The 56,343-nt window shown below is 64.6% G+C and carries 54 protein-coding genes (2 of these 54 cut by a window edge); 32 read left to right on the top strand and 22 right to left on the bottom strand.

Annotated features, from left to right (window positions below; translation table 11 throughout):
• The 7 genes from AWB79_RS20310 to AWB79_RS20285 all read left to right on the top strand — a co-directional run.
• Positions 1 to 458, top strand: the 3' end of a protein-coding gene (locus AWB79_RS20310) for an NAD(P)/FAD-dependent oxidoreductase (RefSeq protein WP_061169216.1). Its footprint begins 715 nt before the window's first position; only the last 458 of its 1,173 coding nucleotides appear in the window; the start codon falls outside the window, past its left edge; the stop codon is at positions 456 to 458.
• A 256-nt stretch (positions 459 to 714) separates the two neighbouring features.
• Entirely contained in the window at positions 715 to 906 is a 192-nt protein-coding gene (locus tag AWB79_RS38360; protein WP_074169400.1) for a hypothetical protein, read from the top strand.
• A 294-nt stretch (positions 907 to 1,200) separates the two neighbouring features.
• Positions 1,201 to 1,587: a PaaI family thioesterase gene (locus tag AWB79_RS20305; RefSeq protein ID WP_061169215.1), complete on the top strand. Its 387-nt coding sequence runs from the start codon at positions 1,201 to 1,203 to the stop codon at positions 1,585 to 1,587.
• A 10-nt stretch (positions 1,588 to 1,597) separates the two neighbouring features.
• Positions 1,598 to 2,515, top strand: a complete 918-nt coding sequence (locus AWB79_RS20300) for a LysR family transcriptional regulator (RefSeq protein ID WP_061169214.1) — start codon at positions 1,598 to 1,600, stop codon at positions 2,513 to 2,515.
• A 125-nt stretch (positions 2,516 to 2,640) separates the two neighbouring features.
• The gene (locus AWB79_RS20295) at positions 2,641 to 3,834 is read left to right on the top strand and encodes a CaiB/BaiF CoA transferase family protein (RefSeq protein WP_061169213.1); all 1,194 of its coding nucleotides are present in this window, start codon (positions 2,641 to 2,643) and stop codon (positions 3,832 to 3,834) included.
• Complete coding sequence (locus AWB79_RS20290; protein WP_061169212.1) at positions 3,831 to 4,781, top strand: hydroxymethylglutaryl-CoA lyase; 951 nt, start codon at positions 3,831 to 3,833, stop codon at positions 4,779 to 4,781. Before AWB79_RS20295 ends, AWB79_RS20290 begins: the two co-directional genes overlap by 4 nt.
• A gap of 32 nt (positions 4,782 to 4,813) precedes the next feature.
• Complete coding sequence (locus AWB79_RS20285; RefSeq protein WP_061169211.1) at positions 4,814 to 6,151, top strand: MFS transporter; 1,338 nt, start codon at positions 4,814 to 4,816, stop codon at positions 6,149 to 6,151.
• Positions 6,152 to 6,278: 127 nt separating this feature from the next.
• Here AWB79_RS20285 and AWB79_RS39580 read toward each other — a convergent pair whose 3' ends face one another.
• The 3 genes from AWB79_RS39580 to AWB79_RS20275 form a co-directional block, all read right to left on the bottom strand.
• A complete protein-coding gene (locus AWB79_RS39580) occupies positions 6,279 to 6,449 on the bottom strand; it encodes a hypothetical protein (RefSeq protein ID WP_157695809.1) in 171 nt (56 codons plus the stop codon).
• A 4-nt stretch (positions 6,450 to 6,453) separates the two neighbouring features.
• Positions 6,454 to 8,787: a phosphoketolase family protein gene (locus tag AWB79_RS20280; protein WP_232470949.1), complete on the bottom strand. Its 2,334-nt coding sequence runs from the start codon at positions 8,785 to 8,787 to the stop codon at positions 6,454 to 6,456.
• A gap of 252 nt (positions 8,788 to 9,039) precedes the next feature.
• The gene (locus tag AWB79_RS20275; protein ID WP_232470943.1) at positions 9,040 to 10,230 is read right to left on the bottom strand and encodes a glycosyltransferase family protein; all 1,191 of its coding nucleotides are present in this window, start codon (positions 10,228 to 10,230) and stop codon (positions 9,040 to 9,042) included.
• A gap of 12 nt (positions 10,231 to 10,242) precedes the next feature.
• On the opposite strand from AWB79_RS20275, the gene AWB79_RS40120 reads away from it, so the two are divergent.
• Together AWB79_RS40120 and AWB79_RS20270 are read left to right on the top strand one after the other, a co-directional pair.
• Positions 10,243 to 10,455, top strand: a complete 213-nt coding sequence (locus AWB79_RS40120) for a hypothetical protein (protein WP_198399064.1) — start codon at positions 10,243 to 10,245, stop codon at positions 10,453 to 10,455.
• A gap of 47 nt (positions 10,456 to 10,502) precedes the next feature.
• Positions 10,503 to 14,873 carry a DEAD/DEAH box helicase gene (locus AWB79_RS20270; RefSeq protein WP_061169208.1) on the top strand — a complete coding sequence of 1,457 codons (4,371 nt, stop codon included), beginning with the start codon at positions 10,503 to 10,505 and terminating at the stop codon, positions 14,871 to 14,873.
• 36 nt (positions 14,874 to 14,909) lie between these two features.
• Here AWB79_RS20270 and AWB79_RS20265 read toward each other — a convergent pair whose 3' ends face one another.
• The 4 genes from AWB79_RS20265 to AWB79_RS40115 form a co-directional block, all read right to left on the bottom strand.
• Positions 14,910 to 15,131: a hypothetical protein gene (locus tag AWB79_RS20265; RefSeq protein WP_061169207.1), complete on the bottom strand. Its 222-nt coding sequence runs from the start codon at positions 15,129 to 15,131 to the stop codon at positions 14,910 to 14,912.
• A 206-nt stretch (positions 15,132 to 15,337) separates the two neighbouring features.
• Positions 15,338 to 15,595, bottom strand: a complete 258-nt coding sequence (locus tag AWB79_RS20260; protein ID WP_061169206.1) for a hypothetical protein — start codon at positions 15,593 to 15,595, stop codon at positions 15,338 to 15,340.
• A 33-nt stretch (positions 15,596 to 15,628) separates the two neighbouring features.
• Positions 15,629 to 15,928, bottom strand: a complete 300-nt coding sequence (locus AWB79_RS20255) for a hypothetical protein (protein ID WP_061169205.1) — start codon at positions 15,926 to 15,928, stop codon at positions 15,629 to 15,631.
• 132 nt (positions 15,929 to 16,060) lie between these two features.
• A complete protein-coding gene (locus AWB79_RS40115; RefSeq protein WP_198399063.1) occupies positions 16,061 to 16,429 on the bottom strand; it encodes a hypothetical protein in 369 nt (122 codons plus the stop codon).
• On the opposite strand from AWB79_RS40115, the gene AWB79_RS20250 reads away from it, so the two are divergent.
• Positions 16,311 to 18,464: a serine/threonine-protein kinase gene (locus tag AWB79_RS20250; protein WP_061169262.1), complete on the top strand. Its 2,154-nt coding sequence runs from the start codon at positions 16,311 to 16,313 to the stop codon at positions 18,462 to 18,464. The genes AWB79_RS40115 and AWB79_RS20250 overlap by 119 nt on opposite strands.
• Positions 18,465 to 18,569: 105 nt before the next feature.
• Here AWB79_RS20250 and phaP read toward each other — a convergent pair whose 3' ends face one another.
• Positions 18,570 to 18,992 carry a phasin family protein gene (phaP, locus tag AWB79_RS20245; RefSeq protein WP_061169204.1) on the bottom strand — a complete coding sequence of 141 codons (423 nt, stop codon included), beginning with the start codon at positions 18,990 to 18,992 and terminating at the stop codon, positions 18,570 to 18,572.
• Between the two features lie 279 nt (positions 18,993 to 19,271).
• Here phaP and AWB79_RS20240 point away from each other — a divergent pair, with 279 nt between their 5' ends.
• Complete coding sequence (locus tag AWB79_RS20240) at positions 19,272 to 19,463, top strand: DUF2964 family protein (protein WP_061169261.1); 192 nt, start codon at positions 19,272 to 19,274, stop codon at positions 19,461 to 19,463.
• A gap of 15 nt (positions 19,464 to 19,478) precedes the next feature.
• Here the strand turns inward: AWB79_RS20240 and AWB79_RS20235 are convergent, their stop codons facing one another.
• A complete protein-coding gene (locus tag AWB79_RS20235) occupies positions 19,479 to 19,853 on the bottom strand; it encodes a DUF3564 family protein (protein WP_061169260.1) in 375 nt (124 codons plus the stop codon).
• A gap of 571 nt (positions 19,854 to 20,424) precedes the next feature.
• Here AWB79_RS20235 and AWB79_RS20230 point away from each other — a divergent pair.
• The gene (locus AWB79_RS20230; RefSeq protein WP_061169259.1) at positions 20,425 to 21,414 is read left to right on the top strand and encodes a zinc-dependent alcohol dehydrogenase family protein; all 990 of its coding nucleotides are present in this window, start codon (positions 20,425 to 20,427) and stop codon (positions 21,412 to 21,414) included.
• A gap of 15 nt (positions 21,415 to 21,429) precedes the next feature.
• Here the strand turns inward: AWB79_RS20230 and AWB79_RS20225 are convergent, their stop codons facing one another.
• From AWB79_RS20225 to AWB79_RS20210, 4 genes are all read right to left on the bottom strand, one after another.
• Positions 21,430 to 22,134: a helix-turn-helix domain-containing protein gene (locus AWB79_RS20225; protein ID WP_061169203.1), complete on the bottom strand. Its 705-nt coding sequence runs from the start codon at positions 22,132 to 22,134 to the stop codon at positions 21,430 to 21,432.
• Positions 22,135 to 22,218: 84 nt separating this feature from the next.
• Positions 22,219 to 23,613 (bottom strand): ATP-binding protein, encoded by a 1,395-nt coding sequence (locus AWB79_RS20220; RefSeq protein ID WP_061169258.1) that lies wholly within the window; start codon positions 23,611 to 23,613, stop codon positions 22,219 to 22,221.
• A gap of 14 nt (positions 23,614 to 23,627) precedes the next feature.
• Positions 23,628 to 24,341 carry a response regulator gene (locus AWB79_RS20215; protein WP_061169257.1) on the bottom strand — a complete coding sequence of 238 codons (714 nt, stop codon included), beginning with the start codon at positions 24,339 to 24,341 and terminating at the stop codon, positions 23,628 to 23,630.
• 11 nt (positions 24,342 to 24,352) lie between these two features.
• Positions 24,353 to 24,655, bottom strand: a complete 303-nt coding sequence (locus AWB79_RS20210; protein ID WP_061169202.1) for an EF-hand domain-containing protein — start codon at positions 24,653 to 24,655, stop codon at positions 24,353 to 24,355.
• A 270-nt stretch (positions 24,656 to 24,925) separates the two neighbouring features.
• On the opposite strand from AWB79_RS20210, the gene AWB79_RS20205 reads away from it, so the two are divergent.
• The 9 genes from AWB79_RS20205 to AWB79_RS20165 all read left to right on the top strand — a co-directional run bounded on the left by AWB79_RS20205 (position 24,926) and on the right by AWB79_RS20165 (position 33,332).
• Positions 24,926 to 25,246 (top strand): hypothetical protein, encoded by a 321-nt coding sequence (locus AWB79_RS20205; protein WP_063963512.1) that lies wholly within the window; start codon positions 24,926 to 24,928, stop codon positions 25,244 to 25,246.
• 84 nt (positions 25,247 to 25,330) lie between these two features.
• Positions 25,331 to 25,741, top strand: a complete 411-nt coding sequence (locus AWB79_RS20200) for a DUF3303 domain-containing protein (RefSeq protein ID WP_332459670.1) — start codon at positions 25,331 to 25,333, stop codon at positions 25,739 to 25,741.
• 188 nt (positions 25,742 to 25,929) lie between these two features.
• On the top strand, positions 25,930 to 26,766 hold the full coding sequence (locus AWB79_RS20195) for a 3-oxoadipate:acetyl-CoA acetyltransferase (RefSeq protein ID WP_061169255.1): 837 nt from the start codon (positions 25,930 to 25,932) through the stop codon (positions 26,764 to 26,766).
• 177 nt (positions 26,767 to 26,943) lie between these two features.
• Complete coding sequence (locus AWB79_RS20190; protein WP_061169200.1) at positions 26,944 to 27,636, top strand: FadR/GntR family transcriptional regulator; 693 nt, start codon at positions 26,944 to 26,946, stop codon at positions 27,634 to 27,636.
• Positions 27,637 to 28,303: 667 nt separating this feature from the next.
• A complete protein-coding gene (locus AWB79_RS20185) occupies positions 28,304 to 29,407 on the top strand; it encodes an ABC transporter substrate-binding protein (protein WP_374728557.1) in 1,104 nt (367 codons plus the stop codon).
• An 80-nt stretch (positions 29,408 to 29,487) separates the two neighbouring features.
• Positions 29,488 to 30,564, top strand: coding sequence for an ABC transporter ATP-binding protein (locus AWB79_RS20180; RefSeq protein WP_061169198.1), 1,077 nt, complete (start codon positions 29,488 to 29,490; stop codon positions 30,562 to 30,564).
• Positions 30,561 to 31,427: an ABC transporter permease gene (locus AWB79_RS20175; RefSeq protein ID WP_061169197.1), complete on the top strand. Its 867-nt coding sequence runs from the start codon at positions 30,561 to 30,563 to the stop codon at positions 31,425 to 31,427. Before AWB79_RS20180 ends, AWB79_RS20175 begins: the two co-directional genes overlap by 4 nt.
• A 68-nt stretch (positions 31,428 to 31,495) precedes the next feature.
• A complete protein-coding gene (locus AWB79_RS20170) occupies positions 31,496 to 32,335 on the top strand; it encodes an ABC transporter permease (RefSeq protein WP_374728556.1) in 840 nt (279 codons plus the stop codon).
• Between the two features lie 61 nt (positions 32,336 to 32,396).
• A complete protein-coding gene (locus AWB79_RS20165; RefSeq protein ID WP_061169195.1) occupies positions 32,397 to 33,332 on the top strand; it encodes an aldose epimerase family protein in 936 nt (311 codons plus the stop codon).
• Positions 33,333 to 33,449: 117 nt separating this feature from the next.
• Here AWB79_RS20165 and AWB79_RS20160 read toward each other — a convergent pair whose 3' ends face one another.
• Positions 33,450 to 33,902, bottom strand: a complete 453-nt coding sequence (locus AWB79_RS20160; RefSeq protein ID WP_061169194.1) for an ANTAR domain-containing protein — start codon at positions 33,900 to 33,902, stop codon at positions 33,450 to 33,452.
• A 196-nt stretch (positions 33,903 to 34,098) separates the two neighbouring features.
• On the opposite strand from AWB79_RS20160, the gene AWB79_RS20155 reads away from it, so the two are divergent.
• Entirely contained in the window at positions 34,099 to 34,794 is a 696-nt protein-coding gene (locus AWB79_RS20155) for a response regulator transcription factor (RefSeq protein WP_061169193.1), read from the top strand.
• Positions 34,795 to 34,961: 167 nt separating this feature from the next.
• Entirely contained in the window at positions 34,962 to 35,471 is a 510-nt protein-coding gene (locus AWB79_RS20150; protein WP_232470941.1) for a hypothetical protein, read from the top strand.
• Between the two features lie 13 nt (positions 35,472 to 35,484).
• On the opposite strand, the gene AWB79_RS20145 is transcribed toward AWB79_RS20150, so the two are convergent.
• Entirely contained in the window at positions 35,485 to 35,838 is a 354-nt protein-coding gene (locus AWB79_RS20145; protein ID WP_061169191.1) for a hypothetical protein, read from the bottom strand.
• Between the two features lie 411 nt (positions 35,839 to 36,249).
• Between AWB79_RS20145 and mprF the strand changes: the two genes are divergently transcribed.
• The 3 genes from mprF (at position 36,250) to AWB79_RS20130 (ending at position 40,589) form a co-directional block, all read left to right on the top strand.
• Complete coding sequence (gene mprF / locus AWB79_RS20140; protein ID WP_096031576.1) at positions 36,250 to 38,844, top strand: bifunctional lysylphosphatidylglycerol flippase/synthetase MprF; 2,595 nt, start codon at positions 36,250 to 36,252, stop codon at positions 38,842 to 38,844.
• On the top strand, positions 38,841 to 40,136 hold the full coding sequence (locus tag AWB79_RS20135; RefSeq protein ID WP_061169189.1) for a virulence factor family protein: 1,296 nt from the start codon (positions 38,841 to 38,843) through the stop codon (positions 40,134 to 40,136). Before mprF ends, AWB79_RS20135 begins: the two co-directional genes overlap by 4 nt.
• Before the next feature lie 69 nt (positions 40,137 to 40,205).
• Entirely contained in the window at positions 40,206 to 40,589 is a 384-nt protein-coding gene (locus AWB79_RS20130; RefSeq protein WP_061169188.1) for a VOC family protein, read from the top strand.
• Here AWB79_RS20130 and AWB79_RS20125 read toward each other — a convergent pair.
• A complete protein-coding gene (locus AWB79_RS20125) occupies positions 40,582 to 41,091 on the bottom strand; it encodes a DUF1993 domain-containing protein (RefSeq protein ID WP_061169187.1) in 510 nt (169 codons plus the stop codon). The genes AWB79_RS20130 and AWB79_RS20125 overlap by 8 nt on opposite strands.
• Before the next feature lie 95 nt (positions 41,092 to 41,186).
• On the bottom strand, positions 41,187 to 41,369 hold the full coding sequence (locus AWB79_RS20120) for an oxidoreductase-like domain-containing protein (protein WP_061169254.1): 183 nt from the start codon (positions 41,367 to 41,369) through the stop codon (positions 41,187 to 41,189).
• 148 nt (positions 41,370 to 41,517) lie between these two features.
• Here AWB79_RS20120 and AWB79_RS20115 point away from each other — a divergent pair, with 148 nt between their 5' ends.
• The 3 genes from AWB79_RS20115 (at position 41,518) to AWB79_RS20105 (ending at position 46,846) form a co-directional block, all read left to right on the top strand.
• Entirely contained in the window at positions 41,518 to 43,968 is a 2,451-nt protein-coding gene (locus tag AWB79_RS20115) for a penicillin acylase family protein (protein WP_061169253.1), read from the top strand.
• A 96-nt stretch (positions 43,969 to 44,064) separates the two neighbouring features.
• Entirely contained in the window at positions 44,065 to 45,534 is a 1,470-nt protein-coding gene (locus tag AWB79_RS20110) for a M20 family metallopeptidase (RefSeq protein ID WP_061169186.1), read from the top strand.
• 202 nt (positions 45,535 to 45,736) lie between these two features.
• A complete protein-coding gene (locus AWB79_RS20105; RefSeq protein ID WP_061169185.1) occupies positions 45,737 to 46,846 on the top strand; it encodes a malate/lactate/ureidoglycolate dehydrogenase in 1,110 nt (369 codons plus the stop codon).
• A gap of 55 nt (positions 46,847 to 46,901) precedes the next feature.
• Here the strand turns inward: AWB79_RS20105 and AWB79_RS20100 are convergent, their stop codons facing one another.
• Positions 46,902 to 47,801, bottom strand: a complete 900-nt coding sequence (locus AWB79_RS20100; RefSeq protein WP_061169184.1) for an NAD-dependent epimerase/dehydratase family protein — start codon at positions 47,799 to 47,801, stop codon at positions 46,902 to 46,904.
• A 108-nt stretch (positions 47,802 to 47,909) separates the two neighbouring features.
• Between AWB79_RS20100 and AWB79_RS20095 the strand changes: the two genes are divergently transcribed.
• Entirely contained in the window at positions 47,910 to 48,809 is a 900-nt protein-coding gene (locus AWB79_RS20095) for a LysR substrate-binding domain-containing protein (protein ID WP_061169183.1), read from the top strand.
• A 29-nt stretch (positions 48,810 to 48,838) separates the two neighbouring features.
• A complete protein-coding gene (locus AWB79_RS20090; RefSeq protein WP_061169182.1) occupies positions 48,839 to 49,231 on the top strand; it encodes a RidA family protein in 393 nt (130 codons plus the stop codon).
• Positions 49,232 to 49,234: 3 nt separating this feature from the next.
• Here the strand turns inward: AWB79_RS20090 and AWB79_RS20085 are convergent, their stop codons facing one another.
• The gene (locus AWB79_RS20085; protein ID WP_061169252.1) at positions 49,235 to 50,932 is read right to left on the bottom strand and encodes an acid phosphatase; all 1,698 of its coding nucleotides are present in this window, start codon (positions 50,930 to 50,932) and stop codon (positions 49,235 to 49,237) included.
• A 255-nt stretch (positions 50,933 to 51,187) separates the two neighbouring features.
• The gene (locus AWB79_RS20080; protein WP_061169181.1) at positions 51,188 to 51,982 is read right to left on the bottom strand and encodes a sulfite exporter TauE/SafE family protein; all 795 of its coding nucleotides are present in this window, start codon (positions 51,980 to 51,982) and stop codon (positions 51,188 to 51,190) included.
• Positions 51,983 to 52,190: 208 nt separating this feature from the next.
• Here AWB79_RS20080 and AWB79_RS20075 point away from each other — a divergent pair, with 208 nt between their 5' ends.
• Positions 52,191 to 54,425 carry an amylo-alpha-1,6-glucosidase gene (locus AWB79_RS20075; protein ID WP_198399062.1) on the top strand — a complete coding sequence of 745 codons (2,235 nt, stop codon included), beginning with the start codon at positions 52,191 to 52,193 and terminating at the stop codon, positions 54,423 to 54,425.
• Between the two features lie 48 nt (positions 54,426 to 54,473).
• Here the strand turns inward: AWB79_RS20075 and AWB79_RS20070 are convergent, their stop codons facing one another.
• Together AWB79_RS20070 and AWB79_RS20065 are read right to left on the bottom strand one after the other, a co-directional pair.
• The gene (locus tag AWB79_RS20070; RefSeq protein ID WP_061169179.1) at positions 54,474 to 55,655 is read right to left on the bottom strand and encodes a 4-hydroxybenzoate 3-monooxygenase; all 1,182 of its coding nucleotides are present in this window, start codon (positions 55,653 to 55,655) and stop codon (positions 54,474 to 54,476) included.
• A 195-nt stretch (positions 55,656 to 55,850) separates the two neighbouring features.
• Positions 55,851 to 56,343: the 3' end of an aldo/keto reductase gene (locus AWB79_RS20065; RefSeq protein ID WP_061169178.1), read on the bottom strand. The gene runs 560 nt beyond the window's last position; only the last 493 of its 1,053 coding nucleotides appear in the window; its start codon lies beyond the right edge, outside the window; its stop codon occupies positions 55,851 to 55,853.

Raw genomic sequence — 56,343 nt, 5'->3', positions numbered from 1 at the left:
CGAAGCTCGAACGCGCGCCGCTTCTGATCGATCCGAGCGGCGTCTATTTCCGTCCTGAAGGGCGCACGTATATTTGCGGCACCTCGCCCGCCGCGGATAACGATCCCGACGACCTGCCGCTCGACGAAGTCGATCACGCGCTCTTCGACGACGTGATCTGGCCGACGCTCGCGCATCGCGTGCCGGGATTCGAAGCGCTGCGTGTCGAGCGCTGCTGGTCCGGCTATTACGAGTACAACGTGCTCGACCAGAACGCGATCATCGGATATCACCCGGATATCGACAATTGCATCTTCGCCAATGGCTTCAGCGGGCACGGATTACAACAAGGTCCGGCGACGGGACGCGGCGTCAGCGAACTGATTTTGCACGGGAAGTACGAGTCACTGGATTTATCGCCGCTCGACTGGACGCGTGTACTCGAAGGCAGGCCGATCGTCGAAAAGAATGTCGTATAACTGATAAAAGACTTACGAAACTATTTTCCCGTAATCGATCATTTAAGTAGGCCCTGTTTATACCGGGCATCCTTTTCGCTGAGTGAGTATCAAGCGGATCGAAATGGTTCGGTCTGCGTTTCGAACGGGCATTCTTATCATCATCGGCATTCGTTCGGGCTGCGTCCATTAATGAAATCCACTAGGGCCAGCCGCCCCGGAGAAGCGCATTCTGGAACCATCAGACGCTTTGGCGCTAACCGATAGGAGACAGAACATGGAAGCCAATACGAGCGCGCATTTTTATGCCTGGATCGATGACGGTGAAATTCCGCCGGACACGAGCGTACACGTTTCGCATCGTTCCACCCAGGTATCCGGAGAGCCCGAGTATGTCGCAGAAATTTGCGGTCGTTTCGCCAAGACCGATGAGGAAAAAAACTCCTGCGTGATTCGCGGGTATAACTGACTTCAATGCATTGTGTTGCGTCCGTGACACGGAATGTCACGGTGCGGTTGAATGCGGACAAGACACCCGCATTGCGCGATTGATGACGAAGTTTCATAAGCGCTGATGCTGTAAGTGACTGTGTGCGCCACGAAGCCCGGACGGATTGAAATTCTTTTAATCCGTTCAGTCGAAACGACCCGCCGCGCGCGGGTTTTTTCACGCCTTTCTACCCGGAATCGTTTGTGTTTCGCCCGGCAGGCCGCGCGCGCGAGTGGCACAATCGCTCGCACTGCACGCATATTGGGAGCCAAGGTGGCGAACCTTGATCTGGATAATCCGTTTCTCGAGGCGCTCGGCGCGGCCTTCACCGAATGGCGCGCGGGCTACGCCGAATTCACCATGCCGATCCACGCAGGACATCTGAACCGGCAGCGCGTCCTGCAAGGGGGCGCGATCGCCACGCTGCTCGACGCAGCCTGCGGCTATGCGGGGCTCTTCACGACTGGAGTTGCGCCGGTGCACGGCTTCACGCTCTCGCTGACGGTGAATTACCTCGACCGCGGCATCGGCGACAAGGTGGTCGCGAAGGGCTTTCTGGAGCGGCAGGGCCGCTCGGTCTACTTCGCGCGCGGCGAGGCGTGGGTCGACGACCGCGTGATGATCGCGAGCGCGCAGGGCACCTTCAAGTACGCGCGCTGAGCCGTCTCCGATGCCCCCACGCAATCTCCTCCGTCGCCTCGATCTGACGACGCTGCAACTCTTCCTCGCGGTATTCGAGGAAGGCACGCTCACCCGCGCGGCGGAGCGCGAAGCGATCGCCGTATCGGCGGCGAGCAAGCGGCTGCTGGAGCTGGAGCAGGCGGTAGGCGCAGTGCTGTTCGAGCGCCGTGCGCGCGGCATGGAGTTGACGCCCGCCGGCGAAACGCTGCTGCATCATGCGCGGCGCGTGTTGCGCGATGTCGAGAACATCGGCATCGAACTGTCGGAGCATGCGAGCGGCGTGCGCGGCTACGTGCGGATGATGGCGAATCTCTCGGCCATCGTGGAGTTCCTGCCCGAAGACTTGCGCGCGTTCATCGCGGTGCACGGCCAGATCAAGATCGACCTGGAAGAGCGGCCAAGCGGCGGCATCGTCGAAGGCGTGGCGGACAGTCTCGTCGATCTCGGCATCTGTTCCGGCGACTCCGACACGCGCGGGCTCGAGACCACGCATTACCGGCACGACCGGTTGTGCATCGTGACGCCGGGAGATCATCCGCTCGCGCAGCGCGAGAGCGTCGCGTTCGCCGATACGCTCGACTTCGACCACATCGGCCTGCATTCCGCGAGTTCCATCAACATGCGCACTCATCTTGCCGCGCGGCAGGCGGGCCGCGCGTTGCGGCTGCGCATTCACGTGCCGGGCTTCGACGCCGTGTGCCGCATGGTGCAGGCCGGCATGGGCGTGGGCGTCCTGCCGCTGCAGGTTTTCGAGGCGATGGGCCGCCAGCTAGGGCTCGCCGCCACTCCCCTCGACGAGGAATGGGCCGCGCGCACCCTTGTCATCGTCGTGCGCGATTCGGATGCGCTTTCGCCCGTGAGCCGCCTGTTGTTCGATCATCTGCGGACCGTCGAAGTGCGCGCATAGCTTTCAGAAAGCCGCCGAGCGTTCGCGTTTGGCGAACGATCCTTGTTGAAATGCGGTTGGACGCACCCGAGCGTTCGCCAATAAGCTTGTCTCCATCAAAAGCACATCATCAGGAGACGAGCAATATGAGCGGACCACTTCAGGGCATTCGGGTCATCGAGATCGGCACCCTCATCGCCGCGCCTTTCGCCGCGCGCATGCTGGCCGAGTTCGGCGCGGAAGTCATCAAGATCGAGACGCCCAACGGCGGCGATCCCTTGCGCAAATGGCGCAAGCTCCACGAGGGCACTTCTCTCTGGTGGTATCTGCAATCGCGTAACAAGAAGTCAGTGTGCGTGAACCTCAAGTCGCCCGAAGGTGCGGACGTCATCAAGCGACTCGCCGCCGATGCCGACATCGTCATCGAAAACATGCGTCCGGGCGCGCTGGAGAAGCTCGGGCTCGGCTGGGACATTTTGCATGCAATAAACCCGAAGCTGACCATGGTCCGCATCTCCGGCTACGGCCAGACGGGCCCGTACCGCGATCGTCCTGGCTTCGGCGCGATCGGCGAGGCGATGGGCGGCATCCGCTACACGACCGGCGACGCGGAAGGTCTGCCGGCCCGCGTCGGCGTGAGCCTGGGCGATTCGCTCGCGTCGCTGCATGGCGTGATCGGCGCGCTGATGTCGGTGCTGCGCGTGAAGACCGGCCAGGGCGATGGCCAGGTCGTCGACGTCTCGCTGGTGGAAAGCGTCTTCAGCCTGATGGAAAGTCTGGTTCCCGAATACGACCTGCTCGGCCATGTACGCGAGCGCAGCGGCGGCGCGCTGCCGGGCATTGCGCCGTCGAACACCTATCGCACGGAGGACGGCGGTTTCGTCGTTATCGCGGGCAATAGCGATCCGATCTACAAGCGCCTGATGAACGTGATCGGCCGCGCCGATCTCGCGGACGATCCCGCGCTCGCGCACAACGACGGCCGCGTGAAGCAAAACACGATGCTCGACGAAGCGATCACCGCGTGGACCTCGCATCACTCGATGGACGACGTGCTGGCCACGCTCGAACGCGAGGAAGTGCCGGCGGGCCGCATCTATTCGGTCGCGGACATCGTTGGCGATGTGCACTATCAAGCGCGCGACATGCTGCTGAACGCGGATTTGCCGGGCGGCGCATCGGTGAAGATGCCGGGCATCGTGCCGAAGCTTTCCGACACGCCGGGCGTAGTGCGCTGGCAAGGTCCGGCGCTGGGCGAGCATACGGCGTCGGTTCTGGAATCGCTCGGTTTCCAAGCCGACGAAGTGGCGCGTCTGCGCGCCGAAGGAGCGGTGCAATGAATTTTGAATGCAAAGAACCGTTGATCGTGCAGGAAGTCGCGCCCCGCGACGGCCTGCAGATCGAAAAGCAGTGGGTCGAAACCGAAGACAAGATCGAGCTGATCGATGGCCTTTCGGCGTGCGGCTTCACGCGCATCGAGGCGGGCTCGTTCGTGTCGCCCAAGGCGATTCCCGCGCTGCGCGACGGCGATGCGGTGTTCAACGGCATCCGGCGTGCACCGGACGTGATCTATGTCGCGCTGGTGCCGAACGTGAAGGGCGCGGAGCGCGCGCTCGCCGCGAACGCCGATGAGCTGAACCTCGTCATGTCGTCGAGCCAGACCCACAACCGGGCGAATATGCGCATGAGCTGCGAGTCGTCGCTGACCGGTTTCGGCGACGTCGTGCGATTGGTACAAGGCATTACGAATGCAAAAGTCTCGTTGAATGCGACCGTTGCGACGGCGTTCGGCTGTCCGTTCGAAGGACGCATCGACGAGGAGCGCGTCGTGTCGATCGCGCGGACGTATCGCGAGATGGGCATCCCAGGCATCACGCTCGCCGATACCACCGGCATGGCGAATCCGCGCCAGGTCGCGCGGCTCGTTTCACGCGTGCTCGAACACGTGAGCGCCGCCGATCTCACGCTGCACTTCCACAACACGCGCGGTCTCGGTCTCGTCAACGTGCTCGCTGCCTACGACGCGGGCGCGCGCCGCTTCGACGCCGCGCTCGGCGGGCTCGGCGGCTGTCCGTTCGCGCCGGGCGCATCGGGAAACATCTGTACCGAAGACCTCGTGAACATGTGCGACGAAATGGGTATTCCCACCGGCGCCGATCTGCAGAAGCTGATCACCCTGTCGCGCACGCTTCCCGCGCTCGTCGGGCATGACGTGCCGGGGCAAATCGCGAAGGCGGGACGCAATTGCGACCTGCATCCGGCTCCCGATTACGTGAACACGATCTGATTCGAAACACCAAAACAATATTGGAGACAACCATGAGCGACCTAAGCGTCAATGCGGCCGACAAGCCGCACATTCTGGAGAACACCTCGGGCATCATCCGCAAGGTGGCGTTGCGGCTGATGCCGCTCATCATGCTGTGCTATTTCTTCGCGTTCTTCGACCGCATCAACATCAGCTTCGCGAAATTCCAGATGCAGAGCTCGCTCGGTCTGTCCGACACCGCTTACGGCCTCGGCGCGAGCCTTTTCGTGATCGGCTACGTGATCTTCGAAGTGCCGAGCAACATGCTGCTGTACAAGGTCGGCGCGCGGCGCTGGATCGCGCGCATCATGATTTCGTGGGGTATCGCGACCGCGCTCATGGTGTTCGTGCAGACGGAGTGGCAGTTCTACGGACTGCGCTTCATCATCGGCGCGATGGAAGCGGGCTTCGCGCCGGGCGTGCTGTATTACCTCACGCTGTGGTTCCCGGCGAGTTATCGCGGCCGCATCACGTCGATGCTGTTTCTCGCGTCGGCGTTCTCGGGTCTGTTCGGCGCGCCGCTGTCGGGACTGGTGCTCGGACACATGAACGGCGTAGCGGGCATCGCGGGATGGCACTGGCTGTTCCTGCTCGGCGGCATGCCGTGCGTGCTGCTCGGCATTCTCGTGCTCAAGGTGCTGAAGGATCGCGTCGATGACGCCGCGTGGCTCACGGGCGCCGAGAAGACCTGGCTGACGAGCCAGATCTCCACGCAAAGCCAGCACACGGACACCGGGCATTCGCTGCTCGGCGCGATCCGCACGCCTGGCTTCCTGATGCTCGGTCTGATCTACTTTTTGATTCAGGTCGCGTCGTATGGTCTCAACTTCTGGGCGCCGCACCTGATCCGCGCGGCGGGCACGCAGAACCCGACGATCATCGGCCTGCTGACGGCGGTGCCGTATATCTGCGGCGCGATCTGCATGGTGGTGGTCGGCCGCATGTCGGACCGCTCGGGCGAGCGCCGCAAGTTCGTCGCGACGCTTCTCGTGATGGCCGCAGTCGGCTTCTTCGCGGCGGGCGTCTTCGACAAGCAGACGACTCTCCTGATCGCCGCGCTCGGCGTGATGGGCGCCGGCGTCATCGCATCGATTCCGGCGTTCTGGGCATTGCCGCCGAAGCTTTTGACCGGAGCGGGCGCGGCGGGCGGCATCGCGCTGATCAATACGCTGGGGCAACTGGGCGGCATCGTGAGCCCGGTGATGGTCGGACGCATTCGCGACACGATGGGCAGCACGACGCCCGCGCTGTATGCGATCGGCGCGATGAGCGTGGTGTGCGCGCTGTTGCTGCTGTTCGGCTTGCCACAATCGCTCAAGCAGCGAGATCACGCGGAGCATGCGTCTTGAGCATCACGCGGTTCTGATGAAAAAATGCGCCCGGCGAGATCCAGTCCGCCGGGCGCTGTCTTTTTGCCCACTGCATTTTGCATGCATTCGACCAGATGGCATTTCGCATGCCGCATGCAAGAAGCTACTAAGCCGCGAGCAAGCTCCCGCAATGCCGCGCAATCTGCGGTTCCTCATGCGTCGCGACCAGGCGATGTTGCGCTCCCAGAAACGTCAGCCCATTGGTGACCTGCGCGCGGATCGCCTCGCTGTGCTGGCCGATCCCGCCGCCGAGCACGATCGGATTGCCGTCGTCCATCGCGTCAGCCTTTCCACGTCCACTCGCGAATCTCGTCGCGGTCGATGCCTTCCTCGTGTGCGTATCGCACGCTCTCGATGATCTGACCTTTGAGCCATTCCTTCGTGTGCGCGCTGCTGCCCGCGATGCGCGGCACGCGGTCGATCACGTCGATCGCGAGCGTGTAGCGATCCACGCCGTTGATGATCGCGAGCTCGAACGGCGTGTTGATGTTGCCGCGCTCGCGATACCCGTGCACGTGCATGTTCGCGTGATTCGTGCGGTTGTACGTGAGCTTGTGCACCAGCGACGCGTACGAATGGAAGTTGAAGATGACCGGCTTGTCGCGCGTGAAGATGGAATCGAAATCGCGATCGGCGAGGCCGTGCGGGTGATCGCTGTCGGGCATGAGCCGGAACAGGTCGACCACATTGACGAAGCGCAGCTTCAGATCGGCGCAGTTCGCCTTGAGAATCTCGACGGCGGCGAGCGCTTCCATTGTCGCGATGTCGCCCGCGCAGGCGATCACCGCGTCCGGCTCCGCGCCCTGATCGGTCGAGGCCCAGTCCCAGATGCCGATACCCTTCGCGCAATGCACGATGGCGTCCTTCATGCTCAGATATTGCAGATGCGGCTGCTTGTCCGCGACGATCACGTTTACGTAATCGTGCGAGCGCAGGCAATGATCCGCGACGCTCAACAGGCAGTTCGCATCGGGCGGCAGATAGATGCGTACGACGCCCGGGCTCTTGTTCGTGACCACATCGAGAAATCCGGGGTCCTGATGCGTGAAGCCGTTGTGATCCTGCCGCCACACGAGCGAGGTGATGAGCAGATTGATCGACGGCACCGGACGCCGCCAGTCGAGTTCGTTCTTCGCTTTTTCGAGCCACTTCGCGTGCTGGTTGAACATCGAATCGATCACGTGCACGAACGCCTCGTAGGTCGCGAACAGGCCATGACGTCCCGTCAGCACATAACCTTCGAACCAGCCTTCGAGCGTGTGCTCGGAAAGCATCTCCATCACACGGCCGTCGATGGACAGCGCGCCGCCGTCTTCGTCTTCCGGGAGCGTCTGCGCGAGCCAGCGCTTGCCGGACACCTCGTACACGCCGTCGAGCTTGTTGCTCGCGGTTTCATCCGGGCCGAACAGGCGGAAGCTCGTCATGTTCCGGCGGATCACCTCGCGCAGGAAGGTGGCGAGCACGGCCGTCGGCGACTGATAGACGGCCGCCGCGCGCTTGAACTCGAAAGCGAAGTCGCGAATGTCGGGCATGTCGAGCGATTGCGAACGCAAGCCGCCGTTCGCGTGCGGATTCGCGCTGATGCGCCGCGTGCCCTCCGGCGCGAGCGCGCGCAAGGTCTCGATCAGACGGCCGTTTTCGTCGAACAGTTCCTCGGGCCGGTAGCTGCGCATCCACGCTTCGAGCAACGCGAGACTGCGCCGATTAGTCGCCGGATCGGCGATCGGCACCTGATGCGAGCGCCAGAAGTTCTCCACCTTGTGGCCATTGACCTCCTTCGGTCCGGTCCAGCCCTTCGGTGTGCGCAGCACGATCATCGGCCAGCGGGCGCGTGTGGCGTTTTCCGGATTGGCGCGCGCGTTAGCCTGGATCGAGCGGATATCGGCGATGCAGCGTTCGAGCGTGGCGGCCATGCGCTGATGCATCGCTTGGGGCTCGTCGCCTTCGACGAAATAGGGCATGTAGCCGTAGCCGCGGAACAGGTCTTCGAGCTCGTCGTGCGGAATGCGCGCGAGGATCGTCGGATTGGCGATCTTGTAGCCGTTGAGATGAAGAATCGGCAAGACGGCGCCGTCGGTCGCCGGATTGAGAAACTTGTTCGAATGCCAGGACGTGGCGAGCGGGCCGGTTTCCGCTTCGCCGTCGCCGACGACCGCCGCGACGATCAGATCGGGATTGTCAAACGCCGCGCCGAACGCATGCGACAGGCTGTAGCCGAGCTCGCCCCCTTCGTGAATCGATCCCGGCGTTTCGGGCGTGCAGTGCGAGCCGATCCCGCCCGGCGACGAAAACACGCGAAACAGCCGGAGCATGCCGCGCTCGTCGGCGCTGCGATCGGGATAGATTTCCGAGTAATGGCCTTCGAGGTAAGAATTGGCGAGCGTCGCGGGCGCGCCGTGACCGGGGCCCGAGACGAACAGCACGTTGAGATCGTCGCGCCGAATCAGACGGTTCAGGTGCACCCACACGAAGGACTGACCCGGGTCCGATCCCCAGTGCCCGAGCAGCCGACGCTTGATGTGCTCGGGTTCGAGCGGCTCGCGCAGGAGCGGATTCGCGCGGAGGTAGATCATTCCGACCGACAGGTAATTGCAGGCCCGCCAGTACGCGTGCATCTTTTGGAGCAAATCGGGGTCGAGCGGCGATTCGGGGATGGTCGAGCGAAGGACGTCGTCGTTCAATTGCTTCTCCCTGGCAGGTGAAAGGATTGGTCGAACGTCGTGCTGTGGCGCGCGCAGGATCGGGTCCTGCGCGTCATGCCATGATCGGAGGTGTTTGTGGCGTTATGGTTTCAACGCGAGGCGCGGCGCGTGAGCAGCGCCGCGGACCATCTTAAAGCGGATTGCGCGATCGGGCAGATACCCGGGTCATTCCATCGCGGCGTGCCTGAGGTCGTGCTCCATCAGCAGCGCGCGGTTGTCCTGCCACATGCCGATGTAGTGGACCATGAAGCTGTCCGGGCGACGGTAGACCCACGGGGTATTGATATCGATGAAGTTCGATACCTGTGACGCCTGCAAATCCTTGAACGCGCGAATGAAGTGAAACTGGTCGCCCTCGCTCGCGTACACGTGCGACTTGTCTTCGAGCTTCGCGCACTGGTCCATGATGTCAGCGAAGGCGTCGTAGTTTCGCTGATTGCGCTGAAAGCCCATGATTCCGGAGTTGAACATCCAGCTTCCCACATCGCGCGCGAGGATGAACTCGCGTCCCTGCGTGAACGGTTCGAGGCGCTGGTTCATGTCGTTGATCAGCACGTCCGCGTCGAGCCAGAACACCCATTGATGACTCGGCAGATATTCGCGCAGCAACGCGGGCTTGAGCCAGTTGCCGGAGGTTTTGCCGTCGTTCAGATGCGCGGGAATCTCGCGATGAACGTACAGCGTGTAGCCGTGGCGTTCGCAATAGCGCCTGAAGTTCGCCTCCGCGATGCGCCCGTAACACGCGACGTTCGGCGTGTAGAGGGTGACGAGCGCGATCGGCTTGTTGGGGTTGTAGACGGTGCGCGGCGCGGCGTCGGGCTCGCCGGATCCGGCGCCCGGCAGCAGAGTGCCGCCACGCGTATTGCACTCGTTGACGCGCTCGAACAGTGCACGGCGGAAACGGCGATGGTGCTTCTTGTCCTCGACGCTCGCCGCAAAGCTCGGCCACGTCGCCCAGACGGCTTCCAGATGAGCCGCCGCCGGCACCACGACATGCGTGCCGGCAATCTGATGCCGCGACGGACAGGCCGCGAACCGGTGCAGCAGGCCCGCTTCCTCGGCGGGCAGTTCGGCGCCGAAACGGCACGCGCGCACGAGTTCGAGCAGACCGCGACGCACCGCTTCGGTGTTGCGCCAGAGCTGGATATCGGTTTGCGGCTGCTGCGACTCGGCGCAGGTGAGGAGCCAGTCCCGGCCCGCCAGCAGCACCGGCAGTTCGACCGGCCGCAGGATCGCGGCGTTTTCGGAGAGCAGGAGAGCGATCTCGTTGTCCGCGGCCTGGCTGAGATAGTGCAGAAGCGTTTCGTATCGATACAGCCAGCGTGCGCTGTTTTCGGCGCCGGACAAGTCCGACATGTCGATCTCGACGTGGCGGTATCCATGCTGGCGCGCATAGTGGCGATGATTAGCGAGCGCGTCGGGCGCGCGGTCGAACAGAAGACTGATGACGATCATGAGAGGACGACGAGCGAGAAGAATTACCGCATTTCGGCCGGCGCCGCGACGGAACGCGCGACGGCTGAATCAGCGAACTGCCTAGCATCGCCGCTGGATGAATTTGCACGGATGGGAAATGTCTGAAAAGAGCAGTAAACACGCTGTTTCTCAGGCGCTCATAGAATGTCCGAATGATCCGAAAATCCTCGCTCCCGGATGACGCCCTGCACGGGTTTCATCCCGCTGTCACGAGCTGGTTCCGCTCGCGCTTTTCCGCGCCGACCGCCGCGCAGGCGCGCGCCTGGCCGCTTATCCACGCGCGCCGCTCGACGCTCGTCGCCGCGCCGACCGGCTCCGGCAAGACGCTCACCGCATTTCTCGCCGCCATCGACGAGCTGGTGCGCGAAGGCGTCGCGCGCGGCGGGGCGCTGCCGGACGAGACGCGCGTGGTCTATGTGTCGCCGCTGAAGGCGCTGTCGAACGACATTCACGTGAATCTCGAAGAACCGCTCGCAGGCATCGCGCGCGCGTTGAGCGAGGGCGGCGCTCATGCGCCGGAGATCCGCGCCGCCGTGCGCACCGGCGACACGACGCAGCAGGAGCGCAACGCGGTAAAGAAGCGCCCGCCGCACATTCTCGTGACGACGCCGGAGTCGCTCTACGTGCTGCTTTCGTCGGACTCGGGCCGCGCGATGCTCGCCACGACCCGCACCGTGATCGTCGATGAAATCCACGCGGTGGCGGGCAGCAAACGCGGCTCGCACCTGAGCCTGTCGCTGGCGCGCCTCGACGCGCTGTGCGAGGAGGCGGGCGGGGCGCGCCCGGTGCGCGTCGGGCTGTCGGCGACGCAGAAGCCGATCGAGCTGGTCGCGAAGTTTCTGGCGGGCGAGGGCGAGCCGTGCGACATCGTCGATGTCGGTCACGTGCGTGCGCGCGATCTGGCGCTCGACATCCCGCCGATGCCGCTCGAAGCGATCATGTCAAACGACATGTGGGAGCGCGTCTATGACCGCCTCGCGCAGCTTTCGGCGCAGCATCGCACGACCCTCGTGTTCGTCAACACGCGGCGCATGGCGGAGCGCGCCGCGCGTCATCTGACCGAGCGCCTCGGCCGCGAAGCGGTCGCGGCGCATCACGGCAGCCTCGCACGCGAGCATCGGCTCGAGGCGGAGCAGCGGCTGAAGCGCGGCGAATTGCGCGTGCTGATCGCGACCGCATCGCTGGAACTGGGCATCGATATCGGCGATGTCGATCTCGTCTGCCAGATCGGCTCGCCCGGTTCGATCGGCGCGTTGTTGCAGCGCGTCGGGCGCTCGGGGCATCACGTCGGCGGCGTGCCGAAGGGGCGGCTCTTTCCTACCTCGCGCGACGATCTGATCGAGTGCGCCGCCTTGCTCGATTGCGTGCGGCGCGGCGAACTCGACGCGCTGGCGATTCCCCGCGCCCCGCTCGACGTGCTCGCGCAGCAGATCACGGCTGAGGTGGCGTGCCGCGAGTGGGATGAGGACGAGCTTTTCGAGCGCATCACGCGCGCCTATCCATACGCCACGCTCGATCGCGCGCATTACGACGCCGTGCTGCGCACGCTTGCGGAAGGCTATACGGGGCGGCAGGGCGTGCGCGCGGCGTATGTGCATCGCGACGCGGTGAGCCGCACGCTGCGCGGACGGCGCGGCGGCAAGCTGACCGCCGTGACCTCGGGCGGCGCGATTCCCGACAACGCCGATTTCGCCGTGTTGCTGGAGCCGCAGGGCTTGCAGATCGGCACGGTGAACGAGGACTTCGCGGTCGAAAGCCTGGCCGGCGATATTTTCCAGCTCGGCAATACGTCATATCGCATCGTGCGCGTGGAAGGCGGGCGCGTACGCGTGGAAAACGCGAACGGGCAGCCGCCGAACATTCCGTTCTGGCTGGGCGAGGCGCCCGGGCGCAGCGACGAGCTTTCGCACGCGATTTCTCGCTTGCGCGGCCAGCTCGATGCGCAACTGGCGTCGAGCGGTGTCGAAGCGGCTATCGCGTGGCTTGCTCAGGAAACGGGCATCGAAGCGGAAGCGGCCCGGCAGATCGTCGACTATCTGGCGCGCTCGCGCGCCGCGCTCACCGTGCTGCCGACGCAGGACACGCTCGTCATGGAACGCTTCTTCGACGAATCCGGCGGCACGCAACTCGTCATTCACGCGCCGTTCGGCAGCCGCGTGAATCGCGCGTGGGGGCTCGCGCTGCGCAAGCGCTTCTGCCGCACGTTCAATTTCGAACTGCAGGCGGCGGCGACGGAAGACGCGATCATTCTTTCGCTGACCGGCAGTCACAGCTTCGCGCTCGATGAAGTGTGGCGCTATCTCAAATCAGCGACGGCCGAGCACGTGCTGATCCAGGCGCTGCTCGACGCGCCGCTGTTCGGCGTGCGGTGGCGCTGGAACGCGACCAACGCGCTCGCGCTGCCGCGCTATACGGGCGGGCGCCGCGTCGCGCCGCAATTGCAGCGCATGAAAAGCGAGGATCTGCTCGCGGCCGTGTTTCCCGATCAGGTCGCGTGCGCGGAAAACATCGCGGGCGAGCGCGAGGTGCCGACGCATCCGCTCGTCGAGCAGACCATCGACGATTGCCTGCACGACGCAATGGACAGCGAAGCGTGGCTCGCGCTTTTGCGCCGCATCGAAGCGGGCAGTGTGCGGCTCGTCACGCGCGAGCTTCCCGCGCCGTCGCCGCTCGCGGCCGAGATTCTGTCGGCCCGGCCGTACGCCTTTCTCGACGACGCGCCGCTCGAGGAACGCCGCACGCAGGCCGTGCTCGCGCGCCGCTGGACCGATCCGCAATCGACCGACGATCTCGGCGCGCTCGACCCCGAGGCGATCGCGAGCGTGCGCGAGGAAGCCTGGCCGGATGTCACCAGCGCCGATGAAATGCACGAAGCGCTGACGACGCTCGCGTGCATCGCTGAAGCCGAAGCTCAGCGCGATCCGCGGTGGTCCGCATGGCTCGATGCGCTCGCGGGCGCCGGCCGCGCGACGCGTCTGCAGGTCGCGGAGCAGGACGCGCTGTGGACGCCCGTCGAGCGTCTCGCGTGCATGCGCGCCGTCTACGAGCATGCGCCGATGCATCCCGCGCTCACGCCGCTGTCCGGCTTCGACGACGCCTGGGCGCCCGACGATGCGCTCGTCGAGATCGTGCGCGCGCGGCTGTCGGGCTTCGGGCCGCTGACGGTTCCGGAGATCGCGCGGCCGCTGGTGCTGCCGGCGTCGGCGGTGGCGCTCGCGCTGACGCGGCTCGAATCGCAAGGCTATGTGATGCGCGGCCGCTTCACGCCGGGCGCGCAGGCCGAGGAATGGTGCGAGCGGCATCTTCTCGCGCGGATTCATCGCTATACGGTGCGGCGCCTAAGGCGCGAGATCGAGCCGGTCGAGCGCCAGGATTTCATGCGCTTTCTGTTCGAATGGCAGCGCGTGGCTCCGGACGCGCACGGCGAGGGCCGCGACGCGCTCGGCGCCGTGCTCGAACAGCTCGAAGGTTTCGAAGCGCCTGCGGTCGCGTGGGAGGACGAAATTCTGCCGGCGCGCATCGCCGATTATTCGGGCATGTGGCTCGACGACTTCTGCCGCACGGGCAAGCTCGTGTGGACGCGCCCCGCGGGACGAGCGCGCGCGGCGAGCGGCCCGGTGCGCGGCACGCCGATCGTGCTGTTGCCGCGCCGTCATCTCGATGCATGGAACGCGCTGATGTCCGCCGACGAAGCGCCGCGGATGTCATCGCGCGCGGAGCGTGTGTTCGATGCTTTGAAGGCGCACGGCGCGATGTTCTTCGACGAACTGCTGGCCGACGTGCGTCTCCTGCGCACCGAGCTGGAAGACGCGCTCGGTGAGCTCGTCGCGCTCGGGCTCGTCAACGCGGACAGCTTCGCGGGGCTGCGCGCGCTGCTCGCGCCGGCGGCGAAGCGCAATGCGTTCTCGCGGCGTCCGCGGCGCGGCGGGCTGTTCATCGGCGGAATGGACGATGCCGGGCGCTGGGCGCTCCTGCGCCGCGCGACACCCGACGCAGAACGCGCGGCCGGCGATATCGAGCACGTCGCGCTGACGCTGTTGCGGCGCTATGGCGTCGTGTTCTGGCGGCTGCTCGAACGCGAAGCCCAATGGCTGCCGCCGTGGCGCGAGCTACTGCGCGTCTATCACCGGCTGGAAGCGCGCGGCGAGATTCGCGGCGGGCGCTTCGTCGCGGGACTCGCGGGCGAGCAATTCGCGCTGCCGGACGCGGTGCCGCTCCTGCGCGACATGCGCCGACGCCCGAAGGAGAGCGCATTCGTCGCGCTGTCGGCGGTCGATCCGCTCAATCTCGTCGGCACGCTGTTGCCGGGCGACAAGGTCCCGGCGCTCGCGGGCAATCGCGTGCTCTTTCTGGACGGCGTGCCGGTCGGCGCGGTGATCGCGGGCAAGACGCGCTACTTCGGGGATTTCGACGGCGAAACACGCGAGCGCGTGCGCCTCGCGCTCGTGAAGCGCACGGCGCGTTCGCTCGGGACATCGGTGCTGAACGGAACGACGGGCATGGCCGCGATGGCGCGCCATTGAAGCGGCGAGGGAATCGATCCCTCGCCGGGCAGGACCTTATTTCTTCGTGACGATCTTCGTCGTGAATGGCCCCGGCTGCGCGACGGGCACATCCCTGACCGGCACGCCCGGATAATCGACCACGCGCTGCGTATTCGACGCCGGCCGGATGCGGAACGACGGGCGCAAGCCATCGCGTGCGCCGCCGACGATCGTGTTCATCGCCTGCCGGTCCAGTTCGACGCTGTCGGCGAGATCCCTGATTTTGATGACGGCCATGACGGTTTCCTCCAGATGGATGATGGAATCGACGTGAACGCTCGGGCGCCGATCGCCTTCGATTCAGTATAGGCAATTCGCCCGGCCGCCCGGCGCGACTCCCTTGTCCGGGCGGCCTGCTTCGATGCGGACATTCATCCGTCCGCAGACGCCAAAAATGCGACGAAAGGCCGAAGCCTTTCGTCGCAAGCGCGAGCGACGGTGTATCAGAACGACAGATCCAGATTCGTCTTGCCGATCTGTTTCGGACTGACATCGAAGCTCGGTGCTTGGAAGTTCGGACCGATCACGCCGATATCGTTCAGCGCGTTCACCTGAACATTCTGAAGCTGCGCGATGTTCTGCACGATGTTGACGTTGACGTTCGCGAACCCGCCGAAGCCCTGGCCGCCCGACACGGCGGACATGGCGCGGCGATCGAGTTCCTGGCTGTGCGCCAGATCGCGGATGCTTAGGGACGACATATTGGTTCTCCTCGCGGATCGAATGAACGCGAATCAGGCGCTCGGGAGGCCGAAGCTGCCCAGGTTGATGTTGCTGGTGTTCTTGGCCTTCTGCACCGGATCCGTGTCCGCCGTGATGCCATTTGCGAACGCGACGTTGTTGCCGTTATCGACCTGGGTGTTCTGCGACTGCTGGGCGAGTTGCTGGACATTGAAGGAGGCCGAGAACTTCGAAATGTCGAAGCTCGGGAACACGTAGCCGTAGCTCAGGCCCGAACCGCCGCGCACGGCGGACATGGCGCGGCTGTCGAGTTCTTCGGTCTTGGGCAGGTCGATGATGGTCAGCGTTTTCATTGCGGTTCTCCTTGGGGTGCGCATTGCGCGTTTCGGTGAGGGTCGAGCAACTTGTCTGCTCGGGCCTATCATTGCGAGAGCCGTGCCAGGCGCGCTCCGCCACCCTGAAGAAAATTGCAATGCCTTGATTTTTCAACGTTTCATCGCGTGGCGACGCATGCGTCGTCGAGCCTTTCGAGCGATGTGACGAGCGCGCTTGCCGCCGGCGCCCCAACAGTCAAAGCGGATGTGTCGGTCTACGAACGACATGTGCGCGATGCCGCGCATGATCGAAAACGCCATTTGCACAAGCGTCATGTGAAGGCTAGTATCGAACGAGCACCGGGTATTTGTTACGACAAGTGGATTGTCGATCGATTTGGAGCCGCGTCGCGTCGCACAGATGACAAGTTTTGCGCAAGCGATTCGAACATATCGGGGCGACGGCGGGTCGCGCGACGGGTTCTTCGCAAGGGTGGACGGCGCGCTGGCGACCGAGCAAACCCCGGCGAAGCGGCTCATGGAGTTGCTCGACGAGGAGCACGCGGCGAGACCGCTGCCGCAGGATATATACGCGGCCATCCGCCGCCGCATCGAGCATGCGGCGCGCTATCACCCCGAAGCCGATTCCGCCACGGGCCCCGTCGGCAACGACGAGACGCGCCTGCAGACCGCGCCCGGCTTTCCACCGCCATCGCCGCCGCGCGATGCGAGCGGCGCGAGCGCCGCCACGGGCGGCACCTTCGGCCAGGCCACGCAAGTGATCGCCGACCACGATCAGCAGATGAAAGGCGTCGGGGACACGCTCAACAGCCGCTTCGTGCTGGAGGAGTGTCTCGGCATCGGCGGCATGGGCACGGTGTACAAGGCGCTCGACCTGCGCAAGCTGGAGGCGTCGGACCGGCGTCCGTATGTGGCGATCAAGGTCCTCAATCTCCAGTTTCGCGGCAATCCAAAATCGCTGATCGCGTTGCAGCGCGAGGCGCGCAAGGCGCAGCAACTCGCGCATCGCAATATCGTCACGGTGTACGACTTCGATCGCGACGGCCAGGTCGTCTATCTGACGATGGAATATCTGTCCGGTCAGCCGCTGTCCAGATTGCTTCGGAACCCGAATTTCAGGGGCATGCCGTTCACGGAGGTTTTCCCGATCTTCAAGGGCATGGCGGCCGCGCTCGCGTATGCGCACGAACGCGGCTTCGTGCATTGCGATTTCAAGCCGGCCAACGTGTTCTTGACGGACACATCAGAAGTCAAGGTCATCGACTTCGGCATTTCGCGCGTGATCCAGCGGCCCGAAGAGGAAACCGAGGCCACCGTCTTCGATCCCGGCAGTCTCGGTGCGCTGACGCCCGCTTACGCCAGCCCGGAGATGCTGGAACATCGCGAGCCCGATCCCCGGGACGATATCTACGCGCTTGGCTGCATCACGTACGAGCTCCTCACCGGCAAGCATCCGTTCGACCGCGTGCCGGCCATGCAGGCGAAGAGCGCGGGCATGAAGCCGCAGCGTCCGGAGCATCTCGGCAACAAGCAATGGAAGGCGCTCAGGGCCGCGCTCGCGTTCGAGCGCGAGGCGCGCACGCCGAGCGTCACGCAGTTCCTCGACGACCTCAGCGAGGAGCAGGCGTCTGTACCTGGCGCAAAGGCGAGGAAGGGCGGCGCGCCGAAGCTCGTCATCGGCGCGGCTGCTGCGGCGGCGCTGCTGATCGCGGGCGCGGGATATTACTTATACGATCAGTCCGGCGGCACGGCGGAACAAGCTGACCGCGAAGCGCCGCCGCGCGCGCCGGAAGCAAGCGCCACCGGTACGGTGACTCCGCCCGCGCCGCCGGCTTCGTCGGTTGCGATCGCGCCCGCGGTGCCGGCCACGCCGGTTCCGGAACTGTCGATGGCCGCCGTCACGCCGGTGCTCGCGAGCGTGCCTTGCTCGGCGCTGGTCGCGTCGGTGCACGACCAGACTGTGGATGTGCAGGGCTTCGTGTCGCAGAAGTATGGACTCGCGCGGCTGAAGGAAACGCTCGGCCGCGTGCCGGGCGTGAAGACGTCGAACTTCGGCGTGCAGCCGGTCGCCGACGACAAGTGCGATCTGCTCAAGGTCTACGGCCCGTACTGGTCGACCAACCGGCAGTCGGGCAGGCCGGCATCGGTCCACACCCGTTCGCGCGCGACGCGCCTTTCCGAAGGCGATCCGCTCATCATCGACCTGATGACGCCCGGGTTCGATTCCTACGTCAATGTGGATTACTTCATGCTGGATGGCAGCGTCGTGCATCTGCTGCCCAATCAGCGCTCACGGGACAACCAGGCGCCACCCAACTACACGGCGACCATCGGCTCAATGGGCGATTGGGTCGTCGGCAAGCCGTTCGGCTCCGAGATGATCGTGCTGACGGTCACGCCCGCGCCGCTCTTCGACGCCGTGCGTCCCGACAGCGAGGCCAAGAGCGAATATCTGCGCGCGGTGGACAAACGCCTCGCCGCGCTGGCGGCCAAATACGGACGCGATCACGTGGCCGTCGATGTGTTCCAGATCACCACGCAGGCGAAGCAGTAATCCTTCAACGCGTGAGCACGCGCACGCATTCCCTGGGATCGCGAAAGCGAAAGAAGCGCGGCGCAACCGGAGCGCGGGCCGCGCTGTCCGCTCACACAGCCGAGGCTAGCTCTGGGGCTTCTGAACGGAAGTCTTGAGTTCGTTCAGTGCGTCTTCCATGCGCTTGCTGACGAGCGCATAGGCTTCGGCCTGAGTTTGCTGGGTCGTGCGCGCGATGTCCTGCATGTCCGCGAGCGCGTTGTGAAGCGCGCGTTGCACGACCTCATTCGCATTGAAGGGCGGTTGCGCGGACGCGTTGGCGAATTGTCTGGCGATGGCTTCCAGCTCGCCCAGCGTGCGCCGCAGGATTTCGAGCTGCTTGTCGCGCAATGCCTCCATGCCGCCGAACGCGACGCGATTGGTCGCCGCGAGCGCCTCCACGTCCTTGCGGCGCGATTCCATGATGGCGGTGACGTCGAACCCGGGAAGCTGGTACTGCTGGAACATGGCGGCGAACTGGCTGAACGGATCGCTGAAATTTTGATTCATCGTGCCTCTCCAGGGTTCTTTCGGTTGGCCAGGACATGCGCGTGCGCGGAATCATGCCAATCCCGCGACCGGCTCCTGATACTACCAATATAAACCGTGGGAATGGGGCAAGGGAAAACACCAGAACGGAGGCGTTCTGCCCGGCAGGAGAAATGTAGGCGAAGGCGGCAGATTGATTCAGGTCAACGCGCGCCGCGCCGCCGAGGCGACCATGAAGTCATGTCGGCTGAAAAGTGCGACCGCGCGGGCGGTCGCCGCCCCTTGGCCGGGGAGGGCATCATGATCAGAGGTGAAGGGCGGATCGTCGCGGCTCTGGGCGCCGTATTCGTCACGCTCGGCGGAATCGATGCGGCGCTGCGCGGTCTGCTCTTCGACGAGACCGCCGTTACCTACTATGGCGTGCTGGCGATACTCATCGGGGCTGCGTCGTTCGTCGTGATGCTGACTCCGTTGCCTAGCGACGAGCCCTGACGATCTTGCCGGTTGCTAGCTGTCCTCCTCACCGGCAAAAACACTGTGTTCCGCCTTGATCTGCTCGCGGTCGATGCACTGCACGTGCCAGCGGCCGGTGCTATGCGCGCCCGCGCCGTCGGCATACCACAGCACGCGCCCTGCGAGGCCTTCACACGGGCCTTCGGGTGCGTCGAAATCAAGCCGTTCGAGCACGCAGATCGGCTCCTCGACGTGTTGTCCGCAGATCATCGTTCCGTTCGAACCGGAGCGCAGTCCGCCCCAGTCCGGCACTTCCACCGCCTGGTGCCCCTCGCGTGACCAGCGGCGGGTTTCCTTGTCGAGCCACAGAATGGCAAAGGCCGCGGATTGGGCGCCTTCGAAACCATCCAGCTTGACCGTGATACGCATGTCATCCTCCATGAAACGATTCGATGGATGGGACGCTCAGCACTTTCGCGCCGGCCATGAGCGTCGCCGGTTGAATGGCGGCTTGCGCCGCGCGTATTGTTAAGTCGTTACGACGCGGCCACATGGACCGCGATGAGAGGTTCGAACAGCATGCGAAAAATAAGTTTAATCGAGTCGCATGTAATGGGTTCCATCATCTTGTCGTTCGTTAAGCATGCCTGGGAATATGGAGATGCCGCACTGCAACAACAATGATTGCCCGAACAGTCAAGCAAGACCAATGCCGAATTGCACACTATGCGCACGTTCGCTTCGTCCCTGCATGTCTGAAGTTTAGTACGACAATCTGACCGTTCGACGACAGGCATCGGAGGCATATCGCCGCAGGCTTTTATCGACGGGCGACGGATCGGTGCGGCGCATCATCGCGCATGGGGTGCGTTATGGACGCGCGCTCACCGTGCACGCATGCACCAAGGCCGGTTTTCACGCCCCACTAGATCGCGAAGCTTCGACGGATCATGCACGTGGGGCGCTGCAACGCAATATCGAAAATCTGAGGAGAGCAGCCATGCGCGCGATGGTCTTCGACGGCGCTTCGCCACGCCTGCAAGCACTCGATCTTCCCGACCCGACGCCCCTGCCGGGCCAATTGCTCATCGACGTGCATGCGTGCGGAGTCTGTCGCACCGATTTGCACGTGGTCGATGGTGAGCTCGCGCATCCGAAACGGCCCCTGATTCCCGGGCACGAGATCGTCGGCGTCGTGGCGCGCGTCGGCGCGGGCGTGACCGACTTCGCACCGGGCGAGCGAGTGGGCGTGCCGTGGCTCGGACACGCATGCGGACATTGCCGATATTGCGCGGCGGGCCGCGAGAATCTCTGCGATGCGCCGGGCTTCACCGGCTATACGATCGACGGCGGCTATGCGGAGCGCGTCGTCGCGGATGCGCGCTATTGCCTGCATCTGCCGCAGCGTTATTCGGATGTGGAAGCGGCGCCGCTGCTGTGCGCGGGACTCATCGGCTATCGCACGCTCTCGATGGCGGGCGATGCGAAGCGCATCGGCATCTACGGTTTCGGGGCCGCGGCGCATATCGTCGCGCAGGTCGCGCGGCATCAGGGACGCGCGGTCTATGCGTTCACGCGTCCGGGCGACGTCGCGGCGCAGCGTCTCGCGATCAAGCTGAAAGCGCACTGGGCGGGCGGCAGCGACGAAGCGCCGCCCGACGAACTCGATGCCGCGCTGATCTTCGCGTCCGTCGGCGCGCTCGTGCCGGCGGCGCTCGCGGCGGTCGCGAAGGGCGGCGCCGTGGTGTGCGGGGGCATCCACATGAGCGACATTCCGTCGTTTCCGTATGACTTGCTGTGGGGCGAGCGGCGCGTGATGTCGGTCGCCAACCTGACGCGCGAGGATGGGCGCGAATTCATGCGTATCGCCGGGCAGTTTCATCTGGATCTGCACACGACGCCATATCCGCTCAACGACGCGAATCGCGCGCTCGCCGATCTGCGCGACGGCCGGCTGACCGGCGCGGCTGTCCTGACCATGCGCCAATGATTCGTCGAACGTTCGTTAGTTATGCTGCAACAACGCCCGATCCACGATGCGCACCGCACGCCCGTTCAATCCGATCGCGCCTTCCCGATGCAGCTTCGAGAGCATGCGGCTCACGGTTTCCAGTTCGAGGCCGAGATAGCTGCCGATATCGCCGCGCGTCATCGGCAGTTGCAACTCCGCGGCGGGTTCGCCGGATGCATCCGCGCTTGCTTCGAGCCGCTCGGAAAAGTCGAGCAGAAAGGCCGCCACCCGTTCGCGCGCGGGCATGGTGCCGAGCATCAGCGCGAGTCGCGACGCGCGCACGATTTCGGCGCTCATGATCGCGAGCAACTCGTGCTGCATCGCCGCGTACTCGCGGCACAGAGGTTCGAGAATGCCGACCGGCATGATGCGCACGACGCTCGGCTCCAGCGCGATCGCGTCGCTTTCGTGACGGCCGGTGCAGATGCCGTCGAGCCCGAGCGTTTCGTCCGTGAGATGAAAACCGGTGACCTGCGTGTGCGGCGCGCTATCGTCGTCGGCGCTTGGATAGGCCGCGACTGTCTTGAAGCAGCCGCTTTGCACGGTATAGAGGCTGCGCAGCGGCTCGCCCGCGCAATAGAGCGCGTCGCCGCGCTCGACGCTGCGGGTGGGAAACGGAATGGCGTCGGCGTCCGCGAGGCGCACATGCAGCGCCGACAGGGCAGCACGCGGGTTTGCCGGTTCGATTGGCGTGTCCATGGCGATTTCCTCCTACAGACTCAGTATGGTTCACGGATGCAGGAAAGGAAAATCGCGTGCGATCACGCGCGACCTTGCGCGGCGCTAGCGGGAATCAGGCAGGTTCTGGCGCGCTGCGTCGCCGGACAGCGGCAGCACGATGCGCGATTCCGCGCCGCCGCCGTCGCGCGCGCGCAATTCGAGCGTGCCGCCATGCAGCCGCGCGATGCGCTCGACGATGGCGAGGCCTAGTCCCGTGCCCTTCGGCTGGCCTTCGCCGCCGCCGCGCTTGAACGGCTGCTTGAGCGCTTCCGGATCCTGACCGCCGAGCCCTTTGCCGCGATCCGCGATCACGACGCACGCAGCGTTCGCTCGAGCATCGGTCCATGTGCGCACTTCCAGTCCAACTACGCCATACAGCACCGCGTTCTGCATCAGGTTCATCAGTACGCGCATCATGCTGATCGGACGAAATGCGAAGGGCTCGATCTCGCCCAGATCGAGCGCGAACTCGTGCCCGAGTCCGGCGAAATCCGCGGCCAGGCTCGCTATCAGCGCGTTGAGGTCGCCCACCACCGGTGTTTCCTTCGCGCCGCTGCCGGCGAAATCCATGAACTGCTGAAGAATCGTGTCGATGGTGTCGAGATAGCCTTCGGCCGAAGCGGTGAACGCCGCGTCCGTCGACGGCACGGAGGACATCGCCATGGCGAGGCGCAACTTGGTCATTGGCGTGCGAATGTCGTGCGAGATGCCCGCGAGCATCAGCGCGCGGGTGGCGTCCGCTTCCCTGAGCGCCGCCGTCATGCGATTGAACGCGCCGCTGACCTGCGCGATCTCGGTCGGGCCGTCAGTGGGCAGCACGCCCGGCTCGCCGCCCGCCGACACGAGCCGCGCGGCATCGGCGAGATGCGCGAGCGGACGGTTCAGGTGGCGCTGGATCACGTAGGCGGTCAGGGTCGCGAGCGAGCCCAGGCCGAGCGAAAGCAGCAGCGCGGTCGTGATGCCGTCGTCGTGCGCGGCTTCGGGCACCGGCAGGGCGAGCCAGCGCGGCTCGCCGGACAGATGCACGCGAATCCACAGACGTTGCTGGCCGTCGTCGGCGGCGTCGCCGCCTTGCCAGCGCACGAGCATGCCGGGCGGCAGATGCCGTCGCAGACTTTCGACGAACGTCCGGCGCTGATACGTCTGATAGAAGCGCAGCCGCGAATCGGACGGCGTCGCGCTGACGCCCGCAGGCAGGCCGGCGCGCACGTCGAGCTGTGCGGCAACGGTCTGCGCGGCATCGGCGGGCGTGGTCTGGAGGAGTGTGTCGAGCGTGACGATATAGCTCGCGAAGGCGCCCGCCGCGCGCTCGATGCGCGGCGTCTGGATGAAGTGCAGCAGTACCGCGATCGCGCACACCTGGCTGACCGCGACGAGCGCAACGAGCAGAAGAATATTGCGTGCAAAAAGGGAGCGCGGCACGAGGCGTGCCGGGCGCGCGGCGTTCGAGTCAGTCACACCGGTCGCGCCGCTCACGATTCGACTTCGGCGAGCAGCATGTAGCCGACGCCCCAGACAGTCTTGATGAAGCGCGGCTTGCCGGGATCTTCCTCGACGAGCTGACGCAGCCGCAGCACCTGCACGTCGATGCTGCGATCGAGCGCGTCGTGATCGCGGCCGCGCGTGCGGGCGATGAGATTGTCGCGGCTCACCGCGCGATTCGGCGACGATCCGAGCGCGCCGAGCAACTGCATCTGCGCCGAATGGATCTCGAACGGCTCGCCGTTGCGAAAGAGCTGCTGCCTGGCGAGATCGAGACGGAAATCGCCGAAGCGGATGATCTGCTGCGTGTGAGTGGGGTCGCCGGCGGCGATCTTCTGGCGGCGCAGCAACGCGCGCACGCGGGCCACGAGTTCCTGCGGAAGAAAAGGCTTCGCGAGGTAATCGTCGGCGCCGGTTTCGAGGCCGATCACCTTGTCGACCGGATCGCCCTTGGCGGTGAGCATCAGGATGGGCAAGGTCTGGCCTTCGGTGCGCAGGCGCTTGCAAACGGACAGGCCGTCCTCGGGCTCCATCATCCAGTCGAGCACGAGCAGGTCGAAAGGCTCGCGCTGCAGATAGCGGTCGAGCCGCTTGCCATTCTCGACGACGCGCACCTCGAAACCCTGTGAACTGAGAAAGCGCTGGAGCATGTTGCGCAGCTCGGCTTCGTCGTCGAGCACGATGATCTTCGGCAGGGTTTCCATGGACGCTCCGTTCAACGCTGCGCGGCATGCTCGCGCATGAAGGCTTCGATTTGCGGCAGGGTCACATAGCCGTTCTTTTGCGTGTCGATTTCATCGAAGTGCTTCGCGACGAGCGGCATGCCGGTGGACGCCTGCTGGCGGGTGAGCCTGCCGTCGTGCGTGGTGTTGGCGCTCGAAAAGCGGGTCTGCAACTGGCCCATCGCGTGCTCGATGCGCGGGCTCGCGCCCATTGGTTGAGTGGCGGTCTGCGCGCACGCCGCGCCCGATGTGACGCACGTCGCGCACAGCACAAGCATGGCAAGCATCTGTCGCATGACTCTCTCCTCGATTCGAAGGCAGTTGATGCCGATTGAACGTCCAGATTGATGCCATTTTATTGAGCCGCACGGCGAACGCAATCTCAGGGATGCTACGAATGATGTCGCCGTATTTCGCGGTCGATGCGCCTTGCACGCGACGACATCCGATGACACAAGTTATGGCTCACGCTGCGCGCGCCGCTTCGCTATCGTTCTCATCGCCGGCACAGCCGATACCTGCGCTGCTGCCGATACAACCGACTTTCGATGCATGAGGACTTCACCATGAACTTTCGTTTGCTGAGCGTTTCCGCCGTCGCCGCCATCGGTCTGACTTGTGCCAGGACGGCCTTGGCCGGTACGAGCGTGCAGGTTTCCTACGTCGCGCCCGCCGTCGTCTATGCGCCCCCCGTGCCGCGGCCGGTCTACTACGCGCCGCCGCCGTACTACTACGCGCCGGTGCGCGCCGTGGTCGTGACGCCGCCGCCGGCGCCCGTCGTGGTGACGGTGCCGCCACCGCCTGCGCCCGTGTATGTGGCTGCGCCCGCTGTGCGGATCACCTATGCGCAACCCGTGCTGGCGGCGCCGGTCGTCGTGTGGCGCTGAACGACGCGGCGCGTGCGCGTAGTCGTTTCGTGCCGCGAGCATAGTGGATTCGCGGCGCATTGAATGCGTCATGCAATACGCAAAATGCAAAGAACCGTGGTCTCGATCGCCGCCTTCTATACTGGATTTGAACCGCATCCGCCGCTGTGCCGATGCGGCGGCGAGCCCGGCGCGTCGCGCCGTTTCATGGCGTTCCAACAGGAGGATCGAGCCATGCTATTCATCGTCAACTGGACTGCGCAGCCCGAGGTCGAAAGACAGGCGGCCGAACGATTCCTTCAGACTCGTGGCGCGCCGCCCGACGGCATCCGCTTGCTGGGACGCTGGCATGCGATCGGTTCCATCTGGGGTGTGGCCGTCTGCGAATGCGATGAGATCGAGCCGCTCGCTCAATGGGCGCACGATTGGGCTGACCTCTTCATGTTCGATATCAAGCCGGCTATCACCGACGAGCAGGTCGGCAAGATGCTCGCCGATCATGCCGCTCGGCAGTAACGTAGAAGCGGTTCGATTCGTCATACGAAGCGGGAACGCGTGACACTTCCGGAGGTTAGGGTTTGTGAGGCTTGCAGTACGACACGCGATGCCTCACCATTGATAAACGTACTAGTTAGTTAAAATTAAGGCGCTGTTCTCCGTTTCCACATTTCGGCTCGGGAATGGTCGCCTTCAAGGAGCGAAGCGTGACTCAATCCCCCACGAAAGAACCCTGTGTCATATCGGTCGCCATCACCGGTTCGGTGCCGCGCAAGAAGGACAATCCTGCCGTGCCGATCACGATCGCCGAGCAGATCGAAAGCACGCACGAAGCGTATGAGGCGGGCGCGACCCTCGTGCACTTGCACGTGCGCGACGAGGACGAACGCTCGAGTTCGGATCGTCATCGCTTCGCGGAGTTGCAGGACGGTATCCGCAAACATTGTCCGGACATCATCATCCAGTTTTCCACGGGCGGGCGCGGCCGCTCGTTCGAGCAACGCGGCGCAATGCTCGACCTGAAGCCAGACATGGCGTCGCTCGCAACCGGCTCGGTCAATTTTCCGACGATCGTCTATGAAAATCCGCCCGACTTCGTGCGCTCGCTTGCGCAGACGATGCTCGATCAAAACGTGAAGCCCGAGATCGAAATCTTCGATCTGGCGATGCTCTACAGCACCGTCGATCTGGTGAATCAGGGACTGCTGAAGTCGCCGGTACATGTGCAGTTCGTGCTTGGCGTAAAGAATGCGCTCCCCGCGCGTCGCGAGATTTTGGAGTTCGAGGTCGAGCAGTTGAAGAAGAATCTGCCTGACGCGACCTGGACGGCTGCCGGCATCGGCCGTCATCAACTGGAAGTGAATCACTGGACGCTTCAACTGGGCGGCCACTGCCGCACGGGACTCGAAGACAACGTGCGCTGGGACAAGGACACGCTCGCGAAGAGCAATGCGCAACTGGTCAGCCGGGTCGCTTCGCTGTGCGCGGAGTATGGCCGTCCGGTCGCGAGCGCGAAAGAGGCGCGCAAGCTGCTTTCGCTGTAAGCATCGGTCTGCGGGAAGGGCGCGTCGCGGGTAAGCCGTGACGCGCTTTTTTTTCGCGCTGTTGCAAAGATCGAGCCCCGCCAAGTGCCGGGGGGCACTCAACCTCCCGTCCGTCCCTCCTCAAAAAAATCTGCCTTACAATCGTTCACCACCCTGACAAGCACGTCCCGCGCGAACATGAACGAGCGTAAGGCACCCGGTCTTGCCGACCGGATCTACAACGACATTCTCACCAGCATCATGGAAGGCGAGTTCAAGGAGGGCGACCGGCTCCTCACGGAACACGCGCTCGCCGAGCGTTTCGCGACCTCGCGTCCGACCGTGCGCGAGGCGCTCGCAAGGTTGCGCGCGGACGGCATCATCGTGACGAGACGTGGTTCGGGCACCGTCGTCGGACGCCGTCCCGATCCCGACGTGCGCCGTTTCGCCCCGCTGGAGACACTCTCCGACATTCGCCGCTGCTACGAGTTTCGCCTGGTCAACGAGTCCGGCGCGGCGGAACTCGCTGCCGTCAAGGCCGATGAGGAGGACGTCCGCGCCATCCAGCAGGCCTGGGAGCAACTGGAGCGCATGGTCGAAACGCAGGAAGGCATCGGCGCGAAAGACGATTTCGCGTTTCATCTCGCTGTCGCGCGGGCATCGAAGAATCAGTTTTTCATCACCGTGCTGTCCTTCATCGAAGAACAGATCGAAGTCAGCATGAATCTGTCGCGCAATCTCTCGTACGTGAAGACGCTCGAGCGGCAGCGACTCGTGCAGCGCGAGCATCTGGAAGTGCTCGAAGCCATCCGTGCGAAGGACCCGGAACGCGCCGGAAAAGCGATGAGAGCGCATCTCGAAAACGCTATCGAGCGCATGTTCGGCGATTAGGCGGTCGCGTAGTTGTCACACAACCGTGGCGATCGTAGCCGACATTTTCCCATTCTTGATAAAGTTGCCTGACAACTTTGGTCGAACAAGCGGACCTGTGCGCGTAGTCAAGCGCCCATCAGACCGACGCCCAAACGCTCGCCGCGATGACGCGATACTTTGCTCTGACAAAACTTCTCCACCCAATCTCGCCCATCCACGCTCAGTCGGACATCGCCAGGGGCGCGAGTGTGCTGGATGCTCTCAACAAGGAAACTCGGAGGAAACCTGCAGGAAACCCCAGTTAAATGCAGTTAAAAAAGGGAGGAAACAAGCGCTCGGGGTATATCCCGAGGACGCTTGCAAAGCGCTATCGGCAGAGGAAAAAGAGCCTTTCGGGTGTTTCGGTAACAACCTTAGTGTGATCCGATTTGCTTGACATCCTATAACCGGGTTGGCTATTTTTCAGCATCCGGTCGCAACGAGGACGCACGCGCACAAAGACACGCGATAACCAGAACGAAGTACAAACAGGCCGGCGATCGACACAACCGACAACATCGTCGATAAGCCCGGACCTCTTCCCGACCCATGGTTGCGAGAGAAGTGAGGAGACAAAATGGCTTTCAAGGCAGGACTGTCAGTGAAACTGGCGGCGATTTGCGTCGCCGTGAGCGGGGTTTTCGGCATGAGCGCGGCACACGCGGCCGATCCCGTATCGATCAACATCGTCGACGTCGCAGGTAATCTGCAACTGACGCAAAAGGGCTTCGAGGCGTTCAAGACCAAGTATCCCGACCTGGTTTCCAGCATCACCTTCACGAACGCGCCCGCGCCGCAGTTGCCGGGCAAGATCAAGGCGATGCAGGCGGCGGGGCGCTCGGACATCGACCTCGTCGTGACCGGCACCGACGCGCTCGCGGCCGGCATTCAGCAAGGCCTGTGGGAAAAGCTGCTGCCCGACCAGTCGAAGGCGTTCCCCGGCGTGCTCGACAAATACGCGCCCGGCCCGCGCAAGATGCAGGACATCGCGCAGGGCTACGGTCTCGAAGTTACCTACATGCCGGCGGGCCCGCTGCTCGAATACAACCCGGCCAAGGTCACTGATGTTCCCAAGACGCCCGATCAGTTGCTCGCGTGGTGCAAGGCGCATCCGAACAAACTGATCTACGCGCGTCCGGCGAATTCCGGCCCGGGCCGCACCTTCCTGATGGGCCTGCCGTACGTGCTCGGCGACAAGGACCCGATGGACCCGATCAACGGCTGGGACAAGACCTGGGCGTTCCTCAAGCAGCTCAACGACTGCATTCCGTACTACCCGGGCGGCACGTCGGCGGTGATGAAGGAACTGGGTGAAGGCACGCGCGACATGACCGTCACCGTGACCGGCTGGGACATCAATCCGCGCGCGCTCGGCATCGTGCCGGCCGACTTCAAGGTCGCCGCGTTCGACAACATGACGTGGGTCAACGACGCGCACTACATGGTGATTCCGAAGGGCGTGCCCAAGGAAAAGCTCGACGTGCTCTACAAGCTGATGAACTTCATGCTCGAGCCGGCGCAGCAGGCGCTCACGTATGACGACGGCTACTTCTATCCGGGCCCGGCGGTGAAGGACGTGCCGCTTTCGATGGCGCCGGCGAAGAGCCAGGAAGTCATCCAGAAGTTCGGCCGGCCGGAGTACGCGAAGCTGCTGGCGGATCGTCCGCACGTGCTGCCGCTCAGCGCCCAGGCGATGGTCGCGGCATTCCAGAAGTGGGACCGCGAGATCGGCGCGGCCAAGTCCAAGTAAGTCGGCGTATCGCTGTGATGAGACGGCGGCGTTCCTAGCGAGGAGCGTCGCCGCTTGTACAAAAAAGCGCAGGAAATGTCATGAAGCATACTTTTGAGCAGTTGCGCCTCGACTCGGTCTCGCGCAGCTTTACCAATGCGGAAGGGCAACAGCTCGCCGCGTTGAAGGGCCTCGATCTGAATATCCAGCGCGGCGAGTTCATCGCGCTGCTCGGGCCGTCGGGCTGCGGCAAGTCGACCGCGCTGAACTGCATCGCCGGATTGCAGCCGCTGACAGGCGGCGGCATCTGGCTCGACGACAAGCGCATCGACGTGTTGCCGCCGGAGAAGCGCGGCTTCGGCATGGTCTTTCAGAACTACGCGCTGTTTCCGCACATGTCGGTGCTGGATAACGTCGGCTTCGGCCTGAAGATGCAGGGCGTGTCGAAGGCCGAGACGATGAAGCGCGCAAAGGCCGCGCTGCAGCTCGTGCAGCTCATCGGGCATGACGCGAAGCTGCCGGGCCAGTTGTCGGGCGGACAGCAGCAGCGCGTCGCGATCGCCCGCGCGATCGTCATCGAGCCGCCGCTCGTGCTGATGGACGAGCCGCTCTCGAACCTCGACACCAAGCTGCGCATCGAGATGCGCGCCGAAATCCGCCGCATTCACGGCAAGCTGGAGCGCGCGACCATCTACGTGACGCACGATCAGGACGAGGCGCTCTCCATGGCCGACCGCATTGTCGTGATGAAAGAGGGCGTCGTGCAGCAGGTGGCGTCGCCGAAGGAAGTCTATTCGCGGCCGAAGAACCTGCACGTCGCGCGTTTCATGGGCTTTCGCAATGTCGTGCAGGCAACCCTCGAAGGCACGCAGGGCGAGGGCGTCGCAGTGAATGCCAACGGCGTGAAGCTGCTCGGCACGCCGATGGAGGGTTTCGACAGCAAGCGCGTGTCCGTCGCCTTGCGTCCGGAAGACATGGAGCGCGCGTCGCCCGGCACGGAGAACGCTCTCGATGCCCACGTGGAAGTCGTCGAATACGGCGGCCGCGATTCGCTCATCATCGTGAATACGGCGTTCGGCAAGCTGTGGGCGCGCATCGCGGGCGAATGCAGCGAAGGCGAGCGCATCACGCTGCGCGTCGCGCCTTCGAAGACGCTCGTGTACGGAGAAGAAAAATGATCGCGCTTCCCGCGCAGCAACGCGATCCGAAGGGCTGGCTGGTCGCGCCGGCGCTCATCTTCATCATCGCGCTGTTCATCTATCCGTTCGCGTACGGGCTGATGCTGTCGTTCAATCCGATGAACGGCGGCGGCATGTGGGCCAACTACATCACGTTCTTCACCGATACGTCGATGTGGCCGACCATCATCGTCACGCTGAAGCTCGCCGTGCCCGCGACGATCATCAACGTGGGGGTGTCGGTGCCGGTGGCGTTCGCGCTGCGGCGCACCTCGCCGTTCCAGAAGTTCGTGACCACGCTGCTGGTCGTGCCGGTGACGCTCGGCACCGTACTGATCGCCGACGGCATGCTGACTTACTTCAGCCCGAACGGCTGGTTCCCGCAAGCCTTGCAGGCGCTGCATCTGTATGGCGATGAAGTGCGCCTCACGCACAACTACTGGGGCGTGCTGATTTCGCTGATCGTGTCGGGCTTTCCGTTCGCGTTCCTGCTGACGCTGTCGTACGTGACGGGCATCGATCCGACGCTCGCGCGCGCGGCGGCCACGCTCGGCGCGAGTCCGTGGCAGCAGTTCCGTCAGATCTATCTGCCGCTGCTCTTGCCCGGCCTCACGATGACGGCGTGCCTGTCCTTCGTGCAGGCGTTCTCGGTGTTTCCGTCGGCGGTGCTCCTCGGCGCGCCGGCTGGCCCGACGCGGGTGATTTCGATCGCCGCATCGGAGGCCGCGTTCGAGAGCTACGACTACGCGCTCGCATCGACGATCGCAATCGTGATGGGCTTCGTGCAGTTGCTCGTCGTCGGCGGCATGCTCGGCGCGCGGCGCTTCTTCTACACCGGCCCGGTGACGGGAGGCAAGGGATAATGACAACCGATAACCACGCGGCGCCCGGCTGGCAGGCTGGCGCGCACACCCCAAGCACCGGCAAGCAAATGAAACAGCAACGAAGCCTGCGGGACAAGTTATGGAAGGCCTTCGTCTGGACGACGATGGGCTTCTTCCTCGTGAACGTGTTGCTGCTGATCGCGACCGTCGCCGTGAATTCGGTGGCGACGCGCTGGTTCGGCACGCTGCTGCCGCAAGGCTTCACGCTGCACTGGTACGCGCAGGCATGGAGCGACTTCCAGCTCTCCAGCGTGCTGCTCGTCACGCTCGAAGTCGTGGGCGCGGTGGTGCTGCTGTCCATCGCGCTGGGCGTGCCGGCGGCTTATGCGCTGGCGCGCGTGCAGTTCCCCGGCAAGCGCTTCGCGATGCTCGTGTTCCTGCTGCCTTTGATGGTGCCACCCGTGACCTACGGCATTCCAATGGCGACGGTCATGTACAAGTTCCACTTGGCGGGCACGCTCACCGGCGTGATTCTCGCGAATCTGGTGCCGGCGCTGCCGTTCGTGATTCTAGTGATGACGCCGTTCATCGAGCAGATCGATCCGAACCTGGAATCGGCCGCGCGCATTTTCGGGGCGAACACCGCGCGCTATTTCCGCTACGTGCTGCTGCCGCTGCTCGTGCCGGGCATGCTGGCTGCTGGCTTGCTGGTGCTGGTGCGCACCATCGGCATGTTCGAGCTGACGTTCTTCACCGCCGGGCCGACCACGCAGACGCTGGTCGTCGCGCTGTACTACGCGGTCTTCTCGACGGGCGTGCGCGCGCCGCAGTCCATCGACGCCATGGCGATGATCTACATGGCCATCACGATGGTCTGGGTGCTGATTGCGCTGCAGTTCGTGAGCCCGACGCAGCTCGTGTCGCGCGTGAAGGAACAGAAGCAGTGATGTGTGTCGGCGCAGCCGCGCAATGCGGCTGCGCGCGGGTTCTCCATACCGAAGCAGTATCGTGACGAAATTCCGTGAAGTCGTAGAACTGAACGCCGAGCCGCGCCTCGTCATTTCGAGCGGGCCACATGTCATCGAGCTCGCGCCGGAGGCGGGCGGGCGCGTCACGCGCTTCGCCACGCGCGACGAGCACGGCGTGCAGGAATGGCTCGCGCCGGTGCTGGCCGCGGGCTGGCCGTGCGATGCGTGGCCGAAAGGCGGCAGCTATCCGCTCGTGCCGTTTTCCAATCGCGTACGCGATGCGCGTTTTCCCGCACCCGATGGTTCCATCGTCGAACTGGCGACGTTTCCGGGCATGGTCCACGCGCTGCACGGCTTCGGCCAGTTCGCGGCATGGAGCGTGGAGCTTCAGGAGACCGATTGCGCCGTGATGCGCTATCTGCACGACGAGGGCGCGCATGGCTGGCCGTGGGCGTTCGAAGCCGTGCAACTGATCGAGGTGAACGAGGAAGGCGCGCGCATGTCGATGCGCGTCGTGAACCGCTCGTCGCAGCCAATGCCTGTCGGTCTCGGCTTTCATCCATACTTCAACGCGCAGCGAGCCGAGCTCGTTACGACAACCCACTGGCGTCACGAGGCGGAGATCGCGATCGAGCCGACGCCGGAGCATCCGGTACGGCGGCACGTGCGCGAAGCCGAGGGTTACACGCGCTATCTGTGCGGCTGGGACGGCCACGCGACGCTGTATTTCCCGCACGGCCGCACCCTGCGCCTGCATGCCGACGACGCGCTCGGCCACGTAGTCGTGCATTGTCCGGCGGGCGCGGGCTATCTCTGCGTCGAGCCGGTCTCGCACGTGAGCGACGGCTTCAATCTCGCGGCGCGCGGCTTGCCGGGCACGGGTGTCGCGCTCATCGAGCCAGGTCGTGAAATACGGGCGTCGCTCGCGATGGCAACCGGCGCGACCCAGGCCCCACGCGACGCCGACGCCGCCTGACACGCGCTTCGACACAGGTGCGCTCGCGGCCGGCGGCGCAGCGCGAGGCATGTGCCGGCAGAATTCCTCCGACGACGAGGCAGACATCCTTGTACATGGCGGCACCTCCTGAAGACATCAGCGTGTGAACGGCGTGGAAAAGAAAGCTTCGACCAGATCGACGATGCGCCAGGTCGCGCAGGGACGGCGGCAATGCGCGTCGAAGCCGGCGTCCTTGAGGGTTTGCACCGGATCGGCGGGCCAGACGTTGCTCATCGCGACGAGCAGGCGTCCGGGGACGTCGGCATCCATGCGCAGCGTGCGTAGAAAGACGTAGCCGGAGTCGCTGTCGAGACTGGTGTCGAGCAGAAGCGCCTGCGGCTGCCAGCTCTGGACCAGTGCGCGCACGGACTTGAGATCCTGCGAATGGATGACCTGCAAGCCTTTCTGGCGGAGCTGAACGGCGAGCGAATCGCCGATCGACTTGTCCTTGTGGGCGATCAGCACGCGGCGCGAGGCATCGCCCACGCGCGCCCGCTTGACGCGCCATAACGCGAATTCGCTTTCGTTGTCGACGAATCGGCTCGACATCTCATCCTCCGTGCCCGGACCCGGCAGCCTGATTGATTCGATGCCGCCAGTTTCGACCGGACGTGCTCGTTTCCAAACCCGGCACGGGAAGGGAAAGCGAGGCATTTTAGGAGACAGGCGATTGAATCCCCGCGAAAGAGGGGGTGGAAGTCGGTCAGCGCTCGCGTAATATCGGAACCGTTCTCGGAGCGTCGCAATGGAAAATGGCTATTTCAAAACTGTGTTGCTAGTAGAGGACGAAGGGCTCACCAGGAGCGCGATGAAAAGCCTCATCCTGGCGAACGAGCCTTTGCTCGAAATCGACGAAGCCGACGGCGTCGAGCAGGCCAAAGCGAAGCTTTCGGCTAATACGTACGACCTGATGTTCCTCGATTACCACTTGCGCGGTCAGGCCACCGGCCTCGATCTGCTCAACTGGATTCGCGAAGAGGAGCGCGAGGTGCAGACGATCATGCTCTCGGCGCAGGACGACCGCGACACCGTGCTCGACTGCATCAAGAACGGCGCGTGCGGTTTCATCTCGAAAGGCAGCGAGCAGGGCGCGGGTGTGTTCCGCGAGGCGCTGAAGACCATCCTCAACGGCCGCGTCTATCTGCCGAACACCGTGCTCGGCAAGGGCGGTCACAGCCCGAAGCCGGTGTCGCCGCACGCGGGCGTGACGATCGAATCGCTCGAACTGCCGCCGCGCCTGACGGAAACCCTGCGCTATCTGCTGCAAGGGCTGTCGAACAAGGCGATCGCGCGCAAGATGAACATCAGCGAGAACACCGCGAAGGAATATTCGAGCGATCTGCTCGCGCGCTTCCACGTCACGCGGCGCACTTTCCTGATCGTCGAAATGGCGCGGCGCGGCATCGAAATGCCCTTGAGCAATACGTCGTCGGCTTCCTGATCTCGAATCCTCTTGGCGACGCGGGCGCACCGAAAGTGCGTCCGCCTCGTCGCATGCGCACCGCGTCCCCTTTTGTCATCGTCCGAAGAATTCATATCGGGATGGTAAGGTAGAGCCCCGACTATTTCGAGACAGGCTCAGCGCAAGTGATTCGCAGGATGACGCTCATGAAAATGAAAGGCGCCGGCACGGCTTTGACGGTGACAGCGGCGCTGGTTCTCGGCGCATGCGCGCCGCTTCCGCAGCAGAACGGCACGGCCGCAGACGCGGCGGCCTCGGGCGCCTCGGCGGTCCAGGCAGCGCAGGCGCCCAAGCCGCCCGCGCCCCCGGCTCCGCCCGGCGAACAGCGCATCATGGTCGGCACGCCGGGCGGCTATCACCTGATGGTCAAGACGACGCCGCCGAAGCAGGTCTGCGACAACGACGCCTTCGCCGATGGCGTGCGTTACGGCTATGCGCTGACGTGGAACCGGCTGGTGGGCGAGGAAGCGCGCAATGGCGGCAAGCCGAAGCGCAAGTTCGACGCCGCCGCCGTCCATTCACAGGACGACCAGTACAAGATCCAGTGGGACGGCAAGGAGCGCGTCAACGCGTGCGCGTCGGACGGATATCTGATTGGGCGCGTGGTCGGCACGCATCTGGCCGGCGTCGACATGCGCAACGGGAAGCCGTCCTGATCGCGAGTGGGCGTCAGTCGCAGGCGTGCGTGGCCGCGAGATAGCGGCTCGCGACGGCGACGTCGCCATACAGCGTGTAGCCGGTGCCCCCCGCCGACGCCTGCGCGATCACCAGCACGATCGACTGGCTCGTCGCTCCGCCGCTCGGTATGGAGACGGCCAGCGTGTCGGAGCTCGGGTTGTACTCGCGCACCCGCCCGGCGATCGGGGTCCATTTCTCCTTCACGCATCGAACGAAATCGTAGGGTTTGTATTGCGATGTGCCGGAGCCGACCGGGACGGTCTTGAGCAGCGAGTCGTCGGTCGATACGCATGCGCTCAGCGCCGTCACGGCCGCCGCCGATAGAAGTGCAATCGTTCTTTTCATGGTTTCAATGCCCTTTCGTATTAACCGCGCGAGCTTGCGGCACGCGTCGATTCGACTGCCGCAACGCCGCGGACGTCGATCCTAACCGCTTCTCTGACAAACCGTAAAGCGCGTGCAAAGGACAGAATCGGTCATTTGTGCGGCTTTTTATCGCCCTGGGCAGCCGCGCCAGCGTTGAAAGCAAGCTTTCGATTCGTAGTTTTCCCAATATTGATCAAGTCGGGTCAACCATCGCCGTTATATAGGCGTTTCATGCCTTGAAGCCTTTTGTATGGCGCGAGCGCGGGCGGCGGGAGCCGAAATGACGCTCTCCGACCGCGTTCGACGCGCGGGCCCCCGATAACCGTGATGTACCCGTTGCCGTCGCCGGAATACTGACGATGAGCAGCGTGAGCCAGTCTGATAGAACGCATGTCTCGTACAAAGTTGCTCGCCCGGCTTCGCGCCATTTCTACCGTCGGACGTCCGTCCGGCGGAGTAAATTTTCAGCGGCTTGCCACGCCCGCGCTCACGGTCGTCATCTGTGTGCTGCTGCTGGTGGTGTTCCAGCATCTTTCGCGCGCGGTCGACTACAAATCCGTGATGCATTCGCTGCGCATGATGACACCGCAGGCGTGGATCGCGGCGCTGTTCGCCACCGCGCTCAGCTTCGCGGCGCTGGTCGGGCGCGACGCGGTCGGTCTGCGGCACATCGGCGTGAAGATGCCGCGTTCCCTGCTGTGGGTAGGCGCGACGGTCGGCTCGGCGCTCGGCAACGTTACGGGTTTCGGCGCGCTGACGGGCGGGGCCGTGCGCTGCCGCGTCTATGGCGCGGCTGAAGTCACGCCGTCGCAGGTCGGCCGCCTGACGATCTTCACGAGCGTCACGCTCGCGCTGTCGCTGGCGTTCATGGCCGCAGCCGGCATGCTGTTCGGCGCCGGCACGCTCTCGGGCATGATGCATGTGCCGCCCGCCGCGCTGCGCGCGACCGGCGGCGCGCTGCTTGGCGTGTTCGCGGTCATGGTCGTGCTCTGCGGCCGCGAGCCGCGCACGCTGCGCTCGCGCTGGAAGTGGCTGTCGTTCACGGTGCCCGCGCGCCGCGATTTCGTCGCGCAGGCCGCGCTCGCCGTCGTCGATGTCTTCGGCGCCGGGCTCGCGCTGTGGGCGCTGCTGCCGAGCCCGCAAGTCGGCTTCGGCGAATTCATGACGGTGTTCTCGGCGGCGATGCTGCTCGGCATGATCGGCCATACGCCGGGCGGCGTCGGCGTGTTCGAGGCGGCGATGGTGTTCGCGCTCGGCGGCAGCGCCCGGACGCCGGACGTGCTTGCCGCGCTGCTCGCCTATCGCGCGATCTACTTCGGCTTGCCGCTGATCCTCTCGGCGGGCGTGATGGCCGCGTTCGAAGGCCGCGCGCTCAAGGGCCGCTTCGACATGCTGAGCCCGGCGCGCGTGTCGCAACTCGCGCCGCTGTTCCTGTCGATCGTCACTTTCGCCGCCGGCTCGATGCTCGTCATTTCCGGCGCGACGCCCGCGTTCAAGATGCGTATCGCGGTGCTGCAGACCATCGTGCCGCTGTGGGTGCTGGAAAGCTCGCAACTGCTGGGCTCGGTGTTCGGCGTGCTGCTGCTGTTCGTCGCGCGCGGCCTGATGCGCCGGCTGGACGCCGCCTGGTGGCTCGCGCTCATCCTCGCGGTGGCCAACCTGGCGCTGTCGCTGGCCAAGGGTCTCGCGTTCGTCGAAGCGGGCGTGCTGGCGTTCCTGATCGTCCTGCTCATGCTGACGCGCGAGCGCTTCAACCGCCGGTCCTCGCTGTTTGCCGAGCGTTTCACTGCGACCTGGCTGATCTCGATCGGCGTCGTGATGGCGGTCGCCATGTGGATCATGTTCTTCGCCTTCCGCGACGTTCCCTACAGCCGCGATCTCTGGTGGCAGTTCGCCTTCGACGAGCGCGCTCCGCGTGCACTGCGCGCGACGCTCGCCGCGGCGGTGTTCGCCTCGGCATTCGGCCTGTGGCAACTGCTGCGCCCGGCGGCGGGCCGTTTCGTGAAGCCCGCGCCGCAGGATCTGCTCGACGCGGCGCGCATCTTCCGCGCGCAGGAGCGGAGCGACGCCGGCCTCGCGATGATGGGCGACAAGAGCTTTCTCTTCTCCGAGTCGCGCGAAGCGTTTCTGATGTTCGCAAAGCACGGCCGTACGTGGGCCGCGCTGCACGATCCGGTGGGCCCGCGCCGCGAATGGGCGGAGCTGATCCGCAAGTTCGTCGAGCTCGCGCACGCGCACAACGGCCGCGCGGCGTTCTATCAGGTTCGCGCCGACGCGCTGCCGCTCTATCTCGACGCCGGTCTCACCCTGATGAAGCTCGGCGAGGAAGCACACGTCGCGCTGTCGGATTTCGATCTGAAGGGCTCGCACCGCTCGCATCTGCGCTATGCGCTCAAGCGCGGCGAACGCGACGGCTTCGATACCGAAGTGATCGGGCCCGAGCACATCGCCGAAAGCATGCCGATGCTGCGCGCCATCTCCGATGACTGGCTCGACAGCCGCTCCGCGCGCGAGAAGAGCTTCTCGGTCGCGGCGTTCAACGAGGAATATCTCGCGGCGCAGTCGGTGCTGCTGGTGCGTCAGCAGGGCGAGCCGGTCGCGTTCGTCACCTTCATGACGACGGACATGAACACCGAGGCGACCGTCGGCGTGATGCGCCATGTGTCGGCGGCGTCGCCGTACGCGATGGAGTACCTCTTCACGAAGCTCGCGCTGCATCTGAAGGAAGCGGGTTTCAGGTCGCTGTCGCTGGGCATCGCGCCGCTGTCGGGCATGGACCCGACGCCGCTCGCGTCGCACTGGCATCGGCTCGCCGGGCTGGTCTGGCGTTTCGGTGGCCGCTTCTACAACTTCCGCGGACTGCGGGGCTTCAAAAGCAAGTTCCAGCCGCGCTGGGAGCCGCGTTATCTGGCGGCGTCCGGTTCGGTCGGCGTATTTTTCACTTTGGCGGATCTCTCGCTTCTCGCGGGCGGCTGGCGTTCATGAAATTCTCGAGCAAGAAAGCGGCGGCGCTGATTATGGCCGCCGTCTGCGGTGTGTCCGTATTTGGCGCGGCGCGAGCCGCCGAATCGATTCCCGGCGGCCGATACGGCCAGGTGATGCTGACGAAGCCCACCGGTGACATGACCGGGTTCGTCGTGCTGTTCTCGGAAAAAGGCGGCTGGACACCCGCCGACCAGCAAGCCGCCGACGCGCTCGCCACGAAAGGCGCAATGGTGATCGGCGTCGACACGATGAAGTACGCGGCGCAACTGAAGGCCGACAAGACCGAGAAGTCGTGCCACAACCTCGTCGGCGATGCGGAGAACATGAGCCATCAGCTCGAACGCACCGTTCAGACGAATCGCTATCACGCGCCGATTCTCGTCGGCACGGGGCAGGGCGCGATTCTCGCGGAGAGCGCGCTGAAGCAGGCGCCGGATAATACGGTCGCGGGCGCGGTGTCGCTGGCGGCGGACCCGATGCTCGACGCGCGGTTCAATCCTTGTGCGCCGGATTCGACCATCATCCACGCGAAAGGCTTGCCGGGCTTCTTCGAATACACGGCGGTGCTCGAAGCGAACCGCTCGAAGGCAGATGCGCTCGTCGCGATGACGGCGCCGCACCTCAAGAAGTCCGAGCCGCTCGCCGATGGCGACGTCTCCGATCTTCCGCTGATCGAATTGCGCGCCGCGCAGCCGACCGATCTCCTTGCGATCGTCATTTCCGGCGACGGCGGTTGGCGCGATCTCGACAAGACCATGGCGCTGGCGCTGCAGAAAGACGGCGTGTCGGTTATCGGCATCGACTCGCTGCGCTACTTCTGGAGCGAGAAGTCACCGCAGCAGACCGCTAACGATATCGCCCGCGTGATCCGCGCGTACAGCGCGCGCTGGCACACGAGCCACGTGGCGCTGCTCGGCTATTCGTTCGGCGCGGACGTGATGCCTTTCGCGTATAACCGTCTGCCGGACGCGGTGCGCGATCAGGTGTCGTATATCTCGCTGATGGGCTTTTCCCCGGCAGCGGATTTCCAGATCCGCGTGACGGGCTGGCTCGGCATGCCCGCAAGCGACAAGGCGCTCAAGGTACGGCCGGAGTTCAACAAGCTGCCGCCGGCGATGGTGCAATGCATTTACGGCGAGAAGGAAGAGGACACGCTGTGTCCGGAACTGACGAAGACGGGCATCGAAGTGGTGAAACTGCCGGGGGATCATCACTTCGGAGGCGACTACGACGCGCTCGCGCGCCGGATTCTCGCGGGGTGGCGAAAGCAGATCGCGGCGCGGCAGGGGTGAGCGTCTCGGGCCGTCGCCTGGCGGCCTGAACCGTGCGACCATGACCGCACTTCCCCGAAGGAGTCCGGCATGTCCCTGATCGATCACCTCGACCATCTCGTGCTCACTTGCGTCGATGTCGAAGCGACCAAACGCTTCTACGTCGACGTTCTCCAAATGAAGCTCGAAACCTTCGGCGAAGGCCGCGTGGCGTTTCGCTTCGGCAATCAGAAAATCAACCTTCACGTGCGCGGCGCGGAATTCGAGCCGAAGGCGCATCTGCCCGTGCCGGGCGCGCTCGATCTGTGCTTTATCGCCACGGTGCCGCTCGATCGGGTGATCGAGCGGCTCGAGCAGATGAACGTGCCGATCATCGAAGGTCCGGTCGAGCGCACGGGCGCCACTCAAAAACTGCGCTCGGTCTATGTGCGCGACCCGGACTACAACCTCATCGAGATTTCCGAGCTTATTTGAGCGGGCCGAGAAAGTCCCGCTTGCCGATCGGCGCGCCCAGATGACGCAGGATGTCGTGCGTCGTCACGACATGAAAATAGAAATTCGGCAGCCCGAAGCCGAGCAAATAATCGACGCCCGAGAACGACGGCGAGAAATCCGGAAATTTCAGCGTGACGGTGCGCGTTTCGCTGTCGACGAGCGCGCCCTTGTCGATGCTCTTCAGAAACGCGATCGTCTTCTCGATGCGCGCCTGCAGCGTCGGAAAACTGTCCTCGTTGTCCTCGAAACGCGGCGCCTCGACGCCTGACAGACGCGCCGCCGACAGCTTCGCCGTGTCGCTCGCGCGCTGGATCTGCGCGGCGAGCGGCAGCATGTCGGGCGCGAGGCGCGCGTTGATCACATCGGCGTGCGCGAGGCCTTTCTGATCGGCGAAGGCCGCGCCTTTTTCCAGCAGATCCGCGCACACTTCGAGTCCACGAATGAAGACTGGAATCGACGCGCGATACATCGTAAGAGACATGGGAATGCGCTCCTTGAGATTGTGTTCGAAGGGGACACAAGCATAGCGCCGGGCGTCGCCTTGCGCTCGAATCGGCCGGACGTTCAGCGGCTGCGCTAGTCCGCAGGTGGCGGATGCCGCGCTTCCCACGCGCGCAAGTCCGCCCGGTAGCGTTCGAGCTCTTCCTGATACAGATCGAACACGCAGGGATTGCAGCCGCTCTGGCAGCATTCTTCGGGCGATGGACGCTCGGGCGGCTCGGGACGTGGATCGTCGGTGGGGGAAATCGAATGTTTCATGGTTTCATTGTGCAACGGCTTCGCGGAACGGGCGCGAGCGACTAGACTTTGGCGGCGTTTTCGTCACAGGCGATGCGATACTTCGCGCGGGGTCGTCATCCGCCCATCATCACGTCGATCGGACCGAGGGACTCGCTCGATGAACTCGATGAACCAGACCGTCAGGCTCGTGATTTCCGCGGCGCTCCTCTGCGTCCTGCTGGCCGGCTGTGTCGCGCCGCCGCAAACGCCAGACGCATCCGGCGCGAGTCAGACTCAGACAAGCGGCGCCTACAGCGCCGCAATCCGCCGCACGCAGGACGGCATCCCGCATATTCTCGCGGCCGACTGGGGCAGCCTCGGTTTTGGTTTCGGCTACGCGCAGGCGCAAGACAACCTGTGCACGCTCGCCGATGCCTTCGTCACTTATCGCGGCGAGCGTTCCGCTTATTTCGGCGCGGACGCGCGTCCTCCCGCCGCCGCGACCTTCGGCCAGCCGCGCAACATCGACGCCGATTTCTTCTTCCGGCTGATCGGTGATCAGGCGAGCGTCGAACGCTACCGGGCGGCGCAGCCCACCGAGCTTCGCAATCTCATCGAAGGCTTCGCGAGCGGCTACAACCGCTATCTCGCCGACCTGAACGCGGGCCGATTCCCGAACGCGCACGCGGCGTGCCGGGGCAAGCCGTGGGTCGACAAGATCAGCGCCGAAGACATCTATTTGCGCCTGATCGCCGCCAATCTCGCGGGCGGCTCGGCGCGCTTCGTGGCGCCGATCGCGACCGCGCATCCGCCGGCGGGCGCATCGGCGCCCCCGTCCGCCGTCACGGAAGAGAAGCAGACGACGCTGCGCTTTCTCATCGGCGAAAACCCCGGCATGGGCAGCAATGCGCTGGCGTTCGGCGCGCCGATCACGCGCGAGCGCCGCAGCATCCTGTTCGGCAATCCGCACTGGTTCTGGCGCGGGCCGGACCGTTTCTATCAGGCGCAACTGACGATTCCCGGTCAGGTGAACGTCGCGGGCGTGTCGTTTCTCGGCGTGCCGCTGATCGTGCTGGGCTTCAACGAGAACATCGCGTGGACGCATACGGTGTCGAGCGCGCGGCGCTTCGGCATCTTCCAGTTGACGCTCGATCCCGCCGAGCCGACGCACTATCTCGTCGATGGCCGGAGCGAGGCGATGACGCCGGTCGCGCTCACCGTGCGTACGCGCCGCGCCGACGGATCGTTCGAGAACGTATCGCGCACGCTTTACAGAACTCGCTTCGGCCCGGTCGTGGATCTGTCGGCGATGGCGCAGGGTCTCGGCTGGAGCGCGCAGCGCGCCTATGCGCTCGCCGACGTCAACGTCGACAACGCGCGCGCATTCCAGAACTTCTTCGCGTGGAATCAGGCGCGCTCGCTCGCAGACTTCATGGCGATCCAGAAGCGCTACGCGGCCATGCCTTGGGCCAACACCTTCGCGATCGGGCGCGGCGACGATCGCGTCTGGTTCGCGGACATCGGCCCGATTCCGAACGTGCCGGACGCGCTCGCCGACTCCTGCACGACGCCGGCCGGACGCGCATTCGATAGCCGCATACCCGGCGTGCCGTTCCTCGACGGTGCGAAGAGCGCATGCGCGTGGCGCGTCGATCCGGCGAGCGTGCAGGCGGGTGCGCTGGCCGTCGCTCAACTGCCGAGCACGGTGCGCGGCGATTACGTCGGCAATTTCAACGACAGCTACTGGCTCACCAACGCGAACGCGCCGCTATCGGGCTATCCGCGCATCGCGGGCGCGACGCGCGTCGAGCAGTCGCTGCGCACGCGCTATGGCCATCTGCTCGCCGCGCGGCTGCAGCGCGAGCGCGGCGGCGTCACGCGCGAGGCGCTGGAAACGGCCGTGCTGGAGACCAATTCGATGTCCGAGCGCCTGTTCCGCAAGCCGCTGCTCGATGCGGTCTGCACGGTCAAAGAAGCGCTCGGCCCATTGCACGAAGCGTGCGAGGTTTTGCGCAACTGGAACGGCACGGCGGAAATCGACGCGCGCGGCGCGAACCTGTGGGACGAGTTCTGGCAGCGCGTGTCGCGCATCGCTCCGGAACGGCTGTACGAGGCGGGCTTCGATCCGAACAAGCCGCTCGCGACGCCAGCCGGTTTCAACGTCGACAATCCCGCGGTGTTGCAGGACTTGCGGCAGGCGCTCGGCGGCGCGGCGCTGGCGCTCAGGCTCAATGGCTTCGCGCTCGATTCACGGCGCGGCGACATTCTCTACACCGTGCGCAACGGCGCGCGCGTGCCGCTCTACGGCGGCTGTGACGAAGCAGGCTATTTCACGATCGTCTGCGCGCGGCGTGCGCTCGATCCGAAGGGGTATCCGATGGACCCGAGCGGACAAGGCGACAGCTACGTGCAGGTCGTCACTTTCGGCGCGGATGGCGTGGAAGCGGACACCATGCTTTCGCATTCCGAATCGGATGATCCCGCGTCGCCGCATTACGGCGACGCGACGCGCGCGTTCGCGGCCAAGCGATGGGCTCGCTTCCCATTCACCGAGCAGGCGATCGACGCGGATTCTTCGGTCACGCGCGTCGTCGTTTCGGGAACGCGCGACCAAGCCGCCGCAACGCCGCATCGTTGAAAAAAGTCACATAAATCGCGCGCGCGGCGCGGCGCCGGTCGAGCCGACGGCAAATCCCGTCTATCATTGAAGTTTGCTCGAATTGGATACAGGGTCATGGCTATCGGCGACAGCACGCAACACGAAGAGGCGGTACGGCTCGATTCCGCCGTCCTGCGCGATTTCGTGGATCGCAAATGGAACGACGAGATCGTACCCGCGCTGACCGACTACATCGCGGTCCCCGCGAAGAGCCCGATGTTCGACACGGACTGGGCGCGCCACGGATTCATCGAGCGCGTGGTCACGGACGCGGTCGACTGGGTGAAGACGCAACCGGTGAAGGGGCTCAAGGTGGAAATCGTGCGCCTGCCCGAGCGCACGCCGGTGATCTTCTTCGAGGCGCCCGCCACCCGTTCGAACAGCACCGAAACGGTCGTGCTTTACGGCCATCTGGACAAGCAGCCGGAATTCGAAGGCTGGCGCAGCGATCTCGGCCCGTGGACGCCGAAGATGGAAGACGGAAAGCTCTACGGCCGCGGCGGCGCGGACGACGGGTACGCGACCTACGCCAGCATCACCGCGCTCGCCGCGCTCGATGCGCAGGGCGTCGAACGACCGCGCTGCGTCGGCATCATCGAGACGTGCGAGGAATCGGGCAGCTACGATCTGCTGCCTTACCTCGACGCGCTGCGCGAGCGGCTCGGCGACGTCGGCCTCGTCATCTGCCTCGATTCCGGCGCCGGCAATTACGATCAGCTCTGGCTCACGACTTCGCTGCGCGGCCTCGTCGCGGGCGATCTCGAAGTGCAGGTGCTTGACGAGGGCATTCATTCGGGCGGTTACGGCGGCATCGCGCCATCGACGTTCCGCATCATGCGGCAACTGTTCGAGCGTCTCGAAGACGCGAGCACCGGCAATCTGCTGCCGCAGGGCTTTCATTGCCCGATTCCGATACAACGTCTGCGCGAAGCCGAAGCGACCGCCGGCATTCTCGGCGACGACGTCTGGAAGAAGCTGCCGTGGAGTTGCGGTCAGGACGGCGGCAGCGTCCTGCCGACCACGACCGATCCGAAGGAAGCGCTGCTCAATTCCACATGGCGCCCGTCGCTGACGGTGACCGGCGCGGCGGGCCTGCCGCCGCTCGCCGACGCGGGCAACGTGCTCGCGCCGCGCACCGCGTTCAAGCTGTCGCTGCGTCTGCCGCCGCTGGTGGAAGCGACTCAGGCCGTCGCGCAGCTGAAATCTCTGCTCGAATTCGATCCGCCGTACAACGCGCGCGTGACGTTCAAGCCGGAAGTCGGGGCCGCGACCGGCTGGAGCGCGCCGGATCTCGCGCCGTGGCTGGCCGGGTCGCTGAACGACGCGTCGCGGAGTCACTTCGGCGCGGATGTCGCGTATATCGGGCAGGGCGGCACGATTCCGCTGATGAATACGCTCAAGGAAGGCTTTCCGCGCTCGCAGTTCATGGTGTGCGGCGTGCTCGGGCCCAAGTCCAACGCGCACGGCCCGAACGAATTCCTGCACGTGCCGTATGCGAAAAAGCTGACAGCGGCGGTCGCGGAAGTGATCGCGGCGGCGCCCTGAGCAGCACGCGCAGCACCAGAACGATGAAAGCCCGGTTCCAGCCGGGCTTTTTTTCGCCCGCTTTCAGCGTTTTTTAAAAAACAAACTGGTAAGGCCAGTTGATCGTCGGTAAAGTGATAGCCCGTGCGCATCTCGAAAAAAGGCGACGCAAACGCGCCGAGACTGCGCACGCAGGCAAACAACCATGGAGACGAGTGTCGCAATGAATGCATCCCCAACGTCCAACCCGTCCGCCGTCGAACGGCGCATCGCCGCCGATACGCTGCACGCCTATGTCCGAGCGATCTGGGAGCACGCGGGCAGCGCGCCGCGCGAGGCGGAACTGGTCGCGGATCATCTCGTGATGTCGAATCTGTCGGGCCACGATTCGCACGGCGTGGGGATGATCCCGCGTTATGTCGCGTCGCTCGGCGAGGATCAGCTCAAGCTGAACACGCACGCGGAGATCGTGCGCGACGCGGGCGCGGTGCTGACCGTCGATGGCCGCAAGGGTTTTGGCCAGGTTGTCGCCTACGAGGCGATGGAGCACGGCATCGAACGCGCGAAGAAACTCGGCGTGTGCGCAGTGGGCTTGCGCAACGCGCATCACATCGGCCGGATCGGCCACTGGGCGGAGCAGTGCGCGAAAGCCGGGCTCGTGTCGTTCCACTTCGTGAACGTGGCGGGCGATCCGCTGGTCGCGCCGTTCGGCGGCATCGACCGGCGCTTCGGCACGAATCCGTTCTGTGCGGCCTATCCGCGCGACGGCAAAAGCCCGCTGGTGCTGGATTTCGCGACCGCCGGCATTGCTTACGGCAAGACGCGCGTCGCGTACAACAAGGGCGTGAAAGTCGCGCCGGGCATGCTGCTCGATCACGAAGGCAGACCGACCATCGAACCGAAGGTCATGCACGAGGAGCCGTTCGGCTCGCTGACCGCGTTCGGCCTGCACAAGGGCTCGGGGCTTGCGGCGCTGTGCGAGATTTTCGGCGGGGCGCTCTCGGGCGGCTACACGACGCACGACAGCACGCTGGAAACGTCGAGCGCGATCATCAACTGCATGACGTCGGTGATTCTCGACCCGAACGCGTTCGACGCGCCCGCCGCGCAAGCGGAAGCCGAAGCGTTCCTAGAATGGATGAAGGCTTCGCCGCGCGCGGAAGGCGTCGACGCGATCTACGCGCCCGGCGAGCCGGAAGAGGCGCGCCGCGCGGACCGCACGGCGAACGGCATCGCGATCGATCCGACGACTTGGAAGCAGATTCGCGATTCGGCGGCCAAATCGGGCATGACCGAGGCGGAAATCGAGAAATTCGATGGCGCGCTGAGGTAAGGTCGCGATGTAATCGCGCGGCAAATTGGTTTGACCAGTTCGCCGCGCCTTTTTCTTATCGGCCGACCAGATCGTTGGCGATCCACTCGGTCACGGACGTTCGCTTCGGCTGCCAGCCCAGAACCTCGCGCGTGCGCTTGCTGCGCACGCGGCTGTTCGAGCCGAGACCGTACGACGCCATTTCGTACCCCCATTCCTTGATCGCTTCCTCAAGCGGCCAGTCTTCCGGTCCGAGCAGATCGAGCGCCTTCGCCATCGCGGCCGTCATGTCGCGGAACTGCGCTTCGCCGCTCTCGACGAAATAGAACGTGCCGGCCGGTGACTTTTCGAGCGCGAGGCGATAGATATCGACGACATCGTCGATATGCACGTTCGACCAGATATTCAACCCGCGTCCGACATGCCGCACGACGCCGCTCTTCTTCGCCTGGCGCTCCAGCCGCGGCAACTGCACGCTCGCCGTGTTCGGCACCGCGCCGTGTCCGTAAATGAGCGTGTTGCAGAGCACGACCGAGCGCACGCCACGTTTGGCCGCGTCGAGGATGAGGTTGTCGATCGCGACGCGCGGCGCCTTGTCGGGTGTCGGCTCGGGCAAATCGTCTTCCGTGTAGATCTTGTCCGACGCTTCGCCACCCGATGCATCGCCGACGATGCTCGAACCGCTCGTGTGCAGAAACGGCTTGTTCGTGCCTTCGAGCGCGCGGATCAGCGCTTCGACCGCGCCGCGATGGTCGCTGCTCGCGGCGTTGATGATGGCGTCGGCGGTGCGCGCTTCGGCGGCGAGCAGCGTCGTGTCGTCCAGACTGCCGATAACCGGTTCGATGCCAAGACGCTTGAGGTCATCGCTTTGCTCCGCGCGACGGATGAGTCCGCGCACGTGATTACCGTCGCGTGCGAGTCCGGCCGCGATCGAGCCGCCGATGAAACCGCCCGCGCCCGTGATGAAGATGTTCATGATCCTGCTCCATTGAATGTTCAAACTACGATGAGCAGAGTATGAGCCGCCTAGACTTTCGCAAAAACAGTGCTAGTCTCAAATGAACCTTGACGCAGAATCAATAATTTGAAAACCAACACGGATGAGCTGCTCGTCTTCGTCACTGTCATCGACAGCGGTTCGATGACCGCCGCGGCCGAGACGCTCCAGCAGACGGTGTCGGGCGTGAGCCGCACGCTCACGCGCCTCGAAAAGAAGCTCGACGCCACCTTGGTGCGCCGCACGACGCGCCGCCTGCAACTGACGGACGAAGGCGAGCTGTTCCTCACGCGCGCCCGGGCGATTCTCGCCGCGATGGAAGATGCCGAGGAGGCCATGGCGCAGCATCGCGAGCGGCCAGCCGGACGGCTGCGCGTGGACGCGGCGTCGCCATTCGTGCTCCACTGCATCGTGCCGCACGTGAACACGTTCGCCGCGCTGTATCCAGAGATCACGCTCGAACTGACGAGCAACGAGCGCATCGTCGACTTGCTGGAGCAGCGCGTGGATATCGCGATTCGCATTGGTGCCCTGCAGGACTCGACGCTGCACGCCCGCGCGCTCGGCGGCAGTCGCCTGCGCGTGCTGGCGAGCCCGGCCTATCTGGCGGAACACGGCGAACCACGCGATATCGATGAATTGACGCGCGCCCGGTTGATCGGCTTCACGGCCCCGGAAAGCCTCAACGACTGGCCGCTGCGCGACACCCGCGCAGGCCGCGCCGCCTCGTTCGTGACGGTCCGGCCGGCGGTCGCGGCGTCGAGCGGCGAGACGATCCGGCAACTGGCGCTCGACGGCGGCGGTATTGCGTGCCTGGCCGAATTCATGACCGCCGCCGACGTGCGCGCCGGCCGTTTGCGCACGATACTCGACGACATCCTCGAAGACGTGCGCCAGCCGATCAACGCGGTCTATTACCAAAGCGAGTCGATGGCGGCGCGCTCGCGCGCGTTCCTGGATTTTCTCGCGAGCAGACTCGCGCTTTAGTCTTGCAACCCCCAATACTTCATCCGACCATGCCACCGATCGAACTCATCAACGCTCCCGGGCTCCCCATTCCCGCCGGCCACTACAGTCACGCGACGCGCGCCGGCAATCTGATCTGCGTATCCGGTCAGTTGCCGGTTCGTCCTGACGGCACGCACACCGGTGACCGCCCCTTCGAAGAGCAGGCCGAGCAGACGCTCGCGAATCTGCGCACCGTGCTGGAAGCGGCGGGCGCGAGCTTCACGGACTGCATCGAAGTCACGGTGTATCTCGTCGGCGTCGAGCACTGGAAGACGTTCAATGAGATCTACGCGCGCCACTTCGGCAACTGGAAGCCGGCGCGCGCCGTCGTGCCGGTGGGCGCGCTGCACTACGGCTACCTCGTCGAAATAGCCGCGCGCGCCTGGGTCGAGCGCGACTAGCCGCTACGCGAGATCGAGCGACTTCGTCAGATCGCCGAGCGGCGCCTCGCCATTGGCCGCGAACGCGCGATCTCGCGAGGCCACACCGTCGAGCGGCGCGAGGTCGTGCACGCGCGAAATGAAGCGCAGGATCGAGTTCGTGTCGTAGACCGTATGATCGACGTAACCCTTCTTCGCGAACGGCGAAATCACGAGCGCCGGAATGCGCGAGCCCGGCCCCCAGCGATCGCCCTTTGGCGGCGAGACGTGGTCCCACCAGCCGCCGTTTTCATCGACGGTGACGATCACGACCGTGTTCGCCCACTGCGGCCCGCGTTGAATGTGCTCGATGACGTTCGAGATGTGGCGGTCGCCCGACGCCACGTCCGCGTAGCCCGCGTGCATGTTCAGATTGCCCTGCGGCTTGTAGAACGTGACCGCCGGAAGGCGGCCCGCGTCGATGTCGGCGAGCAGCTTGTTGGTGCTTGAATCATCGCCCAGGCCCGCGTCGCGCACATGCTGCGCGCGCGCCGTCGTGCCCGGCGCATAGTTCGCGAAATAGTTGAACGGCTGATGGTGGTACTGGAAGTCCGGCACCATGCCGGTATCGCGATGTTCCAGCGCGTACTGCCACGCGCCGCTATACCACGCCCAGTCGATGTTCTTGTCCGAGAGCCGGTCGCCGATCGTCGCGTAAGTCTGGGGCGGCAGCACGAGCGCGTTCGATCTGTCCGCATAACGTGGATCGCCGCCCGGCGCTGGCCGCACGTTGCTCGGCTGGTAGGGCGGGAACATGGTGTTGACCGCATACCCGTCCGCCGTGAGCGCGCCGTCCCGCACGAATTTGGGCGGCCCTTCGAGCGCGGACGTGGGCGAATCGGGTGCGAGTTTCAGGCGCGAGCCTTTAGGATCGTCGCCGTCGACGACCGCCAGCAACTTCTCCGCCGGGCTGCCTTTCGCGTCCGGATAGAAGGGCGCCTGCGCGGAAATCAGGAATATATGGTTCAGCCAGGAGCCACCGAACGCCGACATGAAGAAGTTGTCGCAGAGCGTGTATTGCTGCGCGAGGCCCCAGAGTTTCAGCGTGTCGGGCGAATTCTGGTAATGCCCCATGACGAGGCCGCCTGAGTCGCCCCAGGCGGCGAACTGGTTGTTGCGCCCGGCGTTGATCTGCATCTGATTCTGATAGAAGCGATGCACGAGGTCGCGTGTGATGACCGAATTGGGCAGCGGCGCACCGCTCGCGTCCGCGATCTGGAAGGGCCCGTTGCGCAAATCGGCAATTTGCTGCTCGGTGATCGCGTAGCGCTTGCCCTCGACTTGCTGGGCTTGCGGCACGAGTCCGCCCCATATTTTCGGCAGCGTGGGCATGGGCGTGACGCCATCGCGGTCGAGCTGCGTATAGTGCGACGCCGGCACGGCCGAGAGCGGATAGCGAACGCCCGGATAGTTACCGTAGAGATTGGTAAAGCTGCGGTTTTCAGCGTAGATCACGACGATCTGCCGCACGTTTTCCGCAAGCGTGCGGTCGAGCGCGAGATCGGCCGCCGTTTTCGGCGTGGACGGCTTGTTCTCGAACAGATTGCATCCGCTGAGCGACAGGCCCGCGATGCCGACGCCGGCCGCGAGAAGGCGCCGCCGGATGGGGTCGGCCGGTGCGTCGCTGGCCGAAGTGTCGTTGCCGGGGGGAAGCGCGTGCTGTGGATTGTCGTTCTCATTCATCGCGTGATTCCTCGTGAACATGCGGCACGCGCCCGATGACGCGTTCCTGCATTATCGACGCCGAAAGATGACGCGCCCGTTATCTGGTGCGCCGCCCTGACCGTCCTGCAGCCAACGGTCAACTGAGCGGGAATGATGCCGCATCGTCCGGCGCTGGGAAAGCCGGCCGAACGGTATAGGCAAAAAAGACAGACGGGATGTGAATCGGCCTATATCTTCTGGCCGACTGGAAAGGGTGTGCGTGCGTGACTAACATCAACTCAACACGAGCTTCACTCCGACGAGTACCAGCGTCGCGGCGAGCACGTGCCGCAGCAGGGATTCCGGCGCCTTGGAAGACAGCATGCTGCCAATGGCGATGCCCGGAATCGAGCCCACGAGGAGCGAGGCGAGCAGCGCCCAATCTACTGAGCCGAGCATCCAGTGGCCCGCACCGGCGATCAGTGTCAGTGGCACGGCGTGAGCTACGTCGGAGCCGACAATGCGCACCGTCGCGAGTCGAGGATAAAGCAGCAGCAGCACGGTCACGCCAATTGCGCCCGCGCCGACGGACGTGATCGAAACCAGCACGCCGAGAACCGCGCCGGTGAGAACCGTCCAGGCGGCGGTGCGCGCGGGATGCTCCGGGCGGCCATGTCCCTTTTGATAGGCGAAGCGTGCCAGTTGCGGCCGGAAAATCAACGAAACGGCTGTGATCAGCAGCGCGGAACCCAGAATCAACTGGATTAGGCGCGCGGTGCCGGGCGCCGCGATGCCGTGCGCATGCAGAAAATACAGCGTGATGGCCGCCGCCGGTACGCTGCCCGCCGCGAGGCGGCCGGTGATGCGCCAGTCGACCGAGCCCTTGAGGCCGTGCACGAGGGTTCCGGCGGTCTTGGTCGCGGCGGCGTAGAGCAGGTCGGTGCCGACCGCCGTCGCCGGATGAATGCCGAACAGCAGGACGAGCAGCGGGGTCATCAACGAGCCGCCGCCCACTCCCGTGAGGCCGACCAGGAAGCCCACCGCGAGCCCTGAGGCAGAATAAAGTAATTCGATATGCGGAAATGACATTGCGCGCGGAGAACCCGTCAGGCGTGGCTGAGTCGAAAAACCGTCGATGATAGCGGGTAAGCGGCGCACTTGCTGCAGCAAAGCAACGCTCGACCGTGCGAATTCGGTGAGCCAAACGCCGGAATGCGTTCCAAGGCAGCTCACGAAACACCCTTCAGATTACTTTCAGGATGGTGCAATGGATACACAGGAAAAGACGCAGGGACAGATGCAACAGCAGCAGCAACAACTGCAGCAGGCGCAACTGCAACCCGCCGGCGTGGACGAAGCGTTCATTCCGACCGAGCATTCCAACATGCCGAGCGAACGCCAGTTCGTCCTGAAGTCCGGTAACACCTTCGCCGTGTACGACGCGAACGGAGATATCCGCGGCGGCGACGACGGACTCTTCGTCAACGACACGCGCGTGCTCTCCGAACTCGTGCTGACCTTCGGCGGGCGGGCGCCGTCGCTGCTCTCGGGCAGCGTTTCGAGCGACAACGCTGTGTTCACCGCGCATCTGACCAACCGCCCGTTGCCGCCCATCGGCGGGGCGCGTACGCCCGAAGGCGTGATCCACGTCGAGCGCAAGCGGGTGCTGTCGGGGCACGTGCTGCACGAGAGCATCGTGCTGACGAACTACGGCACCGAGCCGTCCACCGTGCCGCTGTCGATTTCCTTCGCTGCGGACTTTCTCGACATGTTCGAGGTGCGCGGCGCCAAGCGTGGCAAGCGCGGCAACCTGCGGCCGCCGGAGGTCGAAAACGGCGAGGTGGTGCTGCGCTATGTGGGGCTGGACGAAGTGGAGCGCACGGCGCGCATCCAGTTCACGCCGGCGCCGGACGTGCTGTCGCCCACGCGCGCCGATTATGCGCTGCACATTCAGTCGGAAACCGCAATTTCGGTTTATCTGTCGGTCACGGCCGTCACGCGCGCGCTCTCCGACGCCAGCGAGGAGAGTAAGCGCAACGCCGCCGAGGCAGCGGAGTGCGCGCCCGAATCGGGCCGTCCGGCCATTCGCGAGGCGCTCGTCGAGGCGCACCGGCGCATGCGCGACAGGCGTCGTGCGAGCGCGCGCGTCCGTTCGAGCAATCCGCTCTTCAGTGAATGGATCGACCGTTCGCTTGCGGATCTCGGATTGCTCACCACCGATCTCGAGACCGGACCATATCCGTACGCAGGCATCCCGTGGTTCTCCACGGCTTTCGGGCGGGACGCGATCATCACGTCGCTGCAGATGCTCTGGCTTCACCCCACGCTTGCGCGCGGCGTGCTGCGTTTCCTCGCTGCGCATCAGGCTCGCGAGGACTCGGCGTTCCGCGATGCTGAAATCGGCAAGATCATGCACGAGACGCGCAAGAGCGAGATGGCCGCGACCGGTGAGGTCCCGTTCGCGCTGTATTACGGCGGCGTGGACAGCACGCCACTGTTCATCGTCCTCGCGGGCGCCTATGCGGAGCGCACCGGCGACCGCGAACTGATCGATGAAATTTGGCCCGCGCTGCAGCTCGCGGCGCAATGGGTCGCGCGCCATTGCGACAAGAACCCGCACGGCCTGCTCGACTATCAGCGCGCCTCCGAGCACGGGCTCGCGAATCAGGGCTGGAAGGACAGCCAGGACTCCGTGTTCCATGCGGACGGCAGCTTTCCCGTCGGGCCGATTGCGCTGGTCGAAGTGCAGGCGTACGCATCGACTGCGTTTTCGACGATGGCGCGACTCGCACGCGAGCGCGGAGAAGATGAGAGCGCGGGCGATTTCGAGCAGCGTGCTCGTCATATTCGCGAACGCGTCGAAGCGATGTACTGGATGCCCGAACTGGATTTCTACGGCATCGCGCTCGACGGCAAGGGCGATCTGTGCCGCGTGCTGTCGTCCAACGCGGGGCATCTGCTGGCGTTCGATCTCGTCGAGCGCAAGCGCGGCGAGGCGGTCGCGCGCACGCTCGAATCCACGCTCTTTCACACCGGCTGGGGCGTGCGCACGCTGGCGGCGGGGCAGCCGCGCTTCAATCCGATGTCCTATCACAACGGCTCGGTCTGGCCGCACGACACGGCGCTGTGCGCACGCGGCCTCGCGCGTTACGGAGAGCGCGGCGCGGCCGTTGGTTTGCTGCAGTCGCTGTTCGAGGCGGCCGTCACATTCGACATGCGGCTACCCGAGCTTTTCTGTGGCTTCACGCGGCAGCGCGGCGAGCGGCCGATCGCCTATCCGGTCGCGTGCCTGCCGCAAGCGTGGGCGGCGGGCACGCCCTTCATGATTCTGGAGGCGTGTCTGGGCGTGACCGTCGATGCCGTCAATGAAGAAGTGCGCATCGACCGGCCGCAACTGCCTGAGGGCATCGACTGGCTGGAAATCGGCGATTTGCGGCTGGGAGAAAAGAACGTGACGATCACGTTCCGGCGCGTCGGCGGTCAGGTGATTCCGTCGGTGGACGGCGACGTTCGGGTGGTGGCGGTGCTCTGAGGCGATAAACGCACGGCGTCGGAGCGGCGCCGTGCGTATCAAGCGGATTTAAACCGCGACGCTGCCCACGTAGTTCTCGGCCAGCGCGGTCGCCGCCGCGCGTGAGGTCGTCACGTGTTCGAGTTCCGCCACTTGCAGGCGCTGCTCGAACGGCGACGTATCGTCGAGCTTGTGCAGCATGCGCGTCATCCACCACGAGAAGTGCTCGGCGCGCCAGACGCGCTTGAGCGCCGTCTCGGTGTAACGGGCGAGTTTCTCGTCATTGTTTTCCTTATAGAAGTCGATGAGCGCGGCGTTCAGCACGCGCACGTCCGACACCGCCAGATTCAGGCCCTTCGCGCCGGTCGGCGGCACGATGTGTGCGGCGTCGCCAGCCAGGAAGAGCTTGCCCGACTGCATCGGCGTGGACACGAAGCTGCGCATCCCGACGATGTTCTTCTGGAAGATCTTGCCCTCGGTGATCTGCCAGCCATCGGAGGTATCCACGCGGGCGTGAAGTTCGGCCCAGATGCGGTCGTCGGACCAGGCATCGACGGTATCCTTCGGATCGCACTGGAAGTACATGCGTTGCACGCCGGGCGAGCGCGTGCTGATGAGCGCGAAGCCGCGATCGTGGCGGGCGTAGATCAGTTCATCGGAAGAGGGCGGCGCTTCCACCAGAATGCCGAACCAGCCGAACGGATAAATGCGCTGATAGTCCTGGCGGACGGTTTCGGGAATGGACTGGCGCGAAACGCCCTGCGAGCCGTCGCAGCCAATGATGAAGTCGCATTCGAGCTCTTCGTCGCGGCCTTCGTGCTGATACTTGATGCGCGGCTTGCGATCGCTGCCTTCCTGGAAATCGTGCAGCGACACATTCGACACGTTGAACTTCAACGCGCCATTCGCGGCGAGACGCGCCGCGACGAGATCCTTGATGACTTCGTGCTGCGCGTAGACCGTGATCGAGTGCCCGGTCAGTTCCGTCAGCGCGATGCGGCGGCGCTGACCCTCGAACGCCAGTTCGAAGCCGTGGTGCAGCGCGCCTTCGGCCTGCATGCGCGCGCCGAGTCCGGCCTGGTTGAGCGTGTCCATCGTGCCTTGCTCGAGCACGCCCGCCCGAATCGTCGATTCGATGTCGTTCTGGCTGCGCGCTTCCAGCACGACCGACTCGATTCCGCGCAGATGCAGCAAGTGAGAGAGAAGAAGCCCGGCCGGGCCCGCGCCGACGATGCCGACTTGAGTACGCATGTTTGTCTCCGTGAGGCAGAAGTGATGTTGTGCGTACAGTGTCGGCAGAGCGGCCTTATGCCGCAACGCGATAGGGGAGATAAGAACTATCTTAGTTTGAGATAAAGGGCTTAAATCGACCCGAAATCGAAAGATTTACGGGTAAATACCTACGGAAAACGGGCGACATAGCCTGCCGCCCGCGTCTCTAAGCGGTTATTCGGCTACCTCTTCCTTCAACTGATTGCGCCGAAATTCGCCCTGCCGCGTCAACATCCATCCCGGATATTCCGACGGCAACTGGCTCACCTCGTCCAGCGCGGCGAGCTCGTCGTCGTTGAGACGGACCTTGGTCGCCGCGATGTTGTCGTCGAGTTGCTCGACGCGCTTCGCACCTATGATCACGCTCGACACCGCCTTCTGATGCAGCAGCCACGCGAGCGCGATCTGCGCCACCGACACGCTTTTGGCTTCGGCCATCCGGCGCATCACGTCGACGCAGTCATACGCGCGCTCGACGTTCACGGGCGGAAAATCGAACTTGGTGCGGCGGCTGCCTTCTTCCTTCGCACCTTCACGCGTGTACTTGCCCGACAGAAACCCGCCGGCGAGAGGACTCCAGACCATCAGCCCGACGCTCTCGCTCTGCAAAAGCGGCACGATTTCGCGTTCCAGATCGCGACCGGCGATCGTGTAATACGCCTGCAGC

The organism is Caballeronia hypogeia (genome assembly GCF_001544875.2).
Classification (GTDB): Bacteria; Pseudomonadota; Gammaproteobacteria; order Burkholderiales; family Burkholderiaceae; genus Caballeronia; species Caballeronia hypogeia.
The sequence above is the reverse complement of the archived record's forward strand: the minus strand, read 5'-3'. Positions and strand labels throughout refer to the sequence as shown.

Excerpts from the sequence above, each read along its gene's own strand:
- AWB79_RS20215 (WP_061169257.1), bottom strand. The coding sequence starts at position 24,341 with ATGGAAACCCTGCCGAAGATCATCGTGCTCGACGACGAAGCCGAGCTG.
- AWB79_RS20205 (WP_063963512.1), top strand. The coding sequence starts at position 24,926 with ATGAACTTTCGTTTGCTGAGCGTTTCCGCCGTCGCCGCCATCGGTCTG.
- AWB79_RS20175 (WP_061169197.1), top strand. The coding sequence starts at position 30,561 with ATGATCGCGCTTCCCGCGCAGCAACGCGATCCGAAGGGCTGGCTGGTC.
- AWB79_RS20225 (WP_061169203.1), bottom strand. The coding sequence starts at position 22,134 with ATGGACACGCCAATCGAACCGGCAAACCCGCGTGCTGCCCTGTCGGCG.
- AWB79_RS20130 (WP_061169188.1), top strand. The coding sequence starts at position 40,206 with ATGTCCCTGATCGATCACCTCGACCATCTCGTGCTCACTTGCGTCGAT.
- AWB79_RS20295 (WP_061169213.1), top strand. The coding sequence starts at position 2,641 with ATGAGCGGACCACTTCAGGGCATTCGGGTCATCGAGATCGGCACCCTC.
- AWB79_RS20170 (WP_374728556.1), top strand. The coding sequence starts at position 31,496 with ATGAAACAGCAACGAAGCCTGCGGGACAAGTTATGGAAGGCCTTCGTC.
- AWB79_RS20120 (WP_061169254.1), bottom strand. The coding sequence starts at position 41,369 with ATGAAACATTCGATTTCCCCCACCGACGATCCACGTCCCGAGCCGCCC.
- AWB79_RS20180 (WP_061169198.1), top strand. The coding sequence starts at position 29,488 with ATGAAGCATACTTTTGAGCAGTTGCGCCTCGACTCGGTCTCGCGCAGC.
- mprF (WP_096031576.1), top strand. The coding sequence starts at position 36,250 with ATGTCTCGTACAAAGTTGCTCGCCCGGCTTCGCGCCATTTCTACCGTC.
- AWB79_RS20200 (WP_332459670.1), top strand. The coding sequence starts at position 25,331 with ATGCAAAGAACCGTGGTCTCGATCGCCGCCTTCTATACTGGATTTGAA.
- AWB79_RS20090 (WP_061169182.1), top strand. The coding sequence starts at position 48,839 with ATGCCACCGATCGAACTCATCAACGCTCCCGGGCTCCCCATTCCCGCC.
- AWB79_RS20075 (WP_198399062.1), top strand. The coding sequence starts at position 52,191 with ATGCAACAGCAGCAGCAACAACTGCAGCAGGCGCAACTGCAACCCGCC.
- AWB79_RS20085 (WP_061169252.1), bottom strand. The coding sequence starts at position 50,932 with ATGAATGAGAACGACAATCCACAGCACGCGCTTCCCCCCGGCAACGAC.
- AWB79_RS20280 (WP_232470949.1), bottom strand. The coding sequence starts at position 8,787 with ATGCACGCGTACTGGCGGGCCTGCAATTACCTGTCGGTCGGAATGATC.
- AWB79_RS20100 (WP_061169184.1), bottom strand. The coding sequence starts at position 47,801 with ATGAACATCTTCATCACGGGCGCGGGCGGTTTCATCGGCGGCTCGATC.
- AWB79_RS20290 (WP_061169212.1), top strand. The coding sequence starts at position 3,831 with ATGAATTTTGAATGCAAAGAACCGTTGATCGTGCAGGAAGTCGCGCCC.
- AWB79_RS20235 (WP_061169260.1), bottom strand. The coding sequence starts at position 19,853 with ATGCGTATCACGGTCAAGCTGGATGGTTTCGAAGGCGCCCAATCCGCG.
- AWB79_RS20145 (WP_061169191.1), bottom strand. The coding sequence starts at position 35,838 with ATGAAAAGAACGATTGCACTTCTATCGGCGGCGGCCGTGACGGCGCTG.
- AWB79_RS20160 (WP_061169194.1), bottom strand. The coding sequence starts at position 33,902 with ATGTCGAGCCGATTCGTCGACAACGAAAGCGAATTCGCGTTATGGCGC.
- AWB79_RS39580 (WP_157695809.1), bottom strand. The coding sequence starts at position 6,449 with ATGGACGACGGCAATCCGATCGTGCTCGGCGGCGGGATCGGCCAGCAC.
- AWB79_RS20285 (WP_061169211.1), top strand. The coding sequence starts at position 4,814 with ATGAGCGACCTAAGCGTCAATGCGGCCGACAAGCCGCACATTCTGGAG.
- AWB79_RS20110 (WP_061169186.1), top strand. The coding sequence starts at position 44,065 with ATGGCTATCGGCGACAGCACGCAACACGAAGAGGCGGTACGGCTCGAT.
- AWB79_RS38360 (WP_074169400.1), top strand. The coding sequence starts at position 715 with ATGGAAGCCAATACGAGCGCGCATTTTTATGCCTGGATCGATGACGGT.
- AWB79_RS20265 (WP_061169207.1), bottom strand. The coding sequence starts at position 15,131 with ATGGCCGTCATCAAAATCAGGGATCTCGCCGACAGCGTCGAACTGGAC.
- AWB79_RS20240 (WP_061169261.1), top strand. The coding sequence starts at position 19,272 with ATGATCAGAGGTGAAGGGCGGATCGTCGCGGCTCTGGGCGCCGTATTC.
- AWB79_RS20300 (WP_061169214.1), top strand. The coding sequence starts at position 1,598 with ATGCCCCCACGCAATCTCCTCCGTCGCCTCGATCTGACGACGCTGCAA.
- AWB79_RS40115 (WP_198399063.1), bottom strand. The coding sequence starts at position 16,429 with ATGAGCCGCTTCGCCGGGGTTTGCTCGGTCGCCAGCGCGCCGTCCACC.
- AWB79_RS20150 (WP_232470941.1), top strand. The coding sequence starts at position 34,962 with ATGAAAATGAAAGGCGCCGGCACGGCTTTGACGGTGACAGCGGCGCTG.
- AWB79_RS20260 (WP_061169206.1), bottom strand. The coding sequence starts at position 15,595 with ATGTCGTCCCTAAGCATCCGCGATCTGGCGCACAGCCAGGAACTCGAT.
- AWB79_RS20270 (WP_061169208.1), top strand. The coding sequence starts at position 10,503 with ATGATCCGAAAATCCTCGCTCCCGGATGACGCCCTGCACGGGTTTCAT.
- AWB79_RS20255 (WP_061169205.1), bottom strand. The coding sequence starts at position 15,928 with ATGAAAACGCTGACCATCATCGACCTGCCCAAGACCGAAGAACTCGAC.
- AWB79_RS20275 (WP_232470943.1), bottom strand. The coding sequence starts at position 10,230 with ATGTCGGACTTGTCCGGCGCCGAAAACAGCGCACGCTGGCTGTATCGA.
- phaP (WP_061169204.1), bottom strand. The coding sequence starts at position 18,992 with ATGAATCAAAATTTCAGCGATCCGTTCAGCCAGTTCGCCGCCATGTTC.
- AWB79_RS20190 (WP_061169200.1), top strand. The coding sequence starts at position 26,944 with ATGAACGAGCGTAAGGCACCCGGTCTTGCCGACCGGATCTACAACGAC.
- AWB79_RS20070 (WP_061169179.1), bottom strand. The coding sequence starts at position 55,655 with ATGCGTACTCAAGTCGGCATCGTCGGCGCGGGCCCGGCCGGGCTTCTT.
- AWB79_RS20185 (WP_374728557.1), top strand. The coding sequence starts at position 28,304 with ATGAGCGCGGCACACGCGGCCGATCCCGTATCGATCAACATCGTCGAC.
- AWB79_RS20250 (WP_061169262.1), top strand. The coding sequence starts at position 16,311 with ATGACAAGTTTTGCGCAAGCGATTCGAACATATCGGGGCGACGGCGGG.
- AWB79_RS20155 (WP_061169193.1), top strand. The coding sequence starts at position 34,099 with ATGGAAAATGGCTATTTCAAAACTGTGTTGCTAGTAGAGGACGAAGGG.
- AWB79_RS20105 (WP_061169185.1), top strand. The coding sequence starts at position 45,737 with ATGAATGCATCCCCAACGTCCAACCCGTCCGCCGTCGAACGGCGCATC.
- AWB79_RS20210 (WP_061169202.1), bottom strand. The coding sequence starts at position 24,655 with ATGCGACAGATGCTTGCCATGCTTGTGCTGTGCGCGACGTGCGTCACA.
- AWB79_RS20230 (WP_061169259.1), top strand. The coding sequence starts at position 20,425 with ATGCGCGCGATGGTCTTCGACGGCGCTTCGCCACGCCTGCAAGCACTC.
- AWB79_RS20125 (WP_061169187.1), bottom strand. The coding sequence starts at position 41,091 with ATGTCTCTTACGATGTATCGCGCGTCGATTCCAGTCTTCATTCGTGGA.
- AWB79_RS20115 (WP_061169253.1), top strand. The coding sequence starts at position 41,518 with ATGAACCAGACCGTCAGGCTCGTGATTTCCGCGGCGCTCCTCTGCGTC.
- AWB79_RS20135 (WP_061169189.1), top strand. The coding sequence starts at position 38,841 with ATGAAATTCTCGAGCAAGAAAGCGGCGGCGCTGATTATGGCCGCCGTC.
- AWB79_RS20080 (WP_061169181.1), bottom strand. The coding sequence starts at position 51,982 with ATGTCATTTCCGCATATCGAATTACTTTATTCTGCCTCAGGGCTCGCG.